Annotated in this window: 54 protein-coding genes (2 of these 54 only partly in view); 25 read left to right on the forward strand and 29 right to left on the reverse strand. The window is 63.1% G+C overall.

Translation table 11 applies throughout. The features are described 5' to 3' along the window. The 3 genes from CSQ93_RS08835 to CSQ93_RS08845 form a co-directional block, all read left to right on the forward strand. Positions 1–78: the final stretch of a cysteine-rich CWC family protein gene (locus CSQ93_RS08835; RefSeq protein WP_099377735.1), read on the forward strand. Its footprint begins 120 nt before the window's first position; 78 of the gene's 198 nt are visible here — the last part of the coding sequence; its start codon lies beyond the left edge, outside the window; its stop codon occupies positions 76–78. Between the two features lie 97 nt (positions 79–175). Then, the gene (locus CSQ93_RS08840; protein ID WP_099377736.1) at positions 176–3,232 is read left to right on the forward strand and encodes a response regulator; all 3,057 of its coding nucleotides are present in this window, start codon (positions 176–178) and stop codon (positions 3,230–3,232) included. A gap of 31 nt (positions 3,233–3,263) precedes the next feature. Beyond that, positions 3,264–4,415: a response regulator gene (locus CSQ93_RS08845; protein WP_099377737.1), complete on the forward strand. Its 1,152-nt coding sequence runs from the start codon at positions 3,264–3,266 to the stop codon at positions 4,413–4,415. Here CSQ93_RS08845 and CSQ93_RS08850 read toward each other — a convergent pair. Continuing rightward, complete coding sequence (locus CSQ93_RS08850) at positions 4,408–5,667, reverse strand: extracellular catalytic domain type 1 short-chain-length polyhydroxyalkanoate depolymerase (protein WP_233516114.1); 1,260 nt, start codon at positions 5,665–5,667, stop codon at positions 4,408–4,410. The two genes, CSQ93_RS08845 and CSQ93_RS08850, sit on opposite strands and share 8 nt — an antisense overlap. 54 nt (positions 5,668–5,721) lie before the next feature. Beyond that, the gene (locus CSQ93_RS08855) at positions 5,722–6,135 is read right to left on the reverse strand and encodes a CopG family transcriptional regulator (protein ID WP_034783786.1); all 414 of its coding nucleotides are present in this window, start codon (positions 6,133–6,135) and stop codon (positions 5,722–5,724) included. 278 nt (positions 6,136–6,413) lie between these two features. Here CSQ93_RS08855 and CSQ93_RS08860 point away from each other — a divergent pair, with 278 nt between their 5' ends. The 3 genes from CSQ93_RS08860 (at position 6,414) to CSQ93_RS08870 (ending at position 8,625) form a co-directional block, all read left to right on the forward strand. Continuing rightward, entirely contained in the window at positions 6,414–6,641 is a 228-nt protein-coding gene (locus tag CSQ93_RS08860; protein WP_099377739.1) for a DUF1289 domain-containing protein, read from the forward strand. Positions 6,642–6,648: 7 nt separating this feature from the next. Next, a complete protein-coding gene (locus tag CSQ93_RS08865; RefSeq protein ID WP_099377740.1) occupies positions 6,649–7,572 on the forward strand; it encodes an MBL fold metallo-hydrolase in 924 nt (307 codons plus the stop codon). Between the two features lie 99 nt (positions 7,573–7,671). Next, positions 7,672–8,625, forward strand: coding sequence for an NAD(P)H-dependent flavin oxidoreductase (locus tag CSQ93_RS08870; RefSeq protein ID WP_099377741.1), 954 nt, complete (start codon positions 7,672–7,674; stop codon positions 8,623–8,625). Positions 8,626–8,673: 48 nt separating this feature from the next. On the opposite strand, the gene CSQ93_RS08875 is transcribed toward CSQ93_RS08870, so the two are convergent. The 9 genes from CSQ93_RS08875 to CSQ93_RS08915 form a co-directional block, all read right to left on the reverse strand. Further along, positions 8,674–9,255: a hypoxanthine-guanine phosphoribosyltransferase gene (locus CSQ93_RS08875; protein ID WP_099377742.1), complete on the reverse strand. Its 582-nt coding sequence runs from the start codon at positions 9,253–9,255 to the stop codon at positions 8,674–8,676. Positions 9,256–9,318: 63 nt separating this feature from the next. Continuing rightward, positions 9,319–10,575 (reverse strand): phenylacetate--CoA ligase family protein, encoded by a 1,257-nt coding sequence (locus CSQ93_RS08880; protein ID WP_099377743.1) that lies wholly within the window; start codon positions 10,573–10,575, stop codon positions 9,319–9,321. Beyond that, on the reverse strand, positions 10,572–10,931 hold the full coding sequence (locus CSQ93_RS08885) for an MmcQ/YjbR family DNA-binding protein (protein WP_099377744.1): 360 nt from the start codon (positions 10,929–10,931) through the stop codon (positions 10,572–10,574). Before CSQ93_RS08885 ends, CSQ93_RS08880 begins: the two co-directional genes overlap by 4 nt. 17 nt (positions 10,932–10,948) lie before the next feature. Continuing rightward, on the reverse strand, positions 10,949–11,794 hold the full coding sequence (locus CSQ93_RS08890) for an ABC transporter ATP-binding protein (protein WP_099377745.1): 846 nt from the start codon (positions 11,792–11,794) through the stop codon (positions 10,949–10,951). A 67-nt stretch (positions 11,795–11,861) separates the two neighbouring features. After that, positions 11,862–13,181, reverse strand: a complete 1,320-nt coding sequence (locus CSQ93_RS08895; RefSeq protein WP_034752814.1) for an ABC transporter substrate-binding protein — start codon at positions 13,179–13,181, stop codon at positions 11,862–11,864. A 65-nt stretch (positions 13,182–13,246) separates the two neighbouring features. Continuing rightward, positions 13,247–14,305, reverse strand: coding sequence for a branched-chain amino acid ABC transporter permease (locus tag CSQ93_RS08900; RefSeq protein WP_034752817.1), 1,059 nt, complete (start codon positions 14,303–14,305; stop codon positions 13,247–13,249). Positions 14,306–14,348: 43 nt separating this feature from the next. Then, complete coding sequence (locus tag CSQ93_RS08905; protein ID WP_180287991.1) at positions 14,349–15,245, reverse strand: branched-chain amino acid ABC transporter permease; 897 nt, start codon at positions 15,243–15,245, stop codon at positions 14,349–14,351. A 19-nt stretch (positions 15,246–15,264) separates the two neighbouring features. Next, positions 15,265–16,080: an ABC transporter ATP-binding protein gene (locus tag CSQ93_RS08910; protein WP_035828489.1), complete on the reverse strand. Its 816-nt coding sequence runs from the start codon at positions 16,078–16,080 to the stop codon at positions 15,265–15,267. Positions 16,081–16,094: 14 nt separating this feature from the next. Continuing rightward, positions 16,095–18,026, reverse strand: a complete 1,932-nt coding sequence (locus CSQ93_RS08915) for an AMP-binding protein (RefSeq protein WP_099377747.1) — start codon at positions 18,024–18,026, stop codon at positions 16,095–16,097. Positions 18,027–18,206: 180 nt separating this feature from the next. Here CSQ93_RS08915 and CSQ93_RS08920 point away from each other — a divergent pair, with 180 nt between their 5' ends. From CSQ93_RS08920 to CSQ93_RS08950, 7 genes are all read left to right on the forward strand, one after another. Then, the gene (locus CSQ93_RS08920) at positions 18,207–18,905 is read left to right on the forward strand and encodes a Crp/Fnr family transcriptional regulator (RefSeq protein ID WP_099377748.1); all 699 of its coding nucleotides are present in this window, start codon (positions 18,207–18,209) and stop codon (positions 18,903–18,905) included. Continuing rightward, a complete protein-coding gene (locus tag CSQ93_RS08925) occupies positions 18,892–20,937 on the forward strand; it encodes a DUF4132 domain-containing protein (RefSeq protein ID WP_099377749.1) in 2,046 nt (681 codons plus the stop codon). Before CSQ93_RS08920 ends, CSQ93_RS08925 begins: the two co-directional genes overlap by 14 nt. Before the next feature lie 101 nt (positions 20,938–21,038). After that, positions 21,039–22,850, forward strand: a complete 1,812-nt coding sequence (locus CSQ93_RS08930) for an aminopeptidase P family protein (protein WP_099377750.1) — start codon at positions 21,039–21,041, stop codon at positions 22,848–22,850. After that, a complete protein-coding gene (locus tag CSQ93_RS08935; RefSeq protein ID WP_077398459.1) occupies positions 22,850–23,104 on the forward strand; it encodes a hypothetical protein in 255 nt (84 codons plus the stop codon). Before CSQ93_RS08930 ends, CSQ93_RS08935 begins: the two co-directional genes overlap by 1 nt. After that, a complete protein-coding gene (locus CSQ93_RS08940; RefSeq protein WP_099377751.1) occupies positions 23,105–23,845 on the forward strand; it encodes an MgtC/SapB family protein in 741 nt (246 codons plus the stop codon). 16 nt (positions 23,846–23,861) lie between these two features. Continuing rightward, positions 23,862–24,449 carry a DUF924 family protein gene (locus tag CSQ93_RS08945; RefSeq protein ID WP_099377752.1) on the forward strand — a complete coding sequence of 196 codons (588 nt, stop codon included), beginning with the start codon at positions 23,862–23,864 and terminating at the stop codon, positions 24,447–24,449. A gap of 9 nt (positions 24,450–24,458) precedes the next feature. Beyond that, complete coding sequence (locus CSQ93_RS08950) at positions 24,459–25,286, forward strand: Rossmann-like and DUF2520 domain-containing protein (protein WP_099377753.1); 828 nt, start codon at positions 24,459–24,461, stop codon at positions 25,284–25,286. 1 nt (position 25,287) lies between these two features. On the opposite strand, the gene CSQ93_RS08955 is transcribed toward CSQ93_RS08950, so the two are convergent. Continuing rightward, positions 25,288–26,742, reverse strand: a complete 1,455-nt coding sequence (locus CSQ93_RS08955; protein ID WP_099377754.1) for a sensor domain-containing diguanylate cyclase — start codon at positions 26,740–26,742, stop codon at positions 25,288–25,290. A gap of 265 nt (positions 26,743–27,007) precedes the next feature. Between CSQ93_RS08955 and CSQ93_RS08960 the strand changes: the two genes are divergently transcribed. Continuing rightward, a complete protein-coding gene (locus tag CSQ93_RS08960; RefSeq protein ID WP_034783761.1) occupies positions 27,008–27,370 on the forward strand; it encodes a hypothetical protein in 363 nt (120 codons plus the stop codon). Between the two features lie 15 nt (positions 27,371–27,385). Here CSQ93_RS08960 and CSQ93_RS08965 read toward each other — a convergent pair whose 3' ends face one another. Then, positions 27,386–27,967, reverse strand: coding sequence for a molybdopterin-dependent oxidoreductase (locus CSQ93_RS08965; RefSeq protein WP_099377755.1), 582 nt, complete (start codon positions 27,965–27,967; stop codon positions 27,386–27,388). Positions 27,968–28,202: 235 nt separating this feature from the next. Between CSQ93_RS08965 and CSQ93_RS08970 the strand changes: the two genes are divergently transcribed. Beyond that, complete coding sequence (locus CSQ93_RS08970) at positions 28,203–28,784, forward strand: porin family protein (RefSeq protein WP_034752848.1); 582 nt, start codon at positions 28,203–28,205, stop codon at positions 28,782–28,784. Between the two features lie 72 nt (positions 28,785–28,856). Here the strand turns inward: CSQ93_RS08970 and ettA are convergent, their stop codons facing one another. Both ettA and rarD read right to left on the reverse strand, forming a co-directional pair. Further along, complete coding sequence (gene ettA / locus CSQ93_RS08975; RefSeq protein WP_034783756.1) at positions 28,857–30,524, reverse strand: energy-dependent translational throttle protein EttA; 1,668 nt, start codon at positions 30,522–30,524, stop codon at positions 28,857–28,859. 93 nt (positions 30,525–30,617) lie between these two features. Next, positions 30,618–31,502, reverse strand: coding sequence for an EamA family transporter RarD (gene rarD, locus CSQ93_RS08980; RefSeq protein ID WP_099377756.1), 885 nt, complete (start codon positions 31,500–31,502; stop codon positions 30,618–30,620). 238 nt (positions 31,503–31,740) lie between these two features. On the opposite strand from rarD, the gene CSQ93_RS08985 reads away from it, so the two are divergent. Both CSQ93_RS08985 and CSQ93_RS08990 read left to right on the forward strand, forming a co-directional pair. Then, positions 31,741–33,618 (forward strand): potassium transporter Kup, encoded by a 1,878-nt coding sequence (locus CSQ93_RS08985; protein WP_099377757.1) that lies wholly within the window; start codon positions 31,741–31,743, stop codon positions 33,616–33,618. Between the two features lie 145 nt (positions 33,619–33,763). Next, positions 33,764–34,240, forward strand: coding sequence for an FKBP-type peptidyl-prolyl cis-trans isomerase (locus tag CSQ93_RS08990; RefSeq protein WP_099377758.1), 477 nt, complete (start codon positions 33,764–33,766; stop codon positions 34,238–34,240). Positions 34,241–34,306: 66 nt separating this feature from the next. Here CSQ93_RS08990 and CSQ93_RS08995 read toward each other — a convergent pair whose 3' ends face one another. The 3 genes from CSQ93_RS08995 to CSQ93_RS09005 all read right to left on the reverse strand — a co-directional run bounded on the left by CSQ93_RS08995 (position 34,307) and on the right by CSQ93_RS09005 (position 36,106). Beyond that, on the reverse strand, positions 34,307–34,978 hold the full coding sequence (locus CSQ93_RS08995) for a diphthine--ammonia ligase (protein WP_099377759.1): 672 nt from the start codon (positions 34,976–34,978) through the stop codon (positions 34,307–34,309). After that, positions 34,975–35,451 (reverse strand): GNAT family N-acetyltransferase, encoded by a 477-nt coding sequence (locus CSQ93_RS09000; RefSeq protein WP_099377760.1) that lies wholly within the window; start codon positions 35,449–35,451, stop codon positions 34,975–34,977. The genes CSQ93_RS08995 and CSQ93_RS09000 overlap by 4 nt, the downstream gene beginning before the upstream one ends. Positions 35,452–35,680: 229 nt before the next feature. Next, complete coding sequence (locus CSQ93_RS09005) at positions 35,681–36,106, reverse strand: organic hydroperoxide resistance protein (protein WP_099377761.1); 426 nt, start codon at positions 36,104–36,106, stop codon at positions 35,681–35,683. A gap of 286 nt (positions 36,107–36,392) precedes the next feature. On the opposite strand from CSQ93_RS09005, the gene CSQ93_RS09010 reads away from it, so the two are divergent. Beyond that, positions 36,393–37,652 carry a histidine kinase gene (locus CSQ93_RS09010; RefSeq protein WP_099377762.1) on the forward strand — a complete coding sequence of 420 codons (1,260 nt, stop codon included), beginning with the start codon at positions 36,393–36,395 and terminating at the stop codon, positions 37,650–37,652. Then, positions 37,645–38,427, forward strand: coding sequence for a LytR/AlgR family response regulator transcription factor (locus tag CSQ93_RS09015; RefSeq protein WP_099377763.1), 783 nt, complete (start codon positions 37,645–37,647; stop codon positions 38,425–38,427). Before CSQ93_RS09010 ends, CSQ93_RS09015 begins: the two co-directional genes overlap by 8 nt. Before the next feature lie 6 nt (positions 38,428–38,433). On the opposite strand, the gene CSQ93_RS09020 is transcribed toward CSQ93_RS09015, so the two are convergent. From CSQ93_RS09020 to CSQ93_RS09050, 7 genes are all read right to left on the reverse strand, one after another. Then, positions 38,434–39,477, reverse strand: coding sequence for a histone deacetylase family protein (locus CSQ93_RS09020; RefSeq protein WP_099377764.1), 1,044 nt, complete (start codon positions 39,475–39,477; stop codon positions 38,434–38,436). Positions 39,478–39,502: 25 nt separating this feature from the next. After that, on the reverse strand, positions 39,503–41,104 hold the full coding sequence (gshA, locus tag CSQ93_RS09025) for a glutamate--cysteine ligase (protein ID WP_099377765.1): 1,602 nt from the start codon (positions 41,102–41,104) through the stop codon (positions 39,503–39,505). Positions 41,105–41,318: 214 nt separating this feature from the next. Next, a complete protein-coding gene (prmC, locus tag CSQ93_RS09030) occupies positions 41,319–42,149 on the reverse strand; it encodes a peptide chain release factor N(5)-glutamine methyltransferase (protein ID WP_099377766.1) in 831 nt (276 codons plus the stop codon). Positions 42,150–42,159: 10 nt separating this feature from the next. After that, positions 42,160–42,630 carry a disulfide bond formation protein B gene (locus tag CSQ93_RS09035; RefSeq protein ID WP_099377908.1) on the reverse strand — a complete coding sequence of 157 codons (471 nt, stop codon included), beginning with the start codon at positions 42,628–42,630 and terminating at the stop codon, positions 42,160–42,162. Between the two features lie 185 nt (positions 42,631–42,815). Beyond that, a complete protein-coding gene (prfA, locus tag CSQ93_RS09040) occupies positions 42,816–43,892 on the reverse strand; it encodes a peptide chain release factor 1 (RefSeq protein ID WP_099377767.1) in 1,077 nt (358 codons plus the stop codon). A 95-nt stretch (positions 43,893–43,987) separates the two neighbouring features. After that, positions 43,988–45,262, reverse strand: a complete 1,275-nt coding sequence (hemA, locus tag CSQ93_RS09045; protein WP_099377768.1) for a glutamyl-tRNA reductase — start codon at positions 45,260–45,262, stop codon at positions 43,988–43,990. Between the two features lie 81 nt (positions 45,263–45,343). After that, positions 45,344–46,033 (reverse strand): response regulator transcription factor, encoded by a 690-nt coding sequence (locus CSQ93_RS09050; protein WP_046681910.1) that lies wholly within the window; start codon positions 46,031–46,033, stop codon positions 45,344–45,346. Between the two features lie 168 nt (positions 46,034–46,201). On the opposite strand from CSQ93_RS09050, the gene CSQ93_RS09055 reads away from it, so the two are divergent. Continuing rightward, positions 46,202–46,705 (forward strand): hypothetical protein, encoded by a 504-nt coding sequence (locus tag CSQ93_RS09055; RefSeq protein WP_099377769.1) that lies wholly within the window; start codon positions 46,202–46,204, stop codon positions 46,703–46,705. Between the two features lie 3 nt (positions 46,706–46,708). On the opposite strand, the gene minE is transcribed toward CSQ93_RS09055, so the two are convergent. The 4 genes from minE to CSQ93_RS09075 all read right to left on the reverse strand — a co-directional run bounded on the left by minE (position 46,709) and on the right by CSQ93_RS09075 (position 50,661). After that, positions 46,709–46,960: a cell division topological specificity factor MinE gene (gene minE, locus CSQ93_RS09060; RefSeq protein WP_034752886.1), complete on the reverse strand. Its 252-nt coding sequence runs from the start codon at positions 46,958–46,960 to the stop codon at positions 46,709–46,711. A 1-nt stretch (position 46,961) separates the two neighbouring features. Continuing rightward, positions 46,962–47,777: a septum site-determining protein MinD gene (minD, locus tag CSQ93_RS09065; protein WP_034783730.1), complete on the reverse strand. Its 816-nt coding sequence runs from the start codon at positions 47,775–47,777 to the stop codon at positions 46,962–46,964. 37 nt (positions 47,778–47,814) lie between these two features. Then, positions 47,815–48,552, reverse strand: coding sequence for a septum site-determining protein MinC (gene minC / locus CSQ93_RS09070; RefSeq protein ID WP_099377909.1), 738 nt, complete (start codon positions 48,550–48,552; stop codon positions 47,815–47,817). A gap of 228 nt (positions 48,553–48,780) precedes the next feature. Next, on the reverse strand, positions 48,781–50,661 hold the full coding sequence (locus tag CSQ93_RS09075; RefSeq protein ID WP_099377770.1) for a 5-methyltetrahydropteroyltriglutamate--homocysteine S-methyltransferase: 1,881 nt from the start codon (positions 50,659–50,661) through the stop codon (positions 48,781–48,783). A gap of 118 nt (positions 50,662–50,779) precedes the next feature. On the opposite strand from CSQ93_RS09075, the gene CSQ93_RS09080 reads away from it, so the two are divergent. The 5 genes from CSQ93_RS09080 to CSQ93_RS09100 form a co-directional block, all read left to right on the forward strand. After that, positions 50,780–51,688, forward strand: a complete 909-nt coding sequence (locus CSQ93_RS09080; protein WP_099377771.1) for a LysR family transcriptional regulator — start codon at positions 50,780–50,782, stop codon at positions 51,686–51,688. Positions 51,689–51,817: 129 nt separating this feature from the next. Next, positions 51,818–52,303 (forward strand): phasin family protein, encoded by a 486-nt coding sequence (locus CSQ93_RS09085; RefSeq protein WP_099377772.1) that lies wholly within the window; start codon positions 51,818–51,820, stop codon positions 52,301–52,303. Positions 52,304–52,516: 213 nt separating this feature from the next. Continuing rightward, a complete protein-coding gene (locus CSQ93_RS09090) occupies positions 52,517–53,695 on the forward strand; it encodes an acetyl-CoA C-acetyltransferase (protein ID WP_034783723.1) in 1,179 nt (392 codons plus the stop codon). Positions 53,696–53,906: 211 nt separating this feature from the next. Further along, a complete protein-coding gene (gene phbB / locus CSQ93_RS09095; protein WP_099377910.1) occupies positions 53,907–54,647 on the forward strand; it encodes an acetoacetyl-CoA reductase in 741 nt (246 codons plus the stop codon). Between the two features lie 118 nt (positions 54,648–54,765). Continuing rightward, on the forward strand, positions 54,766–55,640 hold the 5' portion of the coding sequence (locus tag CSQ93_RS09100) for a hypothetical protein (RefSeq protein ID WP_158301181.1). 562 nt of this gene lie beyond the right edge of the window; 875 of the gene's 1,437 nt are visible here — the first part of the coding sequence; it begins with the start codon at positions 54,766–54,768; the stop codon falls past the right edge of the window.

Below are 55,640 nucleotides of genomic sequence, written 5' to 3' on the forward strand. Positions count from 1 at the left end.
GCGGGCTGCTGGTGTCCCGCCTGCCTGCAAGCCCATATCGCCAGCTTGACGCCCCCGGCAGCAACGCCGGCCAAATAAGCCTATCGGCGCGCTTTTTCCTTTGCAAAAGACCTTGCATTTTGTAGGGGAATACGTTCAGACTTCGGTTTTTAAGAATTTCTGATAGGAAACTCTCATGCGTTTCAGGGATATCCGCATCGGCGTGCGCATCAATGCCGGTTATGCCATGTTGATCGTGCTGATGCTGGTCGTTATCGTCCTGGCGGGGAGCCGCATCTATGCCATCCGCGCCGAGACCGACGATATCCTGCAGCGCGACTGGGTCGCCGCCAAGGCGACCAGCAAGATCCACGGGCTGGCGCGCGAGGCGGCCACGCGCATCGGCAACCTGCCGAACCAGCACGAGCCGGCGCTGCGCCAGGCAAACCAGGCGCGCCTGGAAGCGATCAAGCAGGGCATCGATGAGCAGGTGCGCATTCTCGACGGTCTCGATGCGCGGCCCGAGGAACGGCGCCTGCTGGAACAGATGCACCTGGCCCGCGCCGATTACTATGTTTCGCTCAAGACGATGTTCGAACTGATCGAGCGCGGCGAGGATGCCCGCGCCGAGCAGGCCATACAGACGCAGACCTTGCCGGTGCTGGAAAAAGTGCTGCTGTACGTGGGCCAGCTCGACGACCTGCAGCAGCAGCTGATCCGCGACAGCGCGGCCAGGATACGCAACGACATCGATACCTCGCTGCTGCTGATGGGCGGCATCGGCCTGGCAGCCTTGCTGACGGGTCTCGCCTTTGCCTGGTCGGCGCGCTCGATCACGCGTCCGCTGGGCGAGGCGGTGGCGATCGCCACGCGCGTGGCCAATGGCGACCTCAGTTCCGTCATCGAAGTGACGTCGCGCGACGAGACGGGCGAATTGCTGCAGGCGCTCAAGGACATGAGCACCAGCCTGGCCGTCGAGCAGGACCTGCGCCACGCCGTCGAAGTGGCCGAGGATGCGACCAAGATGAAATCGGACTTCCTGGCCAATATGTCGCACGAAATCCGCACGCCGATGAACGGCATCATCGGCATGACCCACCTGGCGCTGCAGACGGACCTCACGTCGACCCAGCGCAACTACCTGGAGAAGGTGGAATCGGCTTCGAAGAACCTGCTGGCCATCATCGACGACATCCTCGATTTCTCGAAGATCGAGGCGGGCAAGATGGCCTTTGAAAAAGTCGATTTCTTCCTCGAGGACGTGCTGGCGCAGATCGCCGACCTGTCCGTGATGCGTGCCCAGGACAAGGGACTGGAACTGCTGTTCGACATCGCCCCCGACGTGCCGAACGCATTGCAGGGCGACCCGCTGCGCCTGGGCCAGGTGCTGATCAATCTCACCAACAACGCGATCAAGTTTACGGACAAGGGCGAGATCGTCGTCACCATCCGCTTGCAGCAGCTGGAAGAACGTGCGGCTGTCTTGCGCGTGGATGTGCGCGACACGGGCATAGGCCTGACGCCGCCCCAGCGCAGCAAATTGTTCCAGGCCTTTACCCAGGCCGACACCTCGACCACGCGCCACCATGGCGGCACGGGCCTGGGCCTGACCATCAGCAAGCGCCTGGTGGAAATGATGGAAGGCGAGATCGACCTGGTCAGCGAAGCGGGCGTGGGCAGCACCTTTTTCTTCACGGCCCGCTTCGGCCTGGCCGCCGTGCCGCGCGACAGCCTGCCGCAACTGCAGCATCAGCAGCAGTTCCAGGGCCTGCGCGTGCTGGTGGTCGATGACAACCCCAGTGCGCGTGAAATCTTCGTCAGCATGCTGACGGCGCTGGGCTTCGAGGCGCGTGCCGTGTCTGGCGGCGTGCTGGCCATCGGCGCCGTGGCGCAGGCGCGCGCCGAGGGGCGAGCGTACGGACTGGTACTGATGGACTGGAAAATGCCGGGCATGAACGGCCTCGATACCCTGGCCGGCATCCGCGCCGATGCCGCCGGCATCGATGCGACGCCGGCCTGCATCATGGTCACGGCCTTCCATCGCGAAGCGCTGCTGGAAGCGGCGCGCCAGCGGGACTTGCCGTTCGACGGCGTCTTGAACAAGCCGGTCAGCGCCTCGACCCTGCTCGACCAGATATCGTTCGTGTTTGGCGGTGTGACGGGACAGAGCCGCAAGACGCAGCGCCAGAGCAGCTACCGCGATGACGAGCGCGCCTTGCGCGGCGCCTGGCTGCTGCTGGTGGAGGATAATGAAGTGAACCAGGAAGTGGCACAGCATATTCTCAACGACGCCGGCATCCGCGTCGACATCGCCAGCAATGGCGCCATCGCGCTGGCGAAGATCGAGGAAAACGCCTATGACGGCGTGCTGATGGATTGCCAGATGCCGGTGATGGATGGCTACCAGGCGACGCGCAAGCTGCGCCAGGATCCCCGCTATTCGAATTTGCCCGTGATCGCCATGACGGCCAATGCCATGGTGGGCGACAAGGAAAAATGCCTGGATGCCGGCATGAACGATTTCATCGCCAAGCCGATCGACGTGGCGCAGCTGTTCGGTACCCTGGCGCGCTGGATCGCACCGGCCACGCCGCAGGCAATGACGGCGGTGATGCCGCAGCCGGAAGCGGAGCTGCCCGTGATCGCCGGCCTGAAAATGGCGGAAGCCATGCGTCGCGTGGGCGGCAATGCCGTTTTGATGCGAAAATTGCTGGACCGTTTTGTGGAAACCCAGTTCGACGCCATGCAGCGCATCATTGCCGCCATCGAGAACAACCAGCTGGAAACCGCGATCCGCGAAGCGCATACCTTGAAGGGCCTGGCGGGCAATATCGGTGCCGGTGGCCTGGCCGACAGCGCTGCGCGGGTCGAGCACTTGCTCAGCCTGGGTTCGCACGACGGCTTGCCGCAGGCGCTGGCCGCCTGCGCCCTGGCGCTCGACGAGCTGGTGCCGAAAGTCGTGCTGGCCATGCAGTCGCGTGGCAATGCGGCCGAGGCGGGCGGCGCGGCGGTGGCGTACGTGGCGCCGGTGGACCGGGCGCACCTGGAAGCGGGTTTGCGCGAATTGTCGCAGCTGCTGCTGCAGGACGATGCGCAGGCCGTCAAGCACCTGGACGGCATTGGCCCCGTGCTGGTCGCGGCCGGGCAGGCGGAACACGCGCGCCAGTTGAAGCGCATGCTGGGACAATACGATTTCGAAGGTGCGCTGGCGCAGCTGGGCGAGGTGGCCGATGCGCTGGAGCTGACACTGTGACAAGGATAACTATGCAGAGCGAAGGACGGGCATGAGAGCGCCGGCAAGCAAGCCAACCATTCTGGTGGTCGATGACACGCCAGACAATATCGACCTGCTGCGCGCGGTGCTGGAAGACGATTACCGCACCAAGATCGCCGTGAATGGCGAGCGCGCCCTGAAGATCGCCGCCGGCAGCGACCAGCCCGACCTGATCCTGCTCGACATCATGATGCCGGGCATGAGCGGCTACGACGTGTGCCGTGCGCTGAAGGCCGATCCCGCCACGGCCGGCATCCCCGTGATTTTTGTCACCGCCATGAGCGAAGTGGCGGACGAGCAGCTGGGCCTGGCCCTGGGCGCCGTCGATTACATCACCAAGCCGATTTCGGCGCCCATCGTGCTGGCGCGCATCAGGACGCAACTGGCGATGAAGCAGATGCAGGATTTCTTGCGCGACCAGAACCAATACCTGGAAACGGAGGTGGAGCGCCGCGTGCAGGAAGTGGCGGCGCTGCAGGACGTCACGATCCACGCCATGGCCTCGCTGGCCGAGACGCGCGACAGCGAGACGGGCAACCATATCCGCCGTACCTCGCACTACCTGAAGGCGCTGGCTGAGAAGGTGCGCGGCTTGCCGCGCTTCCGCGATTTTTTGACGGATAAGAATATCGAACTGCTGTTCAAGACGGCGCCGCTGCACGACATCGGCAAGGTGGGCATCCCCGACCATATCCTGCTCAAGCCCGGACGTTTCGAGCCGCACGAAATGGCCATCATGAAGACGCACACCACGCTCGGGCGCGACGCCATCCTGGCGGCCGAGCACGAGCTGGGCATCGAAGTCGATTTCCTCAAGTACGCGAAAGAGATCGCCTACAGCCACCACGAGAAATGGGATGGCAGCGGCTACCCGCAAGGCCTGGCCGGCGAAGCCATCCCGATTTCGGCGCGCCTGATGGCGCTGGCCGACGTGTATGACGCCCTGATCAGCCGGCGCATCTACAAGCAGGGCATGGACCATGCGCAGGCCGTGCAGATCATCGTCGAAGGACGCGGTTCGCACTTCGACGCCGAGATTGTCGATGCCTTCCTGCAGATCCAGGAGCAGTTCATCGCCATCTCCACCCGCTATGCCGACGGCGTATGCGAGATCGCCGACAAGCAGCGGCAGATCGCGCCCTACACCGACAATATCAACTGACGGTCTTGAAGAAGCGCAGCATTTCCCGGCTCGCGTCCGGCCCTTTTCCATCCGTATAACTGCCGTTATGGCTGCCGCCGGACCAGGCATGGCCGGCGCCGTGGATGACCCAGTGTTCGCCCAGCGGGGAGCCATCGGCCTGGCTGTGCGTGGTGCGCGTGTAGCGGTGGCCATTCGGCACGCTGCCGTCGATGGATGCGGCCTTGGCCGCCTTGCCGCCTGCCTGGCTGCGCACGCCCTGGGCGATCAGTTCATCGCCATTGCGCGGATTGACGGTGGTGTCGCGGTCGCCGTGGAAGACGATGATGGGCACGCCGCCGGCCGGCGCCTTGCGCTGGGCATTGGGCATGGCGCCGCCCTTCATGGCGGCCAGCGCCGATGGCAAGTCCTGCGCCGAAGCGAAGGGTAGGCCCGAATGCACGCCGACGGCGGCAAACAGGTCCGGGTACAGGGTACCGACGATGACGGCCATGGCGCCGCCCGCCGACAGGCCGGCGACGAACACTTCGCGTTCATTCACTGGATATTCGTCGATGACTTGCCGGGCGATGCCGGCGATCAGCGATGGTTCGCCCTGGTCGCGCTGCTGGTCGATGGCATTGAACCAGTTCCAGCAGCGCGAACTGTTGGCGCCCTGCGTTTGCGCCGGGTAGACGACAAAGCATTCCTTTTCTTCGGCCAGCGCATTCATCTGCGTGCCGGCGGCGAAATCATCGGGATTTTGCGTGCAGCCGTGCAGCATGACGATCAGCGGCATGGCCTGGCCGTGATAGCTGCTGGGGATATACAGTTTATAGGAGCGCGTGCCCGCATGGTTGCGGTACACGCCGTCGATGAATTGCGCACCGGCCGGCATCTCCACCGGCGTGGCGGCCGGCGTGTTGAAGCCAGGTGGGTGGAAATTCGGCAGCTCGAAACTGGGCATGTCGAAGCTGTGCTGGCCCAGGCCGGCCGGCACGCCCAGGCGCGCCATGAAATCCTGCGCGAAGTCCTGCGCCGCCTGCGCGGGCGTGGGTGGCGCGGCGTCAGCTTGCGGCTGCTCGGCTCGGGCCTGCGCAGGTGGTGACGCAGGTGGTGGATTGATATCGCGCATCGGCTGCGGTGGCGGCGCTTGCGTGGCTGCCGCCGGCGGCGTCAGGCCGGCGGCAGACAGCGCCTGCTGGATCGCTTCGGTGGCTGCGGCGGGACCGCCGCCCATCAGATTGCGGGTTGCGGCGCGCATCTGCGCCAACATGTTGAGAGGTAGTTTCATGACTATCCTTAACGGTGCCGCGCATCGGCCGGGTCATCGCCGCGAACCAATACGCTAGTGAATTCGCCCTGCAAGCGCCGTCTTGACGACGGTGCTGGCGTGCAGGGCACCTAATACGAAAATCGACTCGATGGTGGCCAGTGCCAGTTCCACGGAGACGTCGCTGGCAATGCTGGCCAGTCCCAGCACCTGGATTTGCAAGCGCTGGCCGGCTGCCTGGATCGCTTCCAGGTCGGCGCGCGAATAATGCTGCATGCCCAATACCAGGCTTTTACGGGCGACGGTTTGTTTCACCACGTCGGCGTGGATACCCAGCTGGTTGCGTATGGCCGTACGGATCAGATCCGTGCGGTTGGAATAAAATCCTTCCTGGACCAGCAAATCGATCTGCCCCAGGTCGATCAAGCCGAGGTTGATCGTGATTTTCTCGGATTCCCCAATTTTGGGCTTGCTGTCTTGCTTGGCCATATCTCTCCAAAAACTCCACGTGGCATCCATTTGCCATCTGTATGGATGGTAGTATAGTTGTGTAGTATCTCAAGTCAAGCAGGATTTGGTCTGATAACGCTGTAGGACGGGCACCCGTAGAGTGAGAATGGGCTGCAAAATAAATTTCCAGAAGATGATTTTTTGATCATGTTTTCACTTGAAAATTTATTCACAGAAACATTGCATGGCGATGCCGCCGACTCGCCGGCGCCGTTTCGCGGCATAATGAAAGCCTACACGTTTACCGATGCCGCTCCATGATGGTCGCTACCCCACCTCCGCCAGCCATTCCTCTCCCCTCGCCAGTGCCGTCGCCCTGCGTCAGCCTGTGCAAGATGAACCGCAACAGCGGCTTGTGCGAAGGCTGTTTGCGCACGCTCGACGAGATCATCGCCTGGAGCAAGGCCGACGACGACTTCAAGCGCGCCGTGTGGGCCGAATTGCCAGGACGTGTATCCCTGCTCGATTTCGAGCCCGACTACTGAGGAAGCCATGCCGCGATCGCCAGCGCTGTTCCCCGATGCCATGCAGGTGTTCGAACGCGGCTGGCTGTCGTCGAATAACATCCTGTTCCAGGGCAGGGATGACACGGCCCTGATCGACAGCGGCTATGTCACGCATGCGCCGCAAACCCTGGCCTTGCTGCGCCATAGTCTGGCGGGCCGGCCGCTGGACCGCCTGTTCAATACGCATCTGCATTCCGACCATTGCGGCGGCAACGCGCTGCTGCAAGCGCAATACGGCTGCCACACGGCCATTCCCGTCTCGGAAGCGGACAAGGTGCGCGCGTGGGACGTCGACGCCCTGAGTTTCCAGGCCACGGGCCAGCAATGCCCGCGCTTCGGCTTTGACGCCACCGTCTCGCCGGGCGACACGTTGACGTTGGCCGACATGCGCTGGCAAGCGCTGGGCGCACCGGGCCACGATCCGCACTCGCTGATTTTTTACTGCGCCGACGAGGGCATCCTGATCTCTGCCGACGCCCTGTGGGAAAACGGTTTTGGCGTGATCTTCCCCGAACTCGATGGCGGCTCCGGTTTTCTGGAAGCGCGCGCCACGCTGGACCTGATCGCCGGCCTGGACGTGCGCGTGGTGATTCCCGGCCATGGACGGCCATTCCAGGACGCCGCCGGCGCCCTGCAGCGCGCCTGGTCGCGCCTCGATTACCTGGCGTCCGATCCCGTGCGCAATGCGCAGAACGCGGTAAAAGTGCTGCTCAAGTTCCTGCTGCTGGAACGCCAGCGCATCGCCATCGCCGAGATACCGGCGCTGCTGCGCGGCATGCCCATCTTCGAAGAGGCCAACCGGCGCTTTCTGCGCCAGGAAGCGGCCGCGCTGGCCGAATGGGCCGTGTCCCAGCTGGTGAGGGCCACGGCGGCACAGGTCGAGGGTGAGTACTTGCTTAACGAAGGCTGAAACGGTCAGGCGATAAATTCAGCACGATCGTACTTTTTCTGCACTATAATCAACGTTCAGTGTATTTCTCATCCCGATCAACTTTCCAGCGAGTCCGCCATGGCATTGCCTGTTGCGTTGCAAAACCTCTCCTTACCCGTAATCGCCTCGCCGATGTTCATCGCCAGCGGCCCGGCCCTCGTCGCGGCACAGTGCAAGGCCGGCATCGTCGGTTCCTTCCCGGCCCTGAATGCGCGACCCGCCGAATTGCTCGACACGTGGCTCACGGATTTGCAGGCCGAACTGGCTGCCTTCCAGGCCGCCAATCCGGACAAGAAGGTCGGGCCGATCGCCGTCAACCAGATCGTGCACCAGTCGAATGACCGCCTCGCGCATGACGTGGCAGTGTGTGTGAAACACCAGATCCCCATCATCATTTCCTCGCTGCGCGCGCCGCCGAAGGAAATGCTCGACGCCATCCACAGCTATGGCGGCATCGTGCTGCATGACGTGATTTCGATCCGCCATGCGAAAAAAGCGCTGGAAGCCGGTGTCGATGGCTTGATCCTGGTGGCCAGCGGCGCCGGCGGCCATGCGGGCACCCTGTCGCCGTTCGCGCTGGTGGGCGAAGTGCGCAAATTCTTCGACGGTCCGCTGGCGTTGTCGGGTTCCATCGCCACGGGCGACGCCGTGCTGGCCGCGCAAGCCATGGGCGCCGACTTTGCCTACATCGGCTCGCGCTGGCTGGCGACCAAGGAGTCGAACGTCAGCGAGGGCTACCGCGACGCCATCGTTGATTCCAGCGCGGCGGACATCGTCTACACGAACCTGTTTACGGGCGTGCACGGCAATTACCTGAAAAAATCGATCGAAGCGGCCGGACTCGATCCGGAAGCGTTGCCCGAAGCGGACAAGAGCGCGATGAACTTCGGCTCGGGCAGCGCCAAAGCCTGGCGCGACATCTGGGGCGCGGGCCAGGGTGTGGGCTTGATGGATGACGTGCCGAGCGTGGAAGAGATGGTGGCGCGCCTGAAAGCCGAATACGATGCGGCGCGCGCGCGCTTGAAGCTGTAACCTTGCTGCTGCCGGATGACGCGGCATGTCGCGTCATCCAGGCCATCCTTATTCCTGCTTCAAATCCTCGGGCTTGATGGCCCACAGGCCCGGCAGGTTGCGCCAGTAGCCATACGCATCCATGCCGAAGCCGACGACGAAACGGTTCGGGATCACCAGGCCGACGATGTCGGCTTGTACCGGCTTCTTCTTGCCGATGGCCTTGTCCGCGAACACGGCCAGGATGACTTCCGAGGCACCCATGTCCAGCAAGCGCTGTTTGACGTGCGCCAGGGTCTCGCCTTCGTCGAGAATATCGTCGAGCACGATCACGGTGCGGCCCGCCACGTTCGAACGGGGGATGACTTTCCACACCACCTCGCCACCCTTGTCGTCGTCGCCGTAGCGGCTGACATGGATGTAGTCGAATTCGAGTGGAAAGCTCAGTTGCGGCAGCAGGTTGCCCGTAAATACAACGGCGCCGCCCATCACGCCCAGCACCAGCGGGAACTCTTTCGAGTCCTCGGCGTTGAAGCGCGTGTTGAGCACATCGGCCATGCGCGTGATCGACGCCTGCACGGCGTCTTGGTCGAACAGCAGTTCCGCGTTCTTGATCAGGTCACGGGCACGGTTGTGATGAAATTCTTGCATGGACTCTTGCATGGCGATGAATGGGGCTGATGGTCAATGCCGGTATTATCCCGCAAATCGGCCTTATTTGTAATCGCGCATGTCGTCGATGATTTTCCCATCCTGCGCCAGGCTGCCCACGGCCACGAGCAGCACATCGCCGCGCAGCTTGGTCAGTTCGCGGATCGAACCGATGATGGCTTCGGTGCCGCTGGCGTCAGTCGGATCGTCGACTTCGCAATGCAAAGTCATCTCGTCGTTGGCCATGCGCCCCGACACCACCAGCCGCGCCTTTTTGATGTGCGGGTGGCGGCGCGCGATCTCATGCACCTGCGATGGGTGCACGAACATGGCGCGCACCTTGGTGGTTTGATCGGCGCGCCCCATCCAGCCCTTGATGCGCGTATTCGTGCGGCCGCACGGCGACTCCTGCGCGTCCATCAACACGGCCGACAGATCGCCCGTGGCGAAGCGGATCAGCGGATAGTCGGCATTGAAGACGGTGACGACGACTTCGCCCACTTCGCCCGGCGCGACGGGAATGCCGCTGCCCGGATGGACGATTTCCAGCAGCACGTTTTCGTCCACGACCATGCCGGGATTGAGCTTGCCATTGCTGGCCGTTTCATAGGCGATGCTGCCGATATCGGCCGAGGCATAGGTCTGGAACACGTGCGGCACGCCGTTTTCGGCAAACCAGCTGCGCAGGGACTCGGGCAAGGCTTCTGCGCCCATCACGGCCTTGGTGACGCTGCTGATGTCGGCGCCCATCTCGCGCGCTTTTTCGATGATCAGTTTCAGAAATGACGGCGTGCCGATATACGTGTCGGGCTTCAGGTCGGCCATCGCCTGCACCTGCATTTCCGTCTGTCCGATACCGGCCGGGATGACGGTGCAGCCGATGCGCGCGGCGCCCCCTTCGACCATGAAGGCGGCCGGCGTGAAGTGATACGAAAAGCAGTTTTGCAGCAAGCCGCCGGCGCGCACGCCGGCCGCATACATGGGACGCGCGAAGCGCCACCAGTCGGGGCCGCGGCCTTCGGGATCGAAGATGGGGCCGGGCGAGACGAACACGCGCGACAGGGCGTTTTTCGGCGTCGTGTTCAAGCCGCCGAACGGCAGCGCGTCGTGCTGCAATTGCTTGAGGTCGGACTTGCGCGTCACGGGCAGCTGCGCCAGCGCGGCGCGGCTGGTGATGTCGGCTGCGTTGACGCCGTCGAGGATGCGGGCCCAGCCCGGCGCCTTTTGCGCGCGCGCGATCAGCTGCGGCAGGCCGGCCATCAATTCGCGTTCGCGCGCTTCGGGGGCGCGTGCTTCCAGACTGTCGAGCGTATCGGTCATGTTGCTGATTCTCCAATGTCACGTTGCATTTTTTTCGTCAGTCCCGCAACAATCAGGCTGTATGAGCGCTGCAGCAGGGTAGCCATTTCGTCGTCGTCGAGGGCGTCTGGGCTGGCGACCAGCACCCATTTGGCCCGCGCCAGGTAGGGCGCCGGGCGAAAGCCGGGACGGTCCGTCAATTCCAGGAAGCGTTCCGCATCGACCTTGATGCTCATGCCGCGCGTGCTGTGCGCTTCCGCGCCGCACAGGGCGAACAGGCGGCCACCGACGGAAAACGCCAGCACGTTGCTCCACTTGATGTCTTCTGTCGCGCCGGGAAAGCCGCGGCACACTTGCTTCGCCCGTTCCAGATCCATGACGGCAACTCCCGATGTCAGGCCAGCCAGCGCTTGCGGCGGCGGTAGAACTTCATGTCGCGGAAGCTCTTGCGCCCGGCACTGGACACGCCCAGGTAAAACTCTTTGACGTCTTCGTTGCTGGCCAGTTCCTGCGCTTGCCCTTCCATCACGACCCGTCCGTTTTCCAGGATGTAGCCGAAGTCGGCGTAGCGCAGCGCCACGTTGGTGTTCTGCTCGGCCAGCAGGAAAGAGACGTTTTCCTTGTGGTTCAAATCCTTGACGATGCCGAAGATCTCTTCAACGATCTGCGGCGCGATGCCCATCGACGGTTCGTCCAGCAAAATCATCGACGGCTTGGCCATCAGCGCGCGGCCGATGGCGCACATCTGCTGCTCGCCGCCCGAGGTATAGCCGGCCTGGCTGCTGCGCCGGGTTTTCAGGCGCGGGAAATAGTGGTAGACCTTTTCCAGCGCGTCTTTCAGCTCGCCGCGCGAGAGGCTGCGCGTGTAGGCGCCCGTCAGGAGGTTTTCCTCGATGGTGAGGTGGCCGAAACAGTGGCGCCCTTCCATCACTTGCGACAGGCCCCGCTTGACCAGTTCATTCGGCGTCAATTGATCCACGCGCTCGCCCTTGAACTGGACTTCTCCCTTGGTGACGTCGCCCCGTTCGCCGCGCAGCAGGGTCGAGATGGTCTTCAGGGTGGTCGACTTGCCGGCGCCGTTGGCGCCCAGGAGCGCCACGATCTTGCCTTGCGGGACTTGCAGCGACACGCCCTTCAGGACCAGGATCACATGGTCGTAGATGACTTCGATATTGTTCACCGACAGGTAGGGCGGCGGCGTGTCCGCCTGGGGCGGGGCTTGCGTGGCAGTGTGGGTCATGGCTGCTTCTTTAAAATGTTAAACACGGGACCGGCGGTAGCCGGTCCGGTTCCTCTCGCCTACTGCATTACTTCATGCACGCCGGCGTAATCTTTTTCTCTTCGGCGTACTTGCCGGACGATTCCTCGACCAGTTTGCGCACCAGGGCCTTGTCGCCGACGATCCATTTCGGCGTGATGGCGGTCCATTTCTTGCCATCCCACTGCTGCACTTTCACGGCGCCCGAGCCTTCATGGTCATCGCAGCTGGTTTTCACGGTGGGGAACATGCCCAGCGCGCCCACGGCCTTCTGGCGCGCATCGTCGACGTTCAGGTTTTCCAGGCCCCAGCGCATCTGCTCGCCCGTGATCGGTTTGCCCTTGCCGAATTTTTCCTGCGCCACGCGGATCGCTTCGACCCACAGGATGCCAGCCGTCACGCCGCGCATGTGGTAGACGGAGCCGATGCGCGACTGGTCGGATAGGTTGCCCTTGCCGGACGCGTAGAGTTTCTTGCGGATGTCGTCAAGCACGGGGTAGTTGCCCGGCGTATTGAACGTCATCGCCGTGTAGCCCTTGGCCGCGTCGCCCGATGGAATCGTGTCTTCCTCGGAGCCGGCCCACCAGACGCCCAGCATTTTGTCGCGCGGGAAGCCGTTGCGCTGCGCCGTCTTGATGGCAACGGAATTCATCACGCCCCAGCCCCACAGGATCACGTGGTCCGGTTTGGCCTGGCGGATCTGCAGCCACTGCGATTGCTGTTCGCTGCCGGGCGGCGCGACGGGAATTTTCACCAGCTCGAAGCCGTACTGTTTCGACAGCGCTTCCAGCACGGGCAGCGGTTCCTTGCCGAAGGCCGAATCGTGGTACAGGTGGACGATTTTTTTCCCTTTCAGCTTGTCCATGCCGCCATCCTTGTCGCCAAGGTATTTGATCATGGCGGCGGCCTGGCTCCAGTAGCTGGAGATCAGCGGATACACGTAGGGGAAGACCTTGCCGTTGGCGGCGTCCGAGCGGCCGTAGCCGATCATCGTCATGGGGATCTTGTCTTGCGCCACGCGGTCCAGGATGCCATAGGCGACGCCCGTGGACAGGGTTTCGACCAGGGTGGCGCCGCCCTGCTTGGTTTTCAGGCGTTCATAGCATTCGACGCCGCGCGACGGGTTGTATTCCGTTTCGCATTCTTCCCAGCTGATCTTGACGCCATTGACGCCGCCGGCCTGGTTGACCAGGTTGAAGTAGTCGATGATGCCGCCGTAGAAACCGGAACCGCCAGCCGCGTAGGGACCCACGCGGTAGGACGGCAGGGCGATGTACTGTTCCTTGTCCTGCGCCTGGGCGCTGCCGGCCATGGTGAGTGCGGCACTGGCGATGGCGGCGGCCAGCATGAGCGATTTGATGTGTTTCATTGTGTGTCTCCTCTTGTTTTATTTGATTTCAAGTCAACCGACATCAGACTGCAAGGTACAAATTCCTAGTGCGGGAAAGGCCACAGGCGTAATTTCTCTTTCGCGATCTGCCACAGCCTGGCCAGGCCGTGCGGTTCGACGATCAGGAAGAAGATGATCAGCGCGCCGAACACCATCAGTTCCAGGTTCGAGGCCACGCTGGTGGGCAATGCCAGGCCATGCGCGATGGTGTTTAGGAAGACGGGCAGCAGCACGATGAAGGCCGCGCCGAGGAAGGAGCCGAGAATCGAGCCGACGCCGCCGATGATGATCATGAACAGGATGCGGAAGGACAGGTCTAGGTTGTACGCTTCCGGCTCCACCGTGCCCAGGTAGGCGTAGGCATACAGCGCGCCGGCCACGCCGCAGTAGAACGAGCTGACGGCGAACGCCAGCAGCTTGGTGCGCATCAGTCTGAAACCGATCACTTCGGCCGCCATGTCCATGTCGCGCACGGCCATCCACGAGCGACCCACGTTCGAGCGGATCATGTTCTTGGCCAGCAGTGCCATGCCGGCAACGATGGCCAGCACCAGCAGGTATTTGCTTTGCGGCGTGTCGAACTGGTAGCCGAGGATGGTCATCTTCTGCACCGTGATCACGCCCGAGGAACTGTAGTTGGTCAGATACGGGATCTTGGTCAGGCACCAGACGACAAAAAACTGCGTCGCCAGGGTGGAGGCGGCCAGGTAAAAGCCGCGGATGCGCAAGGAGGGCAGGCCGAAGGCGATGCCCACCATGGCCGCGCACAGGCCGCCGAGGATGAAGGACACCAGCAGCGGCAGGCCAGGCAGGCGGGCCATGAAGTTATACGAGGCAAAGGCGCCCACGGCCATGAAGGCGGCCGTGCCCAGCGACAGCTGGCCCGCGTAACCGGTCAGGATGTTCAGGCCCAGCGCCGCCAGGGCGAAGATCAGGAAGGGGATCAGGATCGCCGACAGCATGTAGGGCGAGGCGAAATACGGCAGGAGGAAGACGGCGACGAGGAGCGTGGCCGTCAGCGCCAGGCGGTCTTGCCGGATCGGGAAAATCTGGTTGTCAGCCTGGTAGCTGGTCTTGAATTGTCCTGCTTCACGGTAAATCATGGCGTGTCCTTTGTGATGGGTGCATCGTATGCATGGTGCGGCGTCAGATGCGCCGGATGATCTTCTCGCCGAACAATCCTTCCGGACGCACCAGCAGGAACAGCAGGGCCAGCACATACGGGAACCAGCCTTCGATGCCGCCGCCCACCATCGGGCCGAGATAGACTTCGGCCAGCTTTTCCGACGCGCCGATGATCAGGCCACCGACGATGGCGCCCGGCACCGACGTAAAGCCGCCCAGGATCAGCACCGGCAGCGCTTTCAAGGCGATGAAGGTGAGGGCGAATTGCACGCCGTTGCGCGCGCCCCACAGCAAGCCGGCCACCATGGCCACCAGGCCCGCCACGCCCCACACCACGGCCCAGATGCGCTGCAGCGGGATGCCGACCGCCAGCGCCGCCTGGTGGTCGTCGGCGACGGCGCGCAGGGCGCGGCCCACCTTGGTTTTCGAGAACAGCAAGGCCAGGCAGATCACCAGCAGCGCGCAGATGCCGGCCGCCACCACGTCGAACTGCGAGATGATGATATTGAAATGCTCCATCAGGAAGGGCATCGGCACGTCTTCGATGGGCAGGTCCAGCTTGTGCACCTGCGAGCCCCACATCAGCTGCGCCAGGCCTTCGATGAAAAAGGTCAGGCCGATGGTGGCCATGAACAGCGTGATTTCCGGCTGGTTGACGAGCGGGCGCAAGACCACGCGTTCAATCGCCATGCCCAGCACGATCATGGTCACCATCGTCAGCGGGATGGCCAGCCACAGCGACAGGCCGAACTTGTCCATGATGCCGACGCAGGTGAGGGCGGCGAAAAACACCATCGCTCCCTGCGCGAAGTTGAACACGCCCGAGGCCTTGTAGATCAGCACAAAACCGATCGCCACCAGCGCGTACATGACGCCCGACAGCAGGCCGCCGATCAGCACTTCAAAGAAAAAATTGATATTCATTGCTATTCCTCGTCTAGTGCGCCACACCTAAGTAGGCGTTGATGACATCCTGGTTGCTGCGCACCTCGTCGGGCGTGCCGTCGCCGATCTTCTTGCCGTAATCGAGCACCACCACCCTGTCGGAGATATCCATCACCACGCCCATGTCGTGCTCGATCAGCACGATGGTCGTGCCCAGCTGGTCGTTGACGTCGAGGATGAAACGGCACATGTCCTGTTTTTCTTCCACGTTCATGCCTGCCATGGGTTCGTCCAGCAGCAGGATGTCCGGTTCGGCCACCAGCGCGCGGCCTAGCTCCACCCGTTTTTGCAAGCCGTAGGGCAGGCGCCCCACGGGAGTCTTGCGGATGGCCTGGATTTCCAGGAAGTCGATGATCTCTTCGGCCTTCTTGCGGTGCTCGATTTCCTCGCGCCGTGCCGGACCCCAGTACAGGGCTTGCAGCAGGAAATTCGACTTCATCTTCAGGTTCCTGCCCGTCATGATGTTGTCCAGCACCGTCATGCCCTTGAACAGGGCGATGTTCTGGAAGGTGCGTGCGATGCCGGATTTGGCGGCCGCATAGCAATCCATGCCGCGCCGGTGTTCGCCCCGGTAGATGATTTCGCCCTGCTGCGGGCGGTACACGCCGTTGATCACGTTGAGCATCGAGCTTTTGCCGGCGCCGTTCGGGCCGATGATGGCGCGGATTTCATGCTGCTTGACGTCGAACGAGATGTCGGTCAGCGCTTTCACGCCGCCGAACGACAGCGAGATATTCTTCAGGTCGAGGATCACGGGACCCGTCTTGCGGGCCGTGCCGAAATGGGCGTCGGGTTCGTTCATTTGCATCGTGCTGTGCTCCATCATGCGGCCAGGCCCTGGGGCCGATACGTTTTGCTGTCCCAGATCTGCAGGTCGGCGCTGGTCGAGCCAAGGCGGCCATCCTCGAATTTCACCTGGGTCTCGATGTATTGCGTTGCCTTGCCCTCGTACAGGGCGGAAATGAGCACCGCGTACTTTTCGGCGATGAATTTGCGGCGCACCTTGCGCGTGCGGGTCAGTTCATCGTCATCGGGATCGAGCTCCTTGTGCAGCACGAGGAAGCGGTGCACCTGCGTGCGGTCCATCAGCGGGTCGGCCGCCAGTTCCGCGTTGACCTGCTCGATGCAGTCGCGGATCAGGCCATAGGTTTCGGCGCGCGCCGCCAGGTCCGTGTAGCCGGAATAGGCAATGCCGCGCCGCTCGGACCAGTTGCCCACCGCTTCGATGTCGATATTGATGAAGGCGCAGACCTGGTCGCGCGCATGGCCGAAGGCCACCACCTCCTTGATGAAGGGGAAGAACTTGAGCTTGTTTTCGATGTAGTTGGGGGCGAACATGGCGCCGCAATTCATCTTGCCCACGTCGGCCGCGCGGTCGATGATTTTCAGATGGCCTTCGCCGTCGAACACGCCTGCGTCGCCCGTATGGAAATAGCCGTCGTCGTCGATCACTTCGGCGGTGGCGTCGGGACGCCTGAAGTAGCCGCTCATGGTGGCCGGCGACTTGACCAGCACTTCGCCGTTTTGCGCCAGTTTCACCTCCACGCCGGGCGCCGGCAAGCCGACGCTGTCGAACTTGATATTGCCGTCCGGTTGCAGACACACATAGGCGCAGGTTTCGGTGGAACCGTACAGCTGCTTGAGATTGACGCCGATGGAGCGGTAGAAGCGGAACAGGTCGGGGCCGATGGCGGCGCCGGCCGTGTAGGCGACGCGCACGCGCGACAGTCCCAGCACGTTCTTCAAGGGGCCGTAGACGAGCAGCTCGCCCAGCTTGTAGCTGAGGCGGTCCGCCAGCGCGACGGGCTTGCCATCCAAAATCTGCGCGCCGCAGCGCTTGGCCACGTCCATGAAATGGCTGAACATGTGGCGCTTGATGCTGCTGGCGTCTTCCATGCGTATCATCACGCTGGTGAGCATGTTCTCGAACACGCGCGGCGGCGCAAAGTAGCACGTGGGGCCGATTTCGCGCATGTCGATCATCACCGTGTCGCCCGACTCGGGGCAGTTGACGGTGAAGCCTGCCACCATGGCCTGCGCCAGCGAGAACAGGCAGTCGCCGACCCATGCCATGGGCAGGTAGGACAGGATGTCTTCCTCGTCGGTGAGCTTGTCGAAGGCGACGCCGCCAACGCCCGCGGCCAGCAGGGCCGTGTGGCTCTGGCACACGCCCTTCGGTTTGCCCGTGGTACCCGAGGTGTACAGGATCACGGCGGAGTCGCTGCCCTGGCCCGCTGCCACGGCGGCGTCAAAAAAGCCCGGATGTTCGCGGTCGTAGGCCCGGCCCAGCACCTGCAGGGCGGCAAAGGACATCAGTTCCGGCTGGCGGTAATGGCGCATGCCGCGTTCATCGTCATACGCGATGTGGGCCACGTGCGGATACAGGGCCTTGAGTTCGAGCAGCTTGTCGACCTGCTCCTGGTCTTCGACGATGGCGTAGCGGATTTCCGCATCCTGCAGCACATAGGCCATGTCGGCGGCCGGCGCGTCCTGGTACAGTGGCACGGGCACGCCGCCCAGGCTTTGCGCCGCCAGCATGGCCCAGTACAGGCGGGGACGGTTGTCGCCGATGATGGCCAGGTTCATGCCGCGCTGGAAGCTGATGGCGGCCAGGCCGCAGGCCAGCGCGCGCACCTCGTCGTTGACCTCGCGCCAGGTCCAGGTTTGCCAGATGCCCAGGTGTTTTTCGCGAAAGGCGGGCTTGTCGGATCGTACTGTCCCGTGTTGCAATAAGCGCCGTGGAAAAGTCGGCATTGCTGCTGTGGTATTCGTTTGCACCAGTGTCTCCCTGTTGCTTGTCTCAGGCCCCACCTCGTTGGATGGCGCTCTGTGTTTTTTATGTGTCAGGCGTTTATGCAATGATAGTAGCTTGCGTTAGTTTGCCAAGTTGTCTTTTCGGGGACATTTACCCACTTTTCGATGGTGCATTGCACAATGACCTACCCTGATATCAGTCTCAAGGATGCCGTGCGCGCGGCCCACTGGGCGCAGCTGCTCGACCCCGTGCAACTGGCCCGGGTCGAAGCGGATGTGTTCGAGACTTTCGTGCCGAAAGGCGGCTTCGTGTGCCGCAAGGGCGAACCGGTGGACAACTGGATCGGCGTCATCAGCGGCATGGTCAAGATGAATAATTTTTCCGCTTCCGGCAAGGCGATGACCTTTATCGGCGTGCCGCCCGGCAGCTGGTTCGGCGAAGGTTCATTGCTGAAGAATGAAATCCGCAAATACGACACCATGGCCCTGCGGGACACGCGCGTGGCGCGCCTGCCCGGCACCACCTTCCACTGGCTGCTGGAAACGAGCCTGCCATTTACGCGCTTTTTGCTGATGCAGCTCAACGAGCGCCTGGGACAGTTCATCGGCATGGTGGAAAACGAACGCCTGCTGGACCTGAACACGCGCGTGGCGCGCTGCCTGGCCTCGATGTTCAACTCGCATTTATACCCGGGCGTGGAAACCCTGGTGCAGCTGTCGCAGGAGGAAATCGGCCTGCTGTCCGGTTCCTCGCGCCAGCGCGCCAACCAGGCCTTGCAGGTGCTGGAAAAAAAGGGGCTATTGCGCCTCGATTACGGCGGCATCCGCGTGCTGGACCTGGAAGGCTTGCGCCGCTACGAGGCCGATGATGCTCTCTGAGACCACGCGCGCCGCCGCCCTGCGCGCACGCCTCGATGGCGGCTTTGTCGAGCATGCGCGCTTCACGGGGCCGCCGGTCGATTTCCAAGACTGGACACCCGAAGAACTGGGCGCCGTCTGGGGGGCGCTGCACCGCGCGGCGCGCTTCGGCCATGACGATATCGCGCGGTTCAATCTGGCGCACACGCTGCTGGAACAGGTGACTGAGGCCGGACTGGCGCCATTGCTGGCCGGCGCCGTGTTCCTCGACGCACTCGACGCGGCCGGTGATTACAACCGGGAATGGGAGTACGTCATCGGCTGCCTGGCCAGCCTGCAGGGCGAGGCACCGGCAGGCACGGCGGGGCAGGCGCGGCGCATTCTCGGCGAAACCTCGGGCTGGGCCGAGCGGCCCTACCAGGCCTGGCTGCTGACGCGTCTTGCCGGCGGCGACGCCCCTGCCCAATTCGCGCAGCTGATGGAGGAGCGTCACGCCCGTGATCCGATGCCATTGACCTTGCAGGAATTGGCACTGCTGCCGCAGCTGGCGCAGGCGTCCCTGCTGGCGCTGGCCGGTTCGCGCTACAGCGGCTACTGGAACCGCGACAGTATCGGCGAGGCGGATCCCGCCGCCGTGCTGGCCGACGATGCGGCGTATGCCGCTTTTGCGCGCACGATACTGGAACAGGCGGCGCGCCATATCGCCGCCATCCACGACGGCAGCGTGCCGTATGCGGCCGATGCCGCCTTTGCCACGGCAGATTCTCCCGTGCTGGCGCGCGCCGCGCGGGTCGCTGCTTATCGCGATGATGGATGGTTCCGTCCCGTGATCGCCGTCTTGCTGCCCTTGGCATGCGTGGCGCCCGGCGCGGCCAGGAGCGCGCCGTCGCAGTCGCTGGCGATGGCGCTGGGCCATGCGGTGGAAACCATCCCCACGCCGGAAAGCTTGCTGGCCCTGCGCACGGCGCTGGCGCAGGTGCGCCATGCGGGCATCCGCAAGAAGCTGGAGCGCAATCTGAAACCGGCCGAACGGGCGCTGGCCGAACGGCCCGATATCGCCTGGCGGGTCGGCATGCCCGGCCCCATGGGCAAGCGGCGCCAGGCCATGCTGGCGCGCCGCCTGGAAGCGGGCTACGCCAGCGAGGTGTGGTTTGGCCTGGACCAATGGCGCGCCTTGCGCGACGATGCCGATATCGAGACGGTGGCGCGCGCGCTGGTCTGGCGCACGGGCGACGGCCTGGCCTTCATGCCCGACGGGAAGGGCGCCATCGATGCGCAGGGGCAGCCAGTGGCATTGCCTGAACAAGGCGACATCGGCCTGTGGCATCCCCTGCACGGCAGCGGGGAGCAGCGCGCCGCCTGGCAGGCGCTGCTCGCGCAGCGGCGCGTGCGCCAGCCGCTGCGTCAGGTGTATCGTGAAATATATGCACCGCCCGGCGACGGCGGCGCCCCATTTGCCGGCTACCAGTTGTCGCTGCGTACCTTGCTGGGACTGGCCCGCCGCGAAGGCTGGCGGCTCGATGACGATGAAGGCTTGTCGCGGCAATTCGGCGCCTGGCGCGTATTGCTGCGCCTCGGAGGACACGTCTATCCAGGCGCGGGCGGCGCATGCATGTCAAACGGGCTGGCGCCCGCGCAGATGATGCCGATGGCGCCGGTGGCATATTCGGAAGCGTGCCGCGCGGTGGACCTGCTGGTCAGCGCCAGCGCCCTGGCGCTGCTGGAAGAGGAGCAAAGCGTGCAGCGCGAAGAGCGCCTGTTTTACCTGGCCAATCTGGCGCCGGGGCCGATGGCGGGCATGCGGCGCACCGTGCTGGAACAGGTATTCGCGGACCATATCGAGGACGGACGAATGGCGCTCGAAGCGCGCCACCTGATGGTCTGCAGGCATGCGATTCACCTGAGTACCGGCAGGGTCACGCTGGATGGCGCCGAGGTAGCGAGCGAGGTGGCAGCGAAGGGGAGCAAGCTGGGAGCCGTGCCGTGGCTGCCGCACGATGAGGCGCTGCTGGAAAAAATCGTCGGCCTCGCCGGCCAGCTGCTCCAGCATTGAAGACGAGCCGCATCCTGATCCTGGCCTGGGCTGCGTGAGTACTGCATTGCCGGCAATCGGAGTATCATGAGCGCTTCCCAGCACAGCACCTTTTCGCCGCCATGCAGACATCCGTTCACAGTAATCCCGCCTCCCGTTTGACCTTGCTGCGCGCCGCCATGCGCGCGCAGCAGATCGATGCCCTGATCGTGCCATCGGCCGATCCGCATTTGTCCGAGTACCTGCCGGCCCGCTGGCAGGGCCGCGAGTGGCTGTCGGGCTTTACGGGTTCCGTCGGTACCCTGGTCGTGACGCAGGATTTTGCCGGCGTGTGGACCGATGGCCGTTACTGGGAACAAGCGGAAGACGAGCTGGCTGGCAGCGGCATCGTCCTGAAAAAAATCCCGTCCGGCGCCAGCGTGCTGTATATCGACTGGCTGGGCGAGACCGTGCAGCCGGGGCAGACGGTGGCCGTCGATGGCGCCGTGCTGGGTCTGGCCAATGCGCGCCTGCTGCAGCAGGCGCTGGGCGCGCAAGTGACCCTGCGTACGGACATCGACGTGCTGCAAGCCGTGTGGCCCGATCGCCCGGCCATGCCGGTCGCGCCCGTATATGAACATGCGCCCGCGTATCCATCGCTGTCGCGCACGCAGAAACTGGCGGCCCTGCGCGCCGGCATGGCGGTGCACGGCGCCAGCCACCACGTGATTTCCACGCTCGACGATATCGCGTATCTGTTCAACTTGCGCGGCGCCGACGTGCACTACAACCCCGTCTTCCTCGCGCATGCGCTGGTGGGCCCGGAGCGCGCCACGCTGTTCATCGCCGAAGGCAAGCTGCCGGCGTCCCTGCGCGCCACCCTGGAAAGCGAAGGCGTGGACGTGGCCGCGTACGACCGCACGGCGGTTGCATTGGCCGCCTTGCCGGCCGGCGCCACCTTGTTGCTCGACCCGCGCCGCATCACGTTCGGCACGCGCCAGGCCGTGGCCGAGGGCGTGCGGGTGGTCGAATCCATCAACCCGACCACCCTGGCCAAGTCGCGCAAGACGGATAGCGAAGCGGCGCACGTGCGCGCCGCCATGGAGCAAGATGGCGCTGCCCTGTGCGAATTTTTCAGCTGGTTAGATTGCACCCTGGCCGACCCGCAGCGCGCGCTATTGACGGAAATCGGCATCGACGAACACCTGACGGCCGCGCGCGCGCGCCGCGCCGGTTTTGTCAGCCCCAGTTTCGGCACCATCGCCGGCTTCAATGCGCATGGCGCCATCATGCATTACCACGCGCATGCGGATTCGGCCGCCACCATCGAAGGCGACGGCTTGCTGCTGATCGACTCGGGCGGCCAGTATTGGGGCGGCACCACGGACATCACGCGCGTGGTCCCCGTCGGCACGATCACGCCCGAACACCGGCGCGATTTCACCCTGGTCTTGCGCAGCATGATCGCCCTGTCGCGCGCGCAGTTCCCGCGCGGCGTGAAGTCGCCCATGCTCGACGCCATCGCCCGCGCGCCGCTGTGGGCCGAGGGCATCGACTTTGGCCACGGCACGGGCCACGGCGTGGGCTTTTTCCTCAACGTCCACGAAGGGCCGCAATCGATTTCCCAGTCCGCCATGCCGGAGCCGCAGACGGCCATGGAACCGGGCATGATCACCTCCATCGAACCGGGCATCTACCGCCCTGGCCAGTGGGGCATCCGCATCGAGAACCTGGTGCTGAACGTGCCTGCGGAAACGACGCAGTTTGGCGAATTTCTCCGCTTCGAAACCCTGACCCTGTGCCCGATCGACACGCGCTGCGTGGAACGGTCGCTGCTGCGCGACGACGAGGCGGCGTGGCTGAACGACTATCACGCCACCGTGCGCGCGCGCCTGGCGCCGCTGTTGTCCGGCGATGCGCTGGCGTGGCTGGAACAGCGCACGGGAGCCATCTGATGCGCTCGACCCGCGCCACCTCCGCCATCGAGCGGCTCAAGGAACGCACCGGCCACCGTCTCTACACGATGGCGCGCACGGGCGATGAACTGTTCTTTCTCACGGAAGGCCCCGGCTTGCCGCCTTTGTGCCCGCCGCTGGAACTCGATGCGTTTGTCGCCTTCGTCAATGGCCTGGGACCGCAAAAGGCGCGCCGCGTCAGCAAGCTCGACGTGGCGTTTGAAAAGCAGCTGACCAAAAAGCCCCAGGATTAAATGCCGACCATCGACTTCCTGCGCGCCTACTGGTCGCCGGCCGAGCTGGCGACGAATGGCGTGATCCTGCTGAACCTGCTGGGCGCGCTGCTGCTGGGCTTGCTGGTGGGTTACGAGCGTTCTTATCACGGGCGCGCGGCCGGCATGCGCACTTACAGCCTTGTCTGCATGGCCTCGGCCGCGCTGACGGTGCTGGGCGGCTATCCTGAATTTTGGTACGGCGGCCATGGCGCCATCGTCGGCAGCGATCCCACGCGCGTCATCCAGGGCATCGTCACGGGCGTGGGTTTCCTCGGCGCCGGCGTCATCATGCGCGAGGGGTTCAATATCAGCGGCCTGACGACGGCCGCCTCGATCTGGGCCTCGTCCGTGATCGGCATCATGGTCGGCATCGGCTTTTATCTGTCGGCCATGGGCCTGGCCTTCCTGTGCGCGATGGCGATGATTTTTCTGTCAAAATTGGAGAACTGGCTGCCGTCGCGCCACGCGGTGGCCATCACCATGCGCTTCAAGCAAGGCTTTATTCCCCGTGAGGATGCGCTGCGGCGCATGGCGGCCAAGCGCGGCTACGATATCGCCAGCGGCTCGCTGACCATCGGCAGCAACGAAGGCATGCAGGAATGGCGTTTTGTCGCCATCGCGCATGGCAAGAACACGGGCGCCAGCCTGTCGGCCATGTCGGCCGAACTGGCCGCTTTCGAAGGCATCGCCGGCTTCCAGCTGTCGCATGCCCGCAATTGATACGGATGCCGAGAGAATGAATATGGATGCACAGGCACAAGCGGTACTCGATTTCTGGTTCCTGCCGCCGGATAACCCGGATTATGGCCAGTCGCGCATGGAATGGTTCCGCAAGGATGACGGCTTTGACGCGCAGATACGCGAGCGTTTCGGCGCGCTGATCGATGCCGCCATCGACGGCGGCTTGCGTGAATGGGATGCGACGCCGCACGGCGCGCTGGCGCGCCTCATCGTGCTCGATCAATTCACGCGCAATGTGTATCGCGGCACGCCGCGCGCCTTTGCCGGCGACACCCGGGCGCTGGCGTTGGCCATCGCCTTGACGCAAGCGGGACAGGACGGGCAATTGCCGCCGATGCTGCGCGCCTTTGCCTACCTGCCGTTCGAACACGCGGAAGACCTGGCCATGCAGGCGCGTGCCGTCGAGCTGTTCCAGCTGCTGTCGCAGGCGCAGCCCGGTTTTGACGGCATGCTCGACTACGCCGAGCGCCACCAGGAAGTGATCGCCCGCTTTGGCCGTTTCCCGCACCGTAACGCCATCCTGGGCCGCGCTTCCACGCCGCAAGAGGTGGAATTCCTGCGCCAGCCGGGATCGAGCTTCTAGAAAATCATCATGAACGTCACTTTGAATATCATCGGCGCCGGCCACGTGGGCCGCGTGCTGGGCAGTTTGTTCGCCGGCGTGGAAGGTGTCGCCGTGCAGGACGTGCTCACGCGCTCGATGGCCTCGGCGCAAGCGGCCGTGGCCTTCATCGGCGCCGGAACCCCCGTCGACAGCTATGCGGCCTTGCGCCACGCCGACGTCACCATGCTGGCCGTCTCCGACGATCAGATCGGTCCGGCCTGCGCGGCGCTGGTGGCCGAAGGGCGCCAGGCGGGCGCCATCGTGTTTCACTGCAGCGGCGCGCTGGCCTCGAACGTGCTGCTGGCGGCCACGCAGGCCGGCGCGTTTGTCGCCAGCGCCCACCCGATCCGCAGCTTTGCCGATCCGGCACAAGTGGCCGCCACCTTTGACGGCACGTTTTGCGGCGTCGAAGGCGACCCGCTGGCGCTGGCCTTCCTCACGCCGGCCTTGAACGCCATCGGCGCGCGCCCCGTGCCCATCGATCCGGCCGCCAAGACCCTGTATCACGCGGCCGCCGTCTTTGCCAGCAATTATCTGGTGACGGTGCTCGACGCGGCCTTGCGCGCCTACCAGGCGGCCGGCATTCCCGAGCCGGTGGCGCGCGAACTGGCCCAGCCCCTGGTGACGGAAGCGGTGGCGAATGTATTCCGTCTGGGCGCCGCGCCCGCGCTGTCCGGTCCCATCGCGCGCGGCGACTCGGCCACCGTGCAACGCCAGCAACTGGCCGTGCAAAACTGGGATGCCGCCACGGGCGAGTTGTACCGGGCGCTGGTGGCGCCCACGCAGGATCTGGCCAGGCGCAAGCGCGGGGGGTGACTCAGGCGGCGTGCACGCCGTTGCGGCCGTGATGCTTGGCCTGATACAAGGCGCTGTCGGCGCGCGAAAAGAAGGCCGATTCGCTTTCCTCCGGCCGGTACTCGGCCACGCCCAGGCTGATCGTCACGGGCAGCTCCGGCGCGGGCAGGCCGAAATCGTGGTGTTCGATGGCAGCGCGCAGGTTTTCCGCTACTTCCGCCGCTTGCGCCAGGCTGCAGTTATTCAGCAGTACCAGGTATTCCTCGCCGCCCCAGCGCGTGATGACGTCGCTTTCGCGCACGGTGGCGCGCGCCACGTCGGCCACACCCCGGATGACCTTGTCGCCCCACAGGTGGCCGTGAGTATCGTTGACGCGCTTGAAGAAATCGATGTCGAAGAGGATGGCGGACATCGGTTGTTCGTTGCGTTTGGACAAGAGCATGGCGCGCTGGAACAGCAATTCCAGCGATTGGCGGTTCAATAGCCCCGTCAGTGCATCCGTCGAGGCGATGCGTTCGATGCGGCGCTGGTAGCGGTTCACCGTTAGCAAGGTCAACAGCAGTACCAGCAGGGTGACGCCAAAGCTGATGGCCAGGTTGAAGATGAAGACGCGCTGCAGCGACTGGACTTCGTCGCTGACATTCTGCTCGACCACCAGGTACCAGCCCAGTTCGGGAATGAAGCGCGAATTGACGAGGATTTGTGCGCGCCCCAGCTGGTACGACAGATGCGTCGGTTCGCTCTGGTGGTTGATGATCTGCTCGGCAATGGCGTTCACGCCGGGCAGGCTGCGGATGTTGCCGTGCCCGTTGCGCATGGTCTTGCCCGCCAACACCAGCATGCCGGCGCCGTCGACAAAATAGATGTTGCGGTGGAAGCGCGCCTGGTAGCGGTCGATGATGTGGCTCATGGTCGCCAGGGTCAGGCCGATGCCGGTAGCGCCGATGAACTGGCCATCGTAATCATAAACGCGGTGGTTGATGAAGATGGTCATGCTGTCGCGGTTGGCCATGTCCACGTCGACATTCGTCTCGTAATCGGTCTGCTCCATGGCGCGTACGCGGTAGTACCAGATGTCGCGCGTGGCCTGTGGGCTGACGGATTTCAGGGTGCCTTCCGCATAGTAATATTTGCTGCTCTTGTCCGAGACGAGAAAGCTGGTGATGGCGCCGTACTTCTTCTTGACCTCGGCCAGGTAGCGCACGATCTGTTCCGGCTTGTTTTCGCCGGCCAGTATCCAGTCGCGCACGAAGGTGTCGTGCGCCATCAGCGAGGAAATGAAGACGGGACGCAGCATGTCCTTCTGGATTTCCGAATAGATATTGTCGCCCGTCAGCGGCAGGGTCTGGTCGGCGATGCCATGCTCGATGGCCTGGCGCGAGGCCAGGTAGCTGGCCAGGCTGGTGGCCATGAAGCCCGCCCCCAGGATCAGGGTGAGGAGGATGAGCAGGCGGTACTTGATCGACAGAAGACGCATGGAGACGAGGGGTGGCCGGCGGGAAGGCAATCGTGAGGCAAGCCAAAAGTATGCAGCAGGCCGGGTATTGGCGCAATGATAACTGGCTTTATTGATAATTTACGCTGGCGAACGCGACAAGATAACCACGACTTACCAAATAAAAGTGCCGATTTGTCGACAAAGATGCCAATTAGCAATAAGATTTGACGAGGGGAATCATTGCGCACCGCCCCTGTCTTGCCGCCCGTTTCAGGCGCGGGACATTACGCGCAGGGAGTGTTGTATGTTATTTTTAAAGAGTACGTCTGTCAGCAAGGCCCCCGGCATCTACGAGGTCGACATCGCCGCCAAACCACCGGGCAAGACCTTCGGCATTTTTCTCGCCACCGATCCCGACCATCCACCCCTTGCCTTGCTGGGACAATTGAAGGCGCTCGGCTTCGAGAACACCTATAGTTCGCCTTATCTGCACAAGGATGCGGGCAAAGTGCTGGACCTGCATTTCCAGAAGGATGGCACGGATATCTTCAAGGGCTGGAAAACCGAGGAGTGCACGCACAACCTGGCGGCCATCACGGCGCTGTTCGAGGAGCATGGCATTGCTATCGCCCCACGCGTGATGTCGATGGCGGAAGCCTACGCTTAATCTGCCTCAACCGCTTCAACCCGCCTCCACACCAATGTGATACAGCGCCCACGGGCAGCTGGTGTAGCGTTCGGCCAGGGGCAGGGCTGCCACGGCCGCGATGCGGTCCGCATCGTGGATCGCCCATAGCGGTCCCAGTCCGCCCAGCGCCATCGCCTGCCCGTCCAGGTGGGTGGCGACAATAAAACGCTGTGCGCGCGCCTGCGCCATGGTCAGCGCCGCCGCATAGCCATCCACGGCGCGCAGCAGCAGCCGCACGGCATCTTCCTCGGGCGCGCCCGCCGCCTTCAATACATCGACCAGCAACGGCCCGCGCAGGGCGTGTGCCTTGCCATCGTATTCCAGGGTGGGGTGGATGGTGCGCGCCGGCAAGTTCGCCAGCGCCGCAAAGTCGAAGGCCCGCGCCCGCTCAAAACTGATCTTTTGCTTGTGCATCATCTGGTCGCGCACGGCGTCGAATGGACCGCGGTTCGGCTTGTCGATGCTGCCAGTGATGGTCAGCAGGGCAGGACCGCGCAGGCCGGCGGGCGCCGCCCGGGCGATGGCGGGCAGGGCCGCGCCGGCCATGGCGGCGGCGAGAAACTGACGTTTGTGCATGCACTTCTCCTCTGGACTGAAATCGCTAATGCTCTTAAGTCTATCTTAAGTTCGCTCAACGGTGCGCATTGTACGGTTATTGTCAGTTTGGAATGCTGACTTACATCTTGTCACAGTTCTTACGGAATGAAGAAAGACGTAGCTTTTTTCGGCTGTTATTGTGTCCTCATCGCACTTCGCTGAACTGCGAATCCAGGCACGAATCTAGGAACATTAACTAATTGAGAGAGAGAACATGATGAAGAAGAAAATCCTGTTTGCAATGATCGCTTCCGTTACCGCACTGACCGGCATGAGCGCCGCCCACGCCGAAGGCGCGTATGTGGGTGCTGGCGTCACGGGCAACCGTTATAACTTCGATATTCCTGGCGCCACCAGCGCCGATAATCACAGCGGCTACAAGGCCGGCGCCAAGATCTTCGCCGGTTACGATTTCGATAAAACCTGGGCGGTCGAAGGCGGCTACGCCGATTTCGGCAGCAAGGATTACAGCTATGTCACCGGTGCTGGCAACGGTTCCGTGAAAAGCGATTCGCACGGCTACTACCTGGCCGGCAAGGCCACCATGCCCGTGACCGACAAGGTCGGCGTGTTCGGCAAGCTCGGTGTGGCCAAGGTCAAGAACAGCTTGAGCGGCACAGGCCTGTCGACCGGCATCAGCGGCAACGACAAGACGGGCGTGTACGCTTCCGTTGGCGCCCAGTACGCGATCAACGAGAAAGTCTCGCTGACGGCGGAAGTGGAACACTTCGGCAAGAGCGCCGACCAGGGCCGCAAGGCTACCGGCCTGGCCCTGGGCGCACGCTACAACTTCTAATTCACCGGAAGTTTGCTGAAAAAAAAGGCAGTTACCGCGAGGTAACTGCCTTTTTGCATTGCCGGACCGAAATTACGTGGTCAAGGGCTTGTAGCGGATACGCTTCGGTTTCGCGCCTTCTTCACCCAGGCGTTTCTTCTTGTCGGCTTCATATTCCTGATAGTTGCCGTCAAAGAAGGTGACTTGCGAATTGCCTTCGAAGGCCAGGATGTGCGTGGCGATACGGTCGAGGAACCAGCGATCATGGGAAATGACCATGACGCTGCCGGCAAATTCCAGCAAGGCGTCTTCCAGCGCGCGCAAGGTTTCCACGTCCAGATCGTTCGACGGTTCATCGAGCAGCAGGACGTTGCCGCCCATCAAGAGGGTTTTCGCCAGGTGCAGACGGCCACGCTCACCGCCGGACAGGTTGCCCACCATTTTTTGCTGGTCCGAACCCTTGAAGTTGAAGCGGCCCAGATAGGCGCGCGACGGCATTTCAAAGCGGCCGACCGTCAGCATGTCGGCGCCGCCGGAGACGTCCTCGAACACGGACTTGTTGTCAGCGAGACTATCGCGGTTCTGGTCGACGATGGAGACGCGCGCCGTCTGGCCGATGGCCACTTCGCCGCTGTCCGGCTGTTCCTTGCCGGTGATCATCTTGAACAGGGTCGACTTACCGGCGCCGTTGGGGCCGATGATGCCGACGATGGCGCCTGGCGGCACGGTAAAGCTCAGGTTGTCGATCAGCAAACGGTCGCCGAACGCTTTCGACACGTTCTTGAACTCGATGACGTCATTGCCCAGGCGTTCGGCCACGGGAATGAATATCTCCTGCGTTTCGTTGCGCTTCTGGTATTCGTGCTCGGACAACTCGTTGAAACGGGCCAGGCGGGCTTTCGACTTGGCCTGGCGCGCTTTCGGGTTCTGGCGCGACCATTCCAATTCCTTCTGCAGCGCCTTCTGGCGCGCCGATTCCGTCGATTCTTCCTGCTTCAGGCGGGCTTGCTTCTGCTCCAGCCAGGTCGAGTAGTTACCCTTCCATGGAATGCCGCTGCCGCGGTCCAGTTCCAGGATCCACTCTGCCGCGTTGTCGAGGAAGTAGCGGTCATGGGTGATGGCCACCACGGTGCCGGGGAAGCGCAGCAGGAATTGTTCCAGCCAGTCGACCGATTCCGCATCCAGATGGTTGGTCGGTTCGTCGAGCAGCAGCATGTCGGGTTTCGACAGCAGCAGCTTGCATAGCGCCACGCGGCGCTTTTCACCGCCGGACAGCACGCCGACCTTGGCGTCCCATGGCGGCAGGCGCAGCGCGTCGGCGGCCATTTCTAGCTGCAGATTCAAATTGCCGCCGTCGGACGTCGAAATGATCGCTTCCAGGCGTGCCTGTTCCGTGGCCAGGGCGTCGAAATCGGCGTCTTCCTCGGCATACGCGGCGTATACGGCTTCCAGCTTGGCTTGCGCTTCAAACACTTCGCCCAGGCCCGATTCCACTTCCTGGCGCACGGTTTTTTCCGGGTCCAGCTGCGGTTCCTGCGGCAGGTAGCCGATGTTCAGGCCCGGCATCGGCACGGCTTCGCCCTGGATGTCGGTGTCGATGCCTGCCATGATTTTCAGCAGGGTCGATTTGCCGGAGCCGTTCAGGCCCAGTACGCCGATCTTCGCGCCTGGGAAGAAGGACAGGGAAATATCTTTCAGAATCTGGCGCTTGGGCGGGACGATTTTGCCCACGCGATTCATGGTGTAGACGTAATTTGCCATTAGAAATCTCGGGTGATATACAAAGACGGACAGGATACGGTAAACGCCCGCTTCCGGCCAGCGCTGCGCGCTGCCGGGGCGGGTAAAACCGGATTACGCAGCCAGCCGCGCGCGGCGGCTGCTCCACAGCCCTTCAGCCGCGTACAGGCCCAGCGCCGTCCAGATGACGAGGAAGCCCAGCATGCGCTCGGGCGTGAACGATTCGTGGAAGACCCACACGCCGATCAGTAACTGGCCCGTGGGGGCGATGTATTGCAACAATCCCAGCACGGCCAGCGGCAGGCGGCGCGCGCCGGCGGCAAACAGCAGCAGGGGAATGGCCGTGATGGGGCCGGACGCCAGCAGCAGCGCGCGCGTGGCGGTGGAATCTGTATTGACGAAGCCGCTCTGGCCATGCCAGCCCAGCCACAGCATGTAGGCCAGCGCCAGGGGAAATAAAATCAATGTTTCGAACGACAGGCCTTCCAGCGCGCCCAGCGCGGCCGTCTTGCGCAGCAAGCCATAGCCGCCGAAGGTGGCCGCCAGCAGCAGGGCGATCCAGGGCACTTGCCCCGCCTGCCACGTGAGCCAGGCCACGCCGCAGGCGGCCAGGCCGATGGCCAGCCACTGCAGGCGGCGCAGGCGTTCGTGCAGCAGCAAAAAGCCCAGCATGACGTTGATCAGGGGCGTAATGAAGTAGCCGAGGCTGGCGTCGACCACGTGGCCGTTGTTGACGGCCCAGATATAGATGAACCAGTTGGCGGAGAGTAAAAACGCACTGGCGACGAAGCTGGCCACCACCCTGGGCTGCGCTTTCAGGCTGCCCAGCCAGCTCCACTGCCGGCGCACGGTCAGCACGATTCCCAGGAACAATAGCGACCAGACCATGCGGTGCGCCAGGATTTCCTGCGGCGCGATCTCGCCGATGGCGTGGAAGTACAGGGGGAACAGGCCCCAGCACAGGAAGGCGAGGGAGGCGTACAACATGCCTGGATTCATGATGGGCTTCGCTGGAGAGTAGACAGTCTGTCATTATGGCTGAAAACATCGGGAGCTGCCCGGCGCCGCTGGCGAGGCGTAGAATGGCAACAAATTAATGGCCGCAAGCCCGCGCAGCAAGGCGGAGCGGCACAAAACCACGACTTTGGGGCAGCTGCGGAACCATGCAAAAATACTCTTGCTATTTGCTAATACCTATCATATTGTGCGATGCAACAAAACAAAAACGGGTGCAACCTTGACGTCGGAACATAAAAAAAGCGGCCTTGCCGGCATGACGCTGGCGGCCGTGGGCATCGTTTACGGCGATATCGGCACCAGTCCGCTGTACACCCTCAAAACGGTCTTCGACCCCGCCCATGGCCTGCTGCTCTCGCATGAAAACCTGCTGGGCATCGTTTCGCTGATTTTCTGGGGCCTGACCCTGATCGTCTCGCTCAAGTACGTGACACTGGTGTTGCGCGCCGACAACCGTGGCGAGGGCGGCATCATGGCCCTGATGGCGCTGGTGCTGTCGTCCGTCAGCCGCCTGTCGCGCTGGCATTTCCCGCTGATGGTGATCGGCGTCTTCGGCGCCACCCTGTTCTATGGCGACAGCGTGATCACGCCGGCCATTTCCGTGCTGTCGGCGATCGAAGGCCTGGAAGTGGCCACGCCCGCCTTCAGTCCGTATGTGGTGCCGCTGACGATGGTGGTGCTGGTGGCGCTGTACTCGGTGCAGTCGCATGGCACGGCCGGCATCGGCCGCTATTTTGCCCCCATCATGGTGCTGTGGTTTGCCGCGCTGGCCGGCATGGGCGTGGTCAACATCATCAAGTCGCCGGCCATCCTGGCCGCGCTCAATCCCCTGCACGCGGCCACTTTCCTGATGAATAACGGTTTTGTCGCATTCGTTGCCCTGGGCGCCGTGGTGCTGGCGCTGACGGGCGCCGAGGCGCTGTACGCCGACATGGGCCACTTCGGCAAGAAGCCGATCCGCCTGGCCTGGTTCCTGATCGCCTTTCCCGCGCTGGCGCTGAACTACCTGGGCCAGGGCGGCTTGCTGCTGGCCCATCCGGAAGCCGTCTCGAATCCGTTTTACCAGCAACTGGGCGCGTGGAGCGTGTATCCGCTGGTGATCCTGTCGACCATGGCTACCGTGATCGCCTCGCAGGCCACCATTTCCGGCACCTTCTCGATGACCAAGCAAGCGATCGCGCTGGGCTTTTTGCCGCGCATGCGCGTGCGCCACACGTCGGAAAGCGAAATCGGCCAGATTTACATCCCTGCCGTGAACTGGCTGCAGCTGGCCGTGGTGCTGCTGGCCGTCATCGGCTTCGGTTCCTCGGAAAACCTGGCCGCCGCCTACGGCATCGCCGTCACGGCCACGATGCTGTCGACCACCATCCTGACGTTCTTCGTCATCCGCTACCGCTGGAAGATGAACCTGGCCCTGTGCTGGGCCGCGACGGGCTTTTTCCTGATCATCGACGTCAACCTGGTGTCGGCCACCGCGCTGAAATTGTTCCATGGCGGCTGGTTCCCGCTGCTGCTGGGCTCGATTTTGTTCATCGTCATGCTGACCTGGAAGCGGGGCCGCCAGCTGGTGTTCCAGAATCTGGAAAAGCATGCGATCCCGCTCGACGACTTCCTCTCGTCGCTGTTCATCGCGCCGCCGCTGCGCGTACCGGGCACGGCCATCTTCCTGCGTGGCGAAACGGATGGCGTGCCGCATGCGCTGCTGCACAACTTGTTGCACAACAAGGTGTTGCACGAACGGGTGATCTTCCTCACCGTCTTCATGCATGAAGAGCCGTGGGTGGCGCCATCGGAGCGCGTGCGCGTGGTGGATCTGGGCCACCAGTGCTACCAGGTGAATGTGCATTATGGCTTCAAGGATGAACCGGATATTCCATCCGCGCTGGCGCAATGCGCGCAGCAGGGACTCGATTTCGAGATGATGGAGACGTCGTTCTTCATCGCGCGCCAGACCATCATCTCGACGCCCGGTGCCGGCATGATGCCGTGGCGCGAGCACCTGTTCGTCACCATGTCGCGCAATGCGCGCACGGCGGCCGACTACTATCAGATTCCGAGTAACCGGGTGATCGAACTGGGCACGCAGGTGGAAATATAGATATTGTGTCAACGTTGCATCGAGACACATTTATTGCCTTGCTTACGTCTGCTTACAAATGGGCTACGCGAGTCCTGTTAAACTCCAGCCCGTACCGGTCCGCACCGTACGGGCTTAGCCACACACCAATATTTAAAGGGAAACCATGAAATCGGTATTTCAAATGATCGCCACCCTCGCTTGCGCCGTGGCCCTGACCGCTTGCGGCGCCGCTGCCAACACCGAGAAGCCGGTCGTGCTTGACCCGAACACGCAAGTCAAAGAATTCGTCTTTCCTGACCTGGTGAAAGGCACCGGCACGGTTGCCGCCGCGGGCGATACCTTGACGGTGGTCTACACGGGCTGGCTGTATGACGCGAGCAAGCCGGACGGCAAAGGCGCGCAGTTCGATGCGACACTCCCTCCCAAAAGTTTTACGTTTATCCTCGGCATCGGCAAAATGATTCTGGGCTGGGACCGTGGCCTGGTCGGCATGCAAGAGGGTGGCACGCGCCGCCTGCTCATTCCGTATGACCTGGGCTATGGCGTTGGCGGCACCCGTGATTCGACGGGTGCGGTGGTGATCCCGCCTTACGCCGGCCTCGTGTTCGACATCACGCTGCGTAAAGTAGATAAAAAGTAAGCACGCGCAAGGTGCACGGATAAAGGGCGACTCCATGGAGTCGCCCTTTTTGCTTTTGCGGCGGAGTCAGGCGGGTGCCAGTTCCTGGAAGTAGTACGTGGCGCCGCCCAGATTGGCTGGCGCGTCATATTGCAGCACCTGCGTGCGGCGCAGCGCCACCGGTGCGCTGAAGGCGGGGCCGTCGTAGACGAAGGTGTGGAATTCGCCGTTTTCGCCGCAGGCGTCGACGCCGGGCGGCAGGTCGGCCAAAAAGGCGGCGTCGAACTCGCGCCCGCAAAATGCGCGCGGCAAGTGCTGGCCATTGATGCAGACGACGATGGCCTTGAAGCCGGCGGCGAGAAATTCATCGACCAGCGCGCGCCGTGCTTCGCCCCACAGGGGCAGGTGCGCCGTCAGGCCGGCGACGGCGCAGACTTTTTCTTCCCAGTTGCGGTGCGGCTGCAAGTCGATGTCGCCGAAGATGGCGTGGGCGATGCCCGCGTCTTTCGCCGCGCGCAGCATGGCGACGAATTGTTCCTCGTAGCTGGCCCAGCTGGCGTGATAGCGCTGCAGGCGCGCCCCCAGGCTGGTCGCCTGCGCCTCAAGCAGCTCGGGCGGCACGCCGTGCGAGCGCGACTTGCGGCCATCTTCATCCATGGCCGTGATCAACAGCGGCACGCTGATGCCGGCGTTGCGCGCGCGCCACAGGGCCAGGCAGGAATCCTTGCCGCCGCTCCAGGAAATCAGGGCCGTCGTCATACCGCCGCTCCCGGCTGCACCGCGCGCAGCATGTCGACGTGCTGTATGCCGTCTTCGTCGTACGGTGCGCTGACGGTGACAAAGCCGAACGACTGGTAGAAGCGCTCCAGGTATTGCTGGGCGCCGATGCGGATGGCGTGGCCCGGGTGCTGGCGTTCGGCGCGCGCGATCCCTTCCGCCAGCAGATGCTTGCCGGCCCCCGTGGTGCGCGCTTCGGGCGCCGTCAGCACGCGGCCCAGCGACATTTCCACGTACTTGGCGCCGGGCGCCAGCACGCGCAGGTAGGCGGCCAGCCGGCGCTGGCCGTCGACCGTTTGCCAGCCCAGCAAATGCATGGCTTGCTGGTCATGGCCGTCGAGGTCCGGGTAAATGCACTGCTGTTCGATGACGAACACGCGCTGGCGCAAGGCCAGCACCTGGTACAAATCGTGGGGGCCGAGTTCGTCGAAGGTGTTCCATTGCCAGGTGATCATCGCTGTTCCAGGTTGTCAGGGAAAAGCGCCATTTTAAAGCGGCAGACGAAAAAAAACCGCGCTGCCTTTCGGGCAGCGTGGCTTTTGATGTGTAAACCTCTGGCTTACCGCGCCTGACAGAAGCGTAGCGAGCGGCAGTGATTTGTGGCCGAGAAGCGCAACCGTGCTGGAGCACGGTGAGCATCGCCGGCCGCAAAGCGCGACGCGCAGTAGCTTATGTCAGGTGCCATCATACGATGGTGAGGGTAACGTCGATATTGCCGCGCGTGGCGTTCGAGTACGGGCAGACGATGTGGGCGGCGGCGACCAGCGCTTCGGCGGCGGCGCGTTCCATGCCTGGCAGCGAGATTTTCAGTTCCACTTCGATGCCGAAACCCGTGTCGATGGCGCCGATGCCGACGTTGCCTTCGATCGACAGGTCCGCCGGCACGGCGATCTTGTCGCGGCCGCCGACGAATTTCATGGCGCCGATGAAGCAGGCCGAGTAGCCGGCGGCGAACAGTTGTTCCGGATTGGTGCCAACGGCGCCATTGCCGCCCAGTTCTTTTGGCGTGGTCAGCTTGACGTCCAGCACATTGTCGGACGATACGGCACGGCCTTCGCGGCCTCCGGTGGCGGTAGCTTGAGCGCGGTACAGGACTTGTTTGATCGACATGATGGTTTTCCTTGAGTTGATTAAATAGTTTACTACTAAATAGTGTGCTACTTGTTTCGTGGGCTGTTGCCCCAGGATGCCCGTCTGCAGAAGCACTTGCCGGCGTCCATGTGCTCAATATATATCGTGTGCTATTTAATTGCAAGCGATTTTATTTCGATGTGGCGCATATTGATGCTTTATTTTGATGCCTTTGTCGCCAGTATTGCCCTTCCATCGCATAATGGCCACCGCCGCTGGCGCCGATAGTTATGCTTGGCCCCACTTCACCCCCCAAGGAAAAATCATGACTAGCCTCTTCTTTATCCTGCGCATCACCCTGGCCACGATGGTCACCTACATCATCGCCATGGCGATTCTGGTCGAGAATTTCTTGCGCTATATCTTCGGGCAGACGGAAGGATTTTTTGTCATCGTTGGCGCGCTGCTGGCCAGCGCCGTCATCACGAATGCGTTTTCCCATGTGCGGCGCGTGCGGCTGATCGCCGGCGCCGTCAATGCCAGCACCCTGTCGAGCCGCCAGCGGCGCCAGATCGAGATTCCGTTCGAGGCGGGCGAGGCCTTCGACATGATCGACGCGGCCATCCGCGAACTGCCGGGCAGCGAAGTGGTCGAAAGCGCGCGCGACAGCCTGCAGGTGCAGGCTAGAGTGCGCCGCGCCGCGCCCTACACGCACACGGGCTTGCCCCGCATGCGCCTGCTGGGCTTCCTCGAGCCGCGGCCGAACCAGATCCTCGCCACCGTCACGCCGAATGGCGAAGCGGGCAGCGTGACCCTGATCTGCGAGCCGGCGCGCAACGCCTGGACCGACTGGTTTCTCGTCGACCATGGCAGCAACCTGGAAAACGCGGAAGCGGTGACGCGGGCGATGACGCGCCGCGTGGCGCAGCGCCGCCGCGGCGAGCAGGCCGAGGCGCGCCAGACGGTGACGGAAAAGGAACTCACTGTGGCCAAGCTGAGCCTGCTGCACGCGCAGGTCGAGCCGCACTTCCTGTACAACACCCTGGCCAGCGCGCAGTTGCTCACGCGCAGCGACCCCGTGCGTGCCGACGAGATGCTCGGTAATTTGATCCTGTATTTGCGCCACTCGCTGCCGCGCACGGAGCAAGCCATGTCGACCCTGGGCACGGAGCTGGAACGGGCGCGCGCCTACCTCGATATTTTGAAAATCCGCATGGGCGGCCGCCTGAACTTGCAGATTGAGGTACCGCAATACCTGCGCCAGGCGGAGCTGCCGCCGATGATGCTGCAAACCCTGGTGGAAAACGCCATCAAGCATGGCCTGGAGCCGAAAAGCGGCGGCGGCACCATCTGGATCATGGCGCGCAGCGGCAATGGCACGGTGATCGTCACGGTGGCCGACGACGGCAAGGGGTTCAGCGACGACGGCGCCGGCACGGGCATAGGCCTGCGCAATGTGCGCGAACGCCTGCGCCTGACCTACGGCAATGCCGCCGCGTTTGCCATTGTCGCCAATTTCCCCGATGGCGTGACGGCCACCATCACGGTGCCGGACAGTACGGCGCAAGGAGTTTCCTATGCATAAGCCCGAGATGACTTGCGTCATCGCCGAAGACGAAGCCCTGCTGCGCGATGCGCTGGTGGCCCTGCTGGCCGAAGAGTGGCCCTACTTGCGCATCGTCGCCGCCTGCGACGACGGCGGCGCGGCGCTCGAGGCCATCGCCACCCTGCGCCCCGACATCGCCTTCCTCGACATTCGCATGCCGGGCTTGACGGGGCTGGAAGTGGCGGCCGGCGCGCTCGAAGCGAGTCCCGCCACGCAGGTGGTGTTCGTCACTGCCTATGACCAGTACGCGATCGATGCCTTCGATAACGGCGCCGTCGATTATTTATTGAAGCCGATAGCCCGCGAGCGCCTGCAGGCGACCTTGCAGCGCGTGCAGGCACGGGCCGGCAAGAGCCAGGCCGGCGACGGCGCGCTGGCCGGCCTGCTGCAGCAATTGAGCAGCGCCTTGCCGGCGGCGGCCAAGTCGCCGCCGCTGGTGTGGCTGACGGCCAGCAGCGGCAAGGATACGCGCCTGATCATGGTGGAAGACATCGCCTATTTTCAGTCCGACACCAAGTACACGGCCGTCATGACGGCCGAGGGCGAGGCGCTGCTGCGCAAGCCGATCCGCGAACTGCTCGATGTGCTCGATCCGGCCATCTTCAAGCAGATCCACCGCGCCACCATCGTCAACATGAAGATGGTGGCGTCGGTCACGCGCGACGAGGTGGGGCGCGGCGCCTTGCGCCTGAAAACGCGGCCGGAAACCCTGGCCGTGAGCCAGCCGTTCATGGCCTTGTTCCGGAATATGTAGGCCGGCTTAGTCAGCCGTCTCGAAACCTTCGAGCACATTGACGACATTGATGCCGATTTCCTTCACCGCATAGCCCCCTTCGAGGATGAAGGCGGTGGGCAGGTTCAGATGCGCGAGGCGTTCGCCCACGCGCAGGTAGTCGCCGCTTTGCAGGGCGAAGTGCGACAGCGGGTCGCCGGCGAAAGTATCCACGCCGAGCGAGACCACCAGCGCATCGGGCGCATACATATTGATGCGCAGGCAGGCCGTTTCCAGCGCGGCGAACCAGCTGGCCGTGGTGCTGCCGGCCGGCAGCGGCAAGTTGACGTTGTAGCCGAGCCCCGCGCCGCTGCCCGTTTCATCGGCATGGCCCAGGTAAAACGGATATTCACTGCGCGGGTCGGCATGCACGGAGGCGAACAGCACGTCGTCGCGCTGGTAAAAGATGCTTTGCGTGCCGTTGCCGTGGTGGTAGTCGATATCGAGGATGGCGACCTTGCGGGCGCCGTCGTCGAGCAGATGCTGTGCGGCCAGGGCCGCGTTGTTCAGAAAACAGTAGCCGCCAAAGAAATCGCTGCCCGCATGGTGGCCCGGCGGGCGCGTCAGGGCGAACGTGGCCCGCTCGCCCAGGCGCAACGCGTGCGCCGCGTTGACGGCGCAGTCGGCGCCCGTCTTGGCCGCCGTCCACGTGCCGGCCGTCAGCGGCGTGCCATTGTCCATCGAGTACAGCCCCAGCTTGGCCGTGAAGTCGTCCGGTTCGATGTCGCTGCGCAAGGTGCGCACGGGCCAGACGGATGGCAAGGCGTCCTTGCCCGCGTTGTCGGGATCGAGCGCCAGCCAGTCGTGCCAGGCGTGGCGCAGGAAATGCAGGTAGCGCGGCGTGTGGATGCGCTCCAGCGAGGTCAGCGGCACGCCGTGCGGCGTGACGATGCGGCCCAGGTTGCGCCGTCCCAGCTCGGCCACCACCATGTCGGCCCGCTCCGGCGTCTCGAAGCAGGGCACCAGGGTGCCGCGAAACATTTCGAAGCGGCCCCGGTGCTGGCTGTGCAACTCATTGTAGAAGGTCAGCATGGGGGCGCTTTGCGCAAGGTCAGGCTCAGGTGTGCGAACACAGGGTGCTGGCGCGGTAGGCGGCGACGAAATCGTCGAAGCTGCCGGCTGGCGCCGCTTCCATGGCGCGCTGCTCGGCCAGCGAGCTGGCGGCCATCGCGTCGAAATACGCGCTTTGTTCCTGCGTCGCCGGATGCGCGCGGAAGTAGGCGGCGTGGCGTTCGCTCTGGCGCAGGCCGAAGGCGGCGAACGAGCCTCCATTGGCGCGCAGCTCGGCCAATACCTTCGCCGACGGCGTCGCATCCGGGTCGGCCAGCTTGATGGCTTGTGCCGCCAGGCTGTCCGCATGCTGCGTGCCGCCAATGCGCGCATCGAGCAAGGCTGCCACGGGCGCGATGCGCGCCAGCAATTCCTCGCCCCAGGCCTGCAGGGTGATCTCTTCGCCATCGCGGCGCAGGGTGAGGCCCGGCTTGCGGCCTTCCTTGACGGTGCGGGCGAAATTGTTCGTGTAGCAGGCGCTTTGCTCGGCCGAGATGGGAGCGCTGTCGTCGAGCGCGCAGAACAGCAAAAACGCGTCGAGGAAGCGGCCCGTTTCCAGGCTGATGCCGACCGGTTCGAACGGGTCGACATCCATGCAGCGCACTTCGATGTATTGCACGCCGCGCAGGCACAGGGCCTGGATCGGGCGCTCGCCCGTGCGGATCACGCGTTTCGGGCGGATGGTCGAATAGTATTCATTCTCGATCTGCAGCACGTTGGTGGACAACTGGATCCACTCGCCATCCTTCTTTGTGCCCAGCGCCGCATACGGCGGATACGGGTCGTTGACGGCGTGCGTGAGCGCGTTGACGTAGTCTTCCAGGCTGTTTTCGTGCGGGCGCAGGCCGGACTGGGCATCGTTCTGGTAACCGAGGTCGCTCATGCGCAGGCTGGTGGCGTAGGGCAGGAACAAGGTGTCGTCGGACAGGGTGTCGAGCTTGTGCGCGCGGCCGCGCAGGAAACCGGCGGACAGGGCCGGCGAAGCGCCGAACAGGTACATCAACAGCCAGCTGTAGCGGCGGAAATTGCGGATCGTTGCCAGGTAGCTTTCCGACTGCACGTCTTTCGGCGAGGCAGCTGCCTGCGTGGCGCTGGCGCTGGTGTCCGGGTTGCTGGCCAGCACTTGCCACAGCTGTTCGTCGAGCGAATAGTTGTAATGGATGCCGGCGATGCATTGCATGGCTTTGCCGTAACGCAAGGCCAGGCCGCGCCGGTAGACGTGCTTGAGCATGCCCATGTTGGAGCTGCCGTAGTTGGCGATCTCGATTTCTGCTTCGGGCGGCAACTGGCATGGCATCGACTGGCTCCACAGCAACTCGTTGCCGAGGCGGCTGTAGGCGTGGCGGTGCACGGTGTCGAGCTTGTCGAGCGTGACGCCGATGTCGGTTTCTGCCGGCGTGATGAATTCGAGCAGCGCTTCGGCGTAGTCGGTGGTGATTTCAGGGTGCGTCAGCGCCGAGCCCAGGGCGGCGGGGTGGGGCGTGGAAGCCAGATGGCCGGCGTGGTCGACGCGCAGGGTTTCACGCTCGATGCCGCGCAAGCCGCCCAGCAGCGCGCGGTTGGCATCTTCAGTCAGCAATGCCAGGCGGCGAGTCAACAGGTTGGGCAATTTGAGCTTCCTTTCTTGTGCAGCATATAAATAATTTGTGCTGAGATTAACCGAATTTTGGCAAATGCGTCGGCGCCGGCCCAAAAAACGCCGCGTCGCCAGCGTCCGCCCCGCACAAGGGGGGCGGCGCTTCGGTCAGGAATTCGCTTGATATTTTAACAAACTGCGGGGGATCTGGCGCGTTGCCGGATCAAGTCCCGCGCACGTGGATGGGTCAGCCCAGGCGGGCGCCGCTGACTCTTTCGATGCCGGCCAGGTCGCGCCAGCTTTGCACTTTGCTGTAGCCGGCCGCGGCCAGCAGCTCGCGCACCTGGGCCGCCTGGTCATAGCCGTGTTCCATCAGCAGCCAGGCGCCGGACGCCAGGTGGCGCGCGGCGCCGGAAACGATGATGCGCAGGGCCGACAGGCCATCCGCATGGTCGGTCAGCGCGCCGGCCGGCTCGAAGCGCAAATCGCCTTCGGCCAGGTGGCGGTCGCCGCTGGCGATGTAGGGGGGATTCGAGACGATCAGGTCGAACTTTTCCGTGCCCAGCGCTTCGAACCAGTCGCTGGCCATGAAGGTGATGTTGACGCCGTTGGCGCTGGCGTTGCGGCGCGCCACGGCCAGCGCCGTGCTGCTCACGTCCAGGGCCGTGACGACGGCATCGGGCCGCGTATGCGCCAGGGCGACGGCGATGGCGCCGCTGCCGGTGCCCATGTCGAGCACCCTTCCGCCGGGCGGCAGGCGCTCGAGCGCCAGTTCCACCAGCACTTCCGTGTCGGGGCGGGGGATCAGTACGGCGTCGTTGACTTCGAACGGCAGGCCGAAAAATTCGCGCTGGCCGACGATGTAGGCGATCGGCTCGCCCTGCAGGCGGCGCGCCAGCAAGCCGGATAAACGTTCGGCTTCAACGGGAGTGAGTACGCGCTCCGATTGCGTAATCAGGCTCACGCGCGACAGGCCCAGCGCGTGGCCCAGCAGGATGCGGTTGTCGAGCGGATCGAGCAGCGGACGGATTTGCAGGGCGCCGACAGTGCTGCCGGCGGGGATCAGTGTTTCTGGCATAGATAAATGGCTATTGTTTGCGACGCAGCAAGGTCCACAGCATGGCGATGGCGAAGATGGCGAACCAGGCGAATGCCCATTGGGGAATCGACAGGCCGAGGAAGGGCTCGCCGGCGTTTTCGCAGGCGCCGTACGATTCAAACATGAAGGGCATGAGTTCGGCCGTGAAGACCTTGTTCAGCGCCGTTTCCACCGGGTCGATGCCGCACGAGAAGCCGGGGTTGGCCAGCACATACAAATGCTTGGCGCCCACGCCCAGGCCGCCCAGGGCCGCCAACACACCGATGCCGGTGCCGATTTTCGGACGGTTGGCCGCCGCACCGGCCAGGCAGGCGATGCCGATAGCGAGGAACAGGTAGCGCTGGATCACGCACAGCGGGCACGGCGCCATGTTCATGGCATGCTGCAAATACATGGCCACACCCAGCATCAGGAAACACAGGGCGGCGATCAACAGGAGGACGGTGCGTGAATTTTTCATGGGCGACACGGTGAGGTGGATGGAATCGAGCTGGTCATTTTCGCACAAGGCTGGATTTTTATTGCTTAGCCGCTACTTAAACCCTTGATCTGGCTGGGCGCTTCAAAAAGTGTTCAGGGCAAGACGCAGCGCCGCAGGCAGTACGAACGTACGGCCAGGCGCTGCAACGCCGCCATGGACGCTTTTTAATCGCCCAGCGCGGCTAACAGCTCTGCCTGGTGTTCAGCCGCCAGCGCATTCGTCAAGTCCGTCAAATCCCCATCCATGATGAAGTCCAGCTTATATAACGTCAGATTGATGCGGTGATCCGTCAGCCGGCCTTGCGGGAAATTATACGTGCGGATGCGCTCGCTGCGGTCGCCCGAGCCGATCAGGCTCTTGCGCGTGGCCGCTTCCTTCGACTGCTGCTCGCGCAGTTGCACGTCCTTGATGCGCGCGGCCAGCACTTTCATCGCCTGCGCCTTGTTCTTGTGCTGGCTGCGGTCATCCTGGCATTCGACCACGATGCCGGTTGGCAAGTGGGTGATGCGCACGGCGGAATCCGTCTTGTTGATGTGCTGTCCACCGGCGCCCGAGGCGCGGTAGGTGTCGATGCGCAGGTCGGCCGGGTTGATGTTGACGTCTTCCACCTCGTCCGCTTCCGGCATCACGGCCACCGTGCAGGCGGAGGTGTGGATGCGACCCTGCGTTTCCGTGGCCGGCACGCGCTGCACGCGGTGGCCGCCCGACTCGAATTTCAGTTTCGAATACGCGCCATTGCCCACCACGCGCACGATCACTTCGCGGTAGCCGCCCAGATCGGAGTCGGATGCCGACACGAGTTCCACCTGCCAGCGGTTGCGCTCGGCAAAGCGCGTGTACATGCGTAATAAATCACCGGCGAACAGGGCTGATTCATCGCCGCCCGTGCCCGCGCGAATTTCCAGGAAGATATTGCGCTCGTCATTGACATCCTTCGGCAGCAGCATGGTTTGCAATTCGCGTTCCAGTCGCGTCATGGTGGCCTTGGCCGTCTCGATTTCTTCCTGGGCAAATTCCTTCATGTCCGGGTCGGACAACATCTCTTGCGCTGTCGTAATATCGTTGCCCGCTTCCTGGTAGGAATGGTACAGCGCCACCAGCGGGCCCAGTTCGGCATGCTCGCGCGTCATCTTGCGATAGCTGTCCATGTTCGACGTGGCGTCCGGATGCATCAGCAGTTCGTCGAGTTCGACCAGGCGGTTCGCCAGTTGATCGAGTTTGGCCAGCATGGATGGTTTCATAGCGATTCACGGTAAAAGAGTGTAGGGATGATGCGGGTCCGGCACGCCCGGCAGGCGGGCAGGGGGCGGCCGCGCGGGCGGCCAGCGGGGCTGCGCTAACGGCGGGGGCGGAACAGTTTCGGCAGCAGGGTGACCAGCTGCTTGCGCTCGTCGCCTTGCGCGTGGTGCAGCGCCTGCTGCGGGCCGTGCAGGAACTTGGCCGTCAAGCCTTTCGACAGCGCTTCCAGGACGGCGTCGATGTCGGCGCCCTTGGCCAGCATCTTGCGCGCCCGCTCCACTTCCAGCAGGCGCAGCGCTTCGCTGTTTTCATGCAAATGCTGGATGACGGGCACCATGGCGCGGTCATCGACCCAGCTCATGAACGATTGCACGCGCGTCTCGATGATGGCTTCGGCTTGCGCCACGGCTGCTTGCCGGCTTTCCAGGCCCGTCTGCACGACCTTGCCCAGGTCGTCGACCGTGTACAGGAAGACGTCGTTCAAACGCCCCACTTCCGCTTCGATGTCGCGCGGCACGGCCAGGTCCACCATGAACATGGGCTTGTGGCGGCGTGCCTTGATGGCGCGCTCGACCAGGCCCAGGCCCAGCAGCGGCAGGGATGATGCCGTGCACGAGATGACGATGTCGAACTGGTGCAGCTGCTCCGGCAGGTCGGCCAGGCGGATGGCCTTGCCGTTGAAGCGGTGCGCCAGTTCCTCGCCCCGTTCCATGGTGCGGTTGGCAATGGTGATGCTTTTCGGGTTTTGCGCCGCGAAGTGCGTGGCGCACAATTCGATCATTTCGCCGGCGCCGATGAACAGCACGTTCTGCTCGGCGATCTTGTCGAAGATGCGTTGCGACAGGCGCACGGCGGCGGCCGCCATGGACACGCTGTGGGCGCCGATTTCCGTGCTGCTGCGCACTTCCTTGGCGACGGAAAAGCTGCGCTGGAACAATTGGTGCAGATACGTGCCCAGCCCGCCCGCCTCGTCGGCCGTGCGGATGGCGTCCTTGATCTGCCCCAGGATCTGCGTTTCGCCCAGCACCATCGAATCGAGCCCGGAGGCGACGCGGAAGGTGTGGCGCACGGCATCGTGCTGCGGCAGCATATATAAGTGGGGGCGCAGCTCGCTGTAGTTGAGCTTGTGATAGTCGGCCAGGAAATGCGCGCCCGCGTCGAGCGGATTGGGCACGTGGCTGGCCGCATACAGCTCGGTGCGGTTGCAGGTCGACAGGATGGCCGCTTCGTCGTTGTCGCGCAAGTCGATGCGCTGGAACCAGGTGCGCGCCGCCATCACCGCCGAACCCAAGTGCTCAGGCGCAAACGCCAGCTGTTCGCGGAGCGACACTGGGGCGGTGGTATGGTTGAGGCCGACGGCGAGCAGTTGCATTTCAGGGCTGTTGGGATGACTTATGCCGACATTATAGCGCTTTGTGCCCGCGCTTTGAGCAGGTCAGCCGTTTGCCGCCGTTCAGCCACCCAGTTTTTCCAGGCGATAACCGTAGCTGTAGACGGGCACCAGGCGGTAGCCGTGTTCCGGTTTCAGCTGCAGCTTGTTGCGCACGCGCGAGACGTGGGTATCCATGGTGCGCGAGGGCAGGGCCGTATCGCGTTGCCACACGGCTTCGTGGATGTAGGCGCGCGACAGGGGACGGCCCAGATTGCGGAAAAACAGCAGCGCCAGGGCGAATTCCTTGTGCGTCACGTCCAGTACTTCGCCATCGCGCAACAGGCGGCCGGGGCGGGTTTCAAACGTGTAGTGACCGAATTGCAGGTACTCGGCGCCATTCTGGGCCGGGTAGGCCACGCGCAGCAGCGCCTGGGTACGCAAGGTCAGTTCGCTGCGGCGCAGGGGCTTGATCATGTAGTCGTCGGCGCCGGCCGTCATGCCCGCCACCACGTCGTCTTCGCCGGAACTGTTGGTCATAAACAACACGGGTGCCTTGGGTGCCAGTTTTTCCCGGGCACGGCGCAAGACTTCGGCACCGTCCAGATCGCTCACATGCCAGTCGAGGATGAGCATGTCGCAACTGTCCTTGCGCAGTTGCCCCAGCATTTCCTTGCCACTCTGAAACTCGTGGCAAGCGTGGCCGGCGGCGGTGAGCACCTGGCAGATCAGTTCTGCCTGGCTATGGTCGCTATCGAGTACGGCAATTCGCATAATGGGCTGGAGTGTGTAGCAACAAACAGACGGTCCGCTCTGCTTATCGTAATGTTAAGGAATGCTCAAGTGAAATATAACAGAGATTGCAACTGTGTCCAGTGAAATCGGCAGCGCAGGCCTTTACGTTACACTTGTTCATCTACCCTTACTCGCGGAGAAACGGCCATGCCAGACAAGAGTACTACCGATTGGACCCTGATACCGGGCAACCATGCGGACATCGAGCAAGTGCGCGAGCGTTGCCGGCGCCTGGTGCAGCGGCGTGCCATGATGTCGGCGGGCGCCTCGGCCATCCCCATTCCCGGCATCGACCTGATGTCCGACGTGGGCCTGTTTTCCATGCTGATCAATGATATCAACCACGAATTCGGTCTCACGCCCGAGCAGATCGAGCGGTTGAACCCGCAGTTCAAGATGATGGCCTACCGCGCGGCGGTGGGCATGGGTGGCATGCTGGTGGGAAAGCTGGTGTCGCGCGAACTGATCCTCCACCTGCTCAAGCGCAGTGGCGTCAAGATTGCCACCAAGCAGGTGGCGCGCTTCGTGCCGTTCGCCGGCCAGGCGGTGGCGGCAGCCATTGGCTACGCCGTGTTTCGCCAGATCGGCAACCAGCACGTGAACGCCTGCGCCGCGGTGGCGCAGGAATTGCTCACGGTCAGGCCGGATTAACGCTTACGCGTCCGGCAGCACCACGTTGACGTCGAGCACCTCCAGGTTGCCCTGGCGGTCCAGCGAGATCTTGATGTCGTCGGCATTCACCTTGGTGTACTTGGAAATGACGGCGATCAATTCCTTGTGCAGGGCGGGCAGGAAGTCCGGACCATCGCGTCCGCTGCGTTCGCGGGCGATGATGATCTGCAGGCGTTCCTTGGCCGCGGTGGCCGTCTTCGGCTTGGGGGGGAACAGGAAAGAAAGCAAGGCCATATCACTTCGCCCCAAAAATGCGCTGGAGTAATCCAGGCTTTTCATAGTTGGTAAAGCGCAACTCGACATCTTCGCCGAGGAAACGCGAGACCACGTCTTCATAGGCTTGCGCCACGTCCGTGCCCGTGAAGTGGATGGCTGGATTGCCCTGGTTCGAGGCAGCCAGCACTTGCTCCGATTCCGGAATGATGCCCACCAGCGGGATGCGCAGGATTTCCTGCACGTCCTGGTAGGACAGCATTTCATCCGATTCCACGCGTTTCGGCGAGTAGCGGGTGATCAGCAAATGTTCCTTGACCGGTTCGCCGCCTGTCTGCGCACGGCGCGACTTGGCTTGCAGGATGCCGAGGATGCGGTCCGAATCGCGCACCGACGACACTTCCGGGTTGGTGACGATGATGGCTTCGTCGGCGAAAGTCAGCGCCATCAGCGCGCCATGCTCGATGCCGGCCGGCGAATCGCAGATGATGAATTCGAAACCCATGTTGATCAGGTCGTTCAACACGCGTTCCACGCCTTCTTCCGACAAGGCATCCTTGTCGCGCGTTTGCGAAGCGGGCAGGATGAACAGGTTGTCGCAGTGCTTGTCCTTGATCAGGGCCTGGTTCAGGGTGGCCTCTTTGTTGATCACATTGATCAGATCGTAGACGACGCGGCGCTCGCAACCCATGATCAGGTCGAGGTTACGCAGGCCCACGTCGAAGTCGAGCACGGCTGTCTTGTGGCCGCGCATGGCCAGGCCAGTGGAAAAACTGGCGCTAGAGGTCGTCTTGCCGACACCGCCCTTGCCGGACGTCACAACAATAATTCTTGCCACAAATAATCCTTTTCAGATATCTCTTGAATTGTGCAGCTTAAGAGCGGTTCACGGGAGTGACCGGATTGACAGAGTGTATATCGATTCTGTCGCCAGCCAAACGAATTTGCGCGGGTCCGCGCGCCATTTCTGCGGGGAAACCATCCTCGAACGTGCGGTACACGCCGGCGATCGAGACCAGTTCCGGTTCCATGGCCAGCGCGAAGATGCGGGCCTGGGCATTGCCCGAGGCGCCGGCCAGCGCGCGGCCGTACAGCGAGGAATATACGTGGATGCTGCCGTCGGCGATGATTTCGGCGCCATTGTTGACGACGGCGGTGATGATCAGGTCGCAGCCGCGCGCATAAATGCGCTGGCCGGCCCGCACGGGGGTGTCGATCACCATCACCTGTGCGTCGGCGCCGGACTGGGCGGCGGCAGTGGGCGTATCCTTGGGCGGCGCATCGTCGCGCGTCTTGCCGCTGTCAAGGCTCAAGCCTTGCGCCAGGATGGCGTCATGCATGTCGGCCGGCGCATTGCGCACGGCCACGGCATTCAAGCGGTATTTTTTCAGCAAGGCCACGAGGGCGGCCCAATCGATGGGCACGCTGCCGGGCGGCAAGGCCGCCACGTCCAGCACGGCCAGGTCGTCCTCGAAAAAGTCGGCCACGCCTCCCGTCATGTCGCGCAGGGCGGCATCGAGTGCCTGCGTATCGGCGCTATGCAGAATGGCGGAGACAGCAACGACGGTGGAAATCTTGATTTCGATAGGCTTCTGCGACGGGCTTTTGGACATAAACATTTATCAAAGTGAAACTGCGGCAGGCCAGATGTTCCGTACGGCAACAATGGGAGCAGTAAATTTCTTGCATTCTACTGCAAAAAAATCAGCATCAGGGGCCTGGCGCGTGCTATTCCGCAGGGCAACACCTACTTCATGTCAAAAAAAACGGACGGCGCCCCGGAAAACCGGTGCGCCGCCCTGAAAGCAGCCGAGAATGCGCCCTGACGGCGCTGTCCTGGATCAAGCTGCGCGCATCTGCCGCGCCGCCGCGACCATATTCTTTAAAGCCGCTTCCGTTTCCGCCCAGCCCCGCGTCTTCAAGCCGCAGTCCGGGTTGACCCATAACTGGGCTGGTGGAATGACGGCGATGCGGAAGGCGCGCGTGGCCCAGTCCAGGTAGGCGTCCCACTGGCCGCGGCGCAGCGGCAAGCCTTCGCGCATGGCCGGCTCGTCGACCTGGATGATGCCGATGCCAGCCGTTTCCAGATCCTGGACTTCATCGCGGATGGCCAGGGCCAGCTGCAGCGCCGTGGCGGCGCGCGGCTGGTCGTCGCGCACGAACGACCATTGCAAGATCGTCACCGGGCCCGTCAGCATGCCCTTCATCGGTTTATTGGTCAGGCTTTGCGCGTGCACCGTCCAGGCCACCGTCATGGCGGCCGGGCGCTGCACGTCGCCGTAGATGACGGGCGGTTTCACACAGCGCGAGCCGTACGATTGCACCCAGCCGTGGCGCGTGAAGATAAAACCGTCCAGTTGCTCGCCAAAGTATTCGACCATGTCGTTGCGTTCCGCCTCGCCATGCACGAGCACGTCCAGGCCCAGCGCTTCCTGGCGTCCCACAGCGTGGGCGATTTCGGCGCACATCTGTGCTTCATACTCGGCGGATCCAAGTTCGCCCCGCTTATGGCTGGCGCGGCGGCTGGCAATGGCCTGACGGAAAGTGGCCAATGCGGCCAGTGCGCTGTCATCGGGGTGGCCTTCAAGCGCATCCTTGAGAACGGCGATTTCCGACAGTTTTTCCGTGGCGAACGCCAGCCAGGTCTTGATTTCGCTATCGAGCTCCGTCTCGGCCGCCAGGCTGAACGGCACGTGCAGCAAGGAGCATGACGGCGCAAGCCACAGGTGGCCGTTGCGCTTGGCCGCCAGCGGCCGCAGCACGGCCAGGGCTGCGTCGAGGTCGGTGCGCCAGATATTGCGGCCATCGACGATACCGACCGACAAGACTTTATGCGCGGGCAGCCAGTCCGTCACGCTGATCAATTCATGCGGCGCGCGGATGCCGTCTACATGCAGGCCGGCCACGGGCAGGCGGCAGGTCAGGCTGAGGTTTTCTTCCAGCGGCGAGAAATACGTGGCCAGCAAAATATTCACGCCCACCTGGTTCAGCTGCCAATACGTGCTCTCGAAGGCGCTGCGCCAGGCGCTGGGCAAGTCCAGGCCCAGGATCGGTTCGTCCAGCTGCACCCACGTCACGCCTTGCTGTTTCAGGCGGTCGAGCAGAGCGCCGTAGACGGGCAGCAATTGTTCCAGCAGGGCCAGACGGTCGAAGCCTGACTCGCCCGGCGTCTTTTCCTTGCCCAGCCAAAGGAAGGTGAGGGGGCCGATCAGGGCCGCCTTGACCTGGTGACCGAGCGCCTGCGCTTCGGCCACTTCCGCCAGCAGGCGCTCGCCAGCGAGAGAAAATCGGGTCTGCGGCGACAGTTCGGGTACCAGGTAATGGTAATTGGTGTCAAACCACTTGGTCATTTCCAGCGCGGCAGTGCCGGCGGCGTTGCTATGGTGCGCGTGGCCGCAGTCCGCATGCGTTGCTTCACCGCGCGCCATCGTGAAATAGCGCGCCAGGGGCGATTGCTCCGGCGTGAAGTTGAAACGCGCCGGTTCGCAGCCCAGCAGCTGGATATGGTTGGCGACCTGGTCATACAAGGCGAAGTCGCCCACGGTGACGTAATCGAGCCCGGCGTCCCTTTGCAATGCCCAGTGGCGCGCGCGTAGTTGCTGGCCCGTCGCTTCCAGCGCTGCCTCGGACAGCTCGCCGCGCCAGTGGCTTTCCAGCGCCAATGTCAGCTCGCGCGCGGCGCCGATACGGGGAAAGCCAAGGATATGGGTGTGCACGGTCATGATGTCATCGAGATTTAATGTGAATGCGCTAGAGTGTGCGGCAACTTGATCTATAATCAAAACGAAACATTTTGCCGAATAACATGAAAATAATTCACGCACAGAATCCATTTCCCCGATGCTAGAAATCCGTCACCTGCGCACCTTGAGTGCCCTGCGTTCGTCCGGCAGCCTGGTGCGCGCCGCGCAGCTGCTCAACCTGACCCAGTCGGCCCTGTCGCACCAGATCCGTTTGCTCGAAGAGCGCTACAAGGCGCCCCTGTTCGAGCGCAAGTCGATGCCGATCGCGTTTACGGCCACGGGCAGCCGGTTGCTGGAGCTGGCCGACAAGCTGCTGCCCGAGATCGAGCTGGCCGAGCGCGACGTGGCGCGCCTGTCGCAGGGCGACAAGGGGCAGTTGCGCGTGGCGCTCGAATGCCATACCTGTTTCGATTGGCTCATGCCCGTGATGGATGCGTTCCGCCAGCGCTGGCCGGAAGTGGAGATCGATCTTGTCTCCGGCTTTCACAGCGAACCGGCGGACTTGCTGCGTTCGGGCGAGGCGGACCTCGTGATCGGTTCGCCGTATGGCCCCGATTTCACCGTGTTTCCCCTGTTCCGCTTTGAAATGCTGGTGGTGATGGCGCAGAAGCACCGGCTGCAGGCGCAGCGCCGGCTGGTGGCGGCCGACTTTACGGGCGAGACCCTGATTACCTATCCGGTGCCGGAAGAACGCATCGACCTGATCCGCGAAGTGCTGCGGCCCGCCGGCATCCAGTTTGAACGTCGCACGGCCGAATTGACGGTCGCCGTGCTGCAGCTGGTGGCGAGCCGGCGCGGCATTGCCGCCTTGCCGAACTGGGCCATCAAGAATTACGTCGATTACGATTATGTGGTGGCGCGCCCTGTGGGCGAGCACGGCTTGTGGAGCGATTTGTACGTGTCCGTGCCGGACCACCTGCAGGACAAGGCGTATGTGCGCGATTTCGTCGGCGTGATACGCGAGCAGTGCGCGGCCTCGCTCGACGGTATCAAGTTGTTGTCCTGATCAACGTTGAATTGGAAACAAACCAACAGCAAAGCTTGATAAATATCAAGGTTCAGCAATGAACCACCGCTTACAGTTGAGCACTGTGCGGCGCAACATGGCGCTGCCTACTCTTTGGGGAGGAACACTATGTTTTCATTTTCCGAGCAATGGGCACTGGCCGGCAAGGCCGTGGTGGAAGCACAATTGATCAGCGCGCAAGCGTATGCCCAGGCCGCCGTCGACAGCGGCGCCAGCGTCCTGGAATTGCAGCTCGATGCGGCCCGCGCGGCGCTGGCGGCCGCTACGGTAGCGGGCAATCAGCTGCTGTCCGCGAAGGATACGCAAGCGCTGCTGCAACTGTCGCGCACGCAGTCGCAACTGGCCATCGAACGCATCGGTGCATATAACCGTCAGGCAAAGGATGTTGCTCAGGAAACCCAGGAGAAATTCGATACTGTGACAAAGGGTGAGTTTGCTGCATCGCGTCAAAAAATTGACGAGCTGTTGCAGGTGGTAAAGCAAACGCCCGTGCCCCTGATTATTCCCTTCAATAATTTTCTAAAAACCACTTTCGGCGGCGCCGATGAAGGGTATGATAAAAATAAAAATACGCGTCCTGCTCGCCAGGCCTGAGCGTGTTGCGGCCCGGCAGCGGCTATCCGCCGCGCCAGGCCGCCCGCCGCCACCGCAAGCAGGCTGTCATCGCCGCCGCCTGCGGTGCGGCGCTGGAACTGCGGCGCATGCCGCGCTAGAATGAAACACAGCTTGCTGTGTCTTCCCGGATTCTCATTGGATTGTATTAACACCTTGACCTTGGCCCTCGTGGCCTGCTTATCGGAGAAATAAATGGATGATGTCGTAATCGTGGCCGCCGGCCGTACCGCAGTCGGCAAATTCGGTGGCAGTCTGGCCAAGATTCCTGCGTCCGAATTGGGCGCGCATGTAATCAAGGGCTTGCTGGCACAAACCGGCATCGACCCGAACCTGATCGGCGAAGCGATCCTGGGCCAGGTACTGACGGCCGCCGTCGGCCAGAACGCCGCGCGCCAGGCCGTCATCAAGGCTGGCCTGCCTAGCTCCATCCCGGCATTTACCATCAACAAGGTATGCGGCAGCGGCCTGAAGGCCACGCACCTGGCGGCGCAAGCGATCAAGTGCGGCGACGCCAACATCATCATCGCCGGCGGCCAGGAAAACATGAGCGCTTCGCCGCACGCGATGAACGGCTCGCGCGACGGTTTCCGCATGGGCGACTTCAAGATGATCGACACCATGATCGTCGACGGCCTGTGGGACGTGTACAACCAGTATCACATGGGCATCACGGCGGAAAACGTCGCCAAGAAATACGAAGTGACGCGCGCCGAGCAGGATGAGTTCGCGCTGCAATCGCAACTGAAGGCGGAAGCGGCGCAAAAGGCGGGCAAGTTCAAGGATGAAATCCTGCCGCTGGAAATCGCCAACAAAAAAGGCACCGTCGTCTTCGACAGCGATGAATACATCAAGCCTGGTTCGACCCTGGAATCGCTGGCCGGCCTGCGTCCCGCGTTCGCCAAGGACGGTACTGTTACCGCCGGCAACGCCTCGGGCCTGAACGATGGCGCCGCCGCCGTGATCATGATGTCGGCTTCGCAAGCGAAGGAACTGGGCTTGAAGCCGCTGGCGCGCATCAAGGCCTACGCATCGTCGGGCCTGGACCCGGCCGTCATGGGCATGGGCCCCGTCTCCGCATCGCGTCTGTGCCTGAAAAAAGCCGGCTGGACGCATGAAGAGCTGGACCTGATGGAAATCAACGAAGCGTTTGCCGCGCAAGCGATTGCCGTCAACAAGGAAATGGGCTGGGATACCAGCAAGATCAACGTGAACGGCGGCGCGATTGCCATCGGCCACCCGATCGGCGCCTCCGGCGCGCGCATCCTGGTCACCCTGATCCACGAAATGATCCGCCGCGACGCCAAGAAAGGCCTGGCTGCCTTGTGCATCGGTGGCGGCATGGGCGTTGCCCTCGCGATCGAACGCGATTAAGTAGCTTGCACCGCACCCAAGCTACTGCGCGGCGCGCTTTGCGGCCTGCGATGCTCACCGTGCTAGAGCACGGTTGCGCTTCTTAGCCACAAATCATCGCCGCTCGCTACGCTTGGGTGCGATGCGGTACGCCGCCGTCATGCAGCGGTTTTGGACTGCTTTATTTAAATAATTAACTTTTTAGCAACAGAACGACACTGAGGGGATGAAAATGGCAAGAGTTGCATTGGTAACTGGTGGCATGGGTGGTCTGGGCGAAGCGGTGTGTTTCAAGTTGGCCGCGCTCGGCTATCGCGTGGTGACCACATATTCCCCAGGCAATCCGAAGGTCGCTGACTGGCTGGCGACGACGAAGGACATGGGCTATGACTTCAAGGCATATCCGTGCGACGTGGCCGACTACGATTCGGCGGCCGCCTGCGTGGCTGCCGTGGAAAAGGACATCGGTCCTGTCGACGTGCTGGTGAATAACGCCGGCATCACGCGCGACATGACGTTCAAGAAGATGGACAAGCCGAACTGGGATGCCGTGATGGGCACCAACCTCGACTCCGTCTTCAACATGACCAAGCCTGTCTGCGACGGCATGGTGGAACGCGGCTGGGGCCGCATCATCAATATCTCGTCCGTGAATGGCCAGAAGGGCGCCTTCGGCCAGACCAACTATTCGGCCGCGAAAGCCGGCATGCATGGTTTCACCAAGTCGCTGGCGCTGGAAGTGGCGCGCAAGAACGTCACCGTCAACACCATCTCGCCAGGCTACATCGGCACCAAGATGGTCATGGCGATTCCGCAGGAAGTGCTCGACAGCAAAATCATCCCGCAAATTCCGATGGCGCGCCTGGGCAAGCCGGAAGAAGTGGCCGGCCTGGTGGCTTACCTGGCTTCCGATGAAGCGGCGTTCGTCACGGGCGCCAACATCTCGATCAACGGCGGCCAGCACATGTCGTAATCGTTGTTGAGGTAAAACAGAAAAGACAGCTGCGGCTGTCTTTTTTTATGCTTGCCAGCAAAACAAGGAGATCGCCGGATTTGCCTTAGAATCAGTATTTCTCCAATGCATCATCTCCATGACCCTTGTTCCTGTCTTGCGCCGCGCCAGCGTGGCCGCCATCCTTTTCCTGGGCGCCAGCGTGGCCCAGGCCAGCGTCGCCTTCCACGTCACGGTGACTACCGAGCGCGTCAACCAGCCTGGCGTGAAAACCAGCTTGCCCGCGCGCGCTACGCAGGAAAGCGATGTCGTGCTGGGGCCTCATTACCTGAGCGTGCGTGATGGCAAGAGCCTGTCCGTGCTCGACTTTGCCACGCGCCGCCGCCACCTGGTCGATCTGGCGGCATCCACCTACGATAGCTATTCGCTGTTCGACGTGGCGGGCTTTCGCCGCATCGAGATCGCGCACCGCCAGGGCATGGCCGGCGCGCTCCAGGCTGGCGGCTTGCAGGCTCACGTCACGCTGCCCGTGTATGAAGAGCAAGCGCTGTCCGTGCCGGCGGCCAGGCGGCGCAATGCGCTGGCGCCGCACGTGCTCGACGGTGCCGTGCTGTGGTCGCTCGACGGACAGCCCCTGCTGCGCCTGGGCATAGCCGGCAGCCCCGTCAGCGGTGACGAGGCCACGGCGTTTGCCCAGTACCTGCGCTACACCTGGGGTGGCCACCCGCTGGTGCTGAAGATGCTGGCCGGCGGCAAGCGCCTTCCTGCTGACTTCACCTTGCACTACCAGGAGGTGGGCGGCACGGTGACGCGGCATTTCCGCATCAGCCGGCTTGTCATGGATGCGCCCGCCACATATTCCCTGGCCGCCTACCGGCCCCGTCCGCTGGAGGCCGATGCGTCCCCGCTCGAGCGCGTGCTGGCGCAGGCGGCGCGCTTGCCGCCGCTGGGACCCCAGGCACATCTCGCGCTGCGGGCCGAAGCGGAAAAGCTCTTTGCCGCGGAAAAGCCCTT

The organism is Janthinobacterium sp. BJB426 (assembly GCF_002735705.1).
Lineage (GTDB): Bacteria > Pseudomonadota > Gammaproteobacteria > Burkholderiales > Burkholderiaceae_D > Janthinobacterium.

What these genes read in the sequence shown, in the direction of transcription:
- rarD (WP_099377756.1), bottom strand. Translation starts at nt 31,502, where the DNA reads ATGAATCCAGGCATGTTGTACGCCTCCCTCGCCTTCCTGTGCTGGGGC.
- CSQ93_RS09085 (WP_099377772.1), top strand. Translation starts at nt 51,818, where the DNA reads ATGTTTTCATTTTCCGAGCAATGGGCACTGGCCGGCAAGGCCGTGGTG.
- CSQ93_RS09020 (WP_099377764.1), bottom strand. Translation starts at nt 39,477, where the DNA reads ATGCTGACCTTCTACAATGAGTTGCACAGCCAGCACCGGGGCCGCTTC.
- CSQ93_RS08875 (WP_099377742.1), bottom strand. Translation starts at nt 9,255, where the DNA reads ATGCAAGAATTTCATCACAACCGTGCCCGTGACCTGATCAAGAACGCG.
- CSQ93_RS08895 (WP_034752814.1), bottom strand. Translation starts at nt 13,181, where the DNA reads ATGAAACACATCAAATCGCTCATGCTGGCCGCCGCCATCGCCAGTGCC.
- CSQ93_RS08935 (WP_077398459.1), top strand. Translation starts at nt 22,850, where the DNA reads ATGCGCTCGACCCGCGCCACCTCCGCCATCGAGCGGCTCAAGGAACGC.
- CSQ93_RS08845 (WP_099377737.1), top strand. Translation starts at nt 3,264, where the DNA reads ATGAGAGCGCCGGCAAGCAAGCCAACCATTCTGGTGGTCGATGACACG.
- CSQ93_RS08970 (WP_034752848.1), top strand. Translation starts at nt 28,203, where the DNA reads ATGATGAAGAAGAAAATCCTGTTTGCAATGATCGCTTCCGTTACCGCA.
- CSQ93_RS08925 (WP_099377749.1), top strand. Translation starts at nt 18,892, where the DNA reads ATGATGCTCTCTGAGACCACGCGCGCCGCCGCCCTGCGCGCACGCCTC.
- CSQ93_RS08890 (WP_099377745.1), bottom strand. Translation starts at nt 11,794, where the DNA reads ATGACCCACACTGCCACGCAAGCCCCGCCCCAGGCGGACACGCCGCCG.
- minE (WP_034752886.1), bottom strand. Translation starts at nt 46,960, where the DNA reads ATGGCCTTGCTTTCTTTCCTGTTCCCCCCCAAGCCGAAGACGGCCACC.
- CSQ93_RS08955 (WP_099377754.1), bottom strand. Translation starts at nt 26,742, where the DNA reads ATGCGTCTTCTGTCGATCAAGTACCGCCTGCTCATCCTCCTCACCCTG.
- CSQ93_RS08995 (WP_099377759.1), bottom strand. Translation starts at nt 34,978, where the DNA reads ATGACGACGGCCCTGATTTCCTGGAGCGGCGGCAAGGATTCCTGCCTG.
- CSQ93_RS08945 (WP_099377752.1), top strand. Translation starts at nt 23,862, where the DNA reads ATGAATATGGATGCACAGGCACAAGCGGTACTCGATTTCTGGTTCCTG.
- CSQ93_RS09015 (WP_099377763.1), top strand. Translation starts at nt 37,645, where the DNA reads ATGCATAAGCCCGAGATGACTTGCGTCATCGCCGAAGACGAAGCCCTG.
- CSQ93_RS09000 (WP_099377760.1), bottom strand. Translation starts at nt 35,451, where the DNA reads ATGATCACCTGGCAATGGAACACCTTCGACGAACTCGGCCCCCACGAT.
- CSQ93_RS08965 (WP_099377755.1), bottom strand. Translation starts at nt 27,967, where the DNA reads ATGCACAAACGTCAGTTTCTCGCCGCCGCCATGGCCGGCGCGGCCCTG.
- CSQ93_RS08900 (WP_034752817.1), bottom strand. Translation starts at nt 14,305, where the DNA reads ATGATTTACCGTGAAGCAGGACAATTCAAGACCAGCTACCAGGCTGAC.
- CSQ93_RS08960 (WP_034783761.1), top strand. Translation starts at nt 27,008, where the DNA reads ATGTTATTTTTAAAGAGTACGTCTGTCAGCAAGGCCCCCGGCATCTAC.
- CSQ93_RS09010 (WP_099377762.1), top strand. Translation starts at nt 36,393, where the DNA reads ATGACTAGCCTCTTCTTTATCCTGCGCATCACCCTGGCCACGATGGTC.
- CSQ93_RS09055 (WP_099377769.1), top strand. Translation starts at nt 46,202, where the DNA reads ATGCCAGACAAGAGTACTACCGATTGGACCCTGATACCGGGCAACCAT.
- phbB (WP_099377910.1), top strand. Translation starts at nt 53,907, where the DNA reads ATGGCAAGAGTTGCATTGGTAACTGGTGGCATGGGTGGTCTGGGCGAA.
- CSQ93_RS08860 (WP_099377739.1), top strand. Translation starts at nt 6,414, where the DNA reads ATGATGGTCGCTACCCCACCTCCGCCAGCCATTCCTCTCCCCTCGCCA.
- CSQ93_RS08920 (WP_099377748.1), top strand. Translation starts at nt 18,207, where the DNA reads ATGACCTACCCTGATATCAGTCTCAAGGATGCCGTGCGCGCGGCCCAC.
- CSQ93_RS08870 (WP_099377741.1), top strand. Translation starts at nt 7,672, where the DNA reads ATGGCATTGCCTGTTGCGTTGCAAAACCTCTCCTTACCCGTAATCGCC.
- CSQ93_RS08850 (WP_233516114.1), bottom strand. Translation starts at nt 5,667, where the DNA reads ATGAAACTACCTCTCAACATGTTGGCGCAGATGCGCGCCGCAACCCGC.
- CSQ93_RS08865 (WP_099377740.1), top strand. Translation starts at nt 6,649, where the DNA reads ATGCCGCGATCGCCAGCGCTGTTCCCCGATGCCATGCAGGTGTTCGAA.
- CSQ93_RS08990 (WP_099377758.1), top strand. Translation starts at nt 33,764, where the DNA reads ATGAAATCGGTATTTCAAATGATCGCCACCCTCGCTTGCGCCGTGGCC.
- CSQ93_RS08915 (WP_099377747.1), bottom strand. Translation starts at nt 18,026, where the DNA reads ATGCCGACTTTTCCACGGCGCTTATTGCAACACGGGACAGTACGATCC.
- CSQ93_RS09035 (WP_099377908.1), bottom strand. Translation starts at nt 42,630, where the DNA reads ATGAAAAATTCACGCACCGTCCTCCTGTTGATCGCCGCCCTGTGTTTC.
- CSQ93_RS09080 (WP_099377771.1), top strand. Translation starts at nt 50,780, where the DNA reads ATGCTAGAAATCCGTCACCTGCGCACCTTGAGTGCCCTGCGTTCGTCC.
- CSQ93_RS09090 (WP_034783723.1), top strand. Translation starts at nt 52,517, where the DNA reads ATGGATGATGTCGTAATCGTGGCCGCCGGCCGTACCGCAGTCGGCAAA.
- CSQ93_RS09005 (WP_099377761.1), bottom strand. Translation starts at nt 36,106, where the DNA reads ATGTCGATCAAACAAGTCCTGTACCGCGCTCAAGCTACCGCCACCGGA.
- CSQ93_RS08930 (WP_099377750.1), top strand. Translation starts at nt 21,039, where the DNA reads ATGCAGACATCCGTTCACAGTAATCCCGCCTCCCGTTTGACCTTGCTG.
- prfA (WP_099377767.1), bottom strand. Translation starts at nt 43,892, where the DNA reads ATGAAACCATCCATGCTGGCCAAACTCGATCAACTGGCGAACCGCCTG.
- CSQ93_RS08840 (WP_099377736.1), top strand. Translation starts at nt 176, where the DNA reads ATGCGTTTCAGGGATATCCGCATCGGCGTGCGCATCAATGCCGGTTAT.
- prmC (WP_099377766.1), bottom strand. Translation starts at nt 42,149, where the DNA reads ATGCCAGAAACACTGATCCCCGCCGGCAGCACTGTCGGCGCCCTGCAA.
- CSQ93_RS08950 (WP_099377753.1), top strand. Translation starts at nt 24,459, where the DNA reads ATGAACGTCACTTTGAATATCATCGGCGCCGGCCACGTGGGCCGCGTG.
- CSQ93_RS09050 (WP_046681910.1), bottom strand. Translation starts at nt 46,033, where the DNA reads ATGCGAATTGCCGTACTCGATAGCGACCATAGCCAGGCAGAACTGATC.
- ettA (WP_034783756.1), bottom strand. Translation starts at nt 30,524, where the DNA reads ATGGCAAATTACGTCTACACCATGAATCGCGTGGGCAAAATCGTCCCG.
- CSQ93_RS08940 (WP_099377751.1), top strand. Translation starts at nt 23,105, where the DNA reads ATGCCGACCATCGACTTCCTGCGCGCCTACTGGTCGCCGGCCGAGCTG.
- hemA (WP_099377768.1), bottom strand. Translation starts at nt 45,262, where the DNA reads ATGCAACTGCTCGCCGTCGGCCTCAACCATACCACCGCCCCAGTGTCG.
- CSQ93_RS08855 (WP_034783786.1), bottom strand. Translation starts at nt 6,135, where the DNA reads ATGGCCAAGCAAGACAGCAAGCCCAAAATTGGGGAATCCGAGAAAATC.
- CSQ93_RS08910 (WP_035828489.1), bottom strand. Translation starts at nt 16,080, where the DNA reads ATGCAAATGAACGAACCCGACGCCCATTTCGGCACGGCCCGCAAGACG.
- CSQ93_RS09075 (WP_099377770.1), bottom strand. Translation starts at nt 50,661, where the DNA reads ATGACCGTGCACACCCATATCCTTGGCTTTCCCCGTATCGGCGCCGCG.
- CSQ93_RS08880 (WP_099377743.1), bottom strand. Translation starts at nt 10,575, where the DNA reads ATGACCGATACGCTCGACAGTCTGGAAGCACGCGCCCCCGAAGCGCGC.
- minC (WP_099377909.1), bottom strand. Translation starts at nt 48,552, where the DNA reads ATGTCCAAAAGCCCGTCGCAGAAGCCTATCGAAATCAAGATTTCCACC.
- CSQ93_RS08885 (WP_099377744.1), bottom strand. Translation starts at nt 10,931, where the DNA reads ATGGATCTGGAACGGGCGAAGCAAGTGTGCCGCGGCTTTCCCGGCGCG.